This is a genomic window from Desulfosporosinus sp. I2, assembly GCF_000960765.1.
GTDB lineage: Bacteria > Bacillota > Desulfitobacteriia > Desulfitobacteriales > Desulfitobacteriaceae > Desulfosporosinus.
This window is the reverse complement of record NZ_JYNH01000011.1, coordinates 1-57671: the sequence shown is the minus strand read 5'-3', so window position 1 is coordinate 57671 and position 57671 is coordinate 1. Positions and strand designations below refer to the sequence as shown.

Annotated in this window: 57 protein-coding genes and 1 pseudogene (1 of these 58 running past the window's edge); 8 read left to right on the top strand and 50 right to left on the bottom strand. The window is 43.9% G+C overall.

Annotated elements, in window-relative coordinates; genetic code table 11:
* On the top strand, positions 1-1066 hold the 3' portion of the coding sequence (gene trpB, locus UF75_RS05095) for a tryptophan synthase subunit beta (RefSeq protein WP_156146234.1). Its footprint begins 110 nt before the window's first position; the window shows 1066 of its 1176 coding nt (coding positions 111-1176); its start codon lies off the left edge, out of view; it ends in the stop codon at positions 1064-1066.
* A gap of 240 nt (positions 1067-1306) precedes the next feature.
* On the opposite strand, the gene mltG is transcribed toward trpB, so the two are convergent.
* The 14 genes from mltG to UF75_RS05025 all read right to left on the bottom strand — a co-directional run bounded on the left by mltG (position 1307) and on the right by UF75_RS05025 (position 14585).
* Entirely contained in the window at positions 1307-2326 is a 1020-nt protein-coding gene (mltG, locus tag UF75_RS05090) for an endolytic transglycosylase MltG (protein WP_045573521.1), read from the bottom strand.
* A gap of 20 nt (positions 2327-2346) precedes the next feature.
* Positions 2347-3426: a VanW family protein gene (locus tag UF75_RS05085; RefSeq protein WP_242860116.1), complete on the bottom strand. Its 1080-nt coding sequence runs from the start codon at positions 3424-3426 to the stop codon at positions 2347-2349.
* Positions 3427-3888: 462 nt separating this feature from the next.
* Positions 3889-4209 carry a DUF1292 domain-containing protein gene (locus tag UF75_RS05080; protein WP_045573519.1) on the bottom strand — a complete coding sequence of 107 codons (321 nt, stop codon included), beginning with the start codon at positions 4207-4209 and terminating at the stop codon, positions 3889-3891.
* A 62-nt stretch (positions 4210-4271) separates the two neighbouring features.
* Positions 4272-4694, bottom strand: coding sequence for a Holliday junction resolvase RuvX (gene ruvX, locus UF75_RS05075; protein ID WP_045573518.1), 423 nt, complete (start codon positions 4692-4694; stop codon positions 4272-4274).
* A 39-nt stretch (positions 4695-4733) separates the two neighbouring features.
* On the bottom strand, positions 4734-5675 hold the full coding sequence (locus tag UF75_RS05070; RefSeq protein ID WP_045573517.1) for an aldo/keto reductase: 942 nt from the start codon (positions 5673-5675) through the stop codon (positions 4734-4736).
* A gap of 222 nt (positions 5676-5897) precedes the next feature.
* Positions 5898-6152, bottom strand: coding sequence for an IreB family regulatory phosphoprotein (locus tag UF75_RS05065; RefSeq protein WP_045573516.1), 255 nt, complete (start codon positions 6150-6152; stop codon positions 5898-5900).
* Between the two features lie 39 nt (positions 6153-6191).
* The gene (gene alaS, locus UF75_RS05060) at positions 6192-8819 is read right to left on the bottom strand and encodes an alanine--tRNA ligase (protein WP_045573515.1); all 2628 of its coding nucleotides are present in this window, start codon (positions 8817-8819) and stop codon (positions 6192-6194) included.
* Between the two features lie 403 nt (positions 8820-9222).
* Entirely contained in the window at positions 9223-10254 is a 1032-nt protein-coding gene (locus tag UF75_RS05055; protein ID WP_045573514.1) for an AI-2E family transporter, read from the bottom strand.
* A 113-nt stretch (positions 10255-10367) separates the two neighbouring features.
* Complete coding sequence (locus UF75_RS05050) at positions 10368-10562, bottom strand: hypothetical protein (RefSeq protein WP_045573513.1); 195 nt, start codon at positions 10560-10562, stop codon at positions 10368-10370.
* The gene (locus UF75_RS05045) at positions 10559-11053 is read right to left on the bottom strand and encodes a PRC-barrel domain-containing protein (protein ID WP_045573512.1); all 495 of its coding nucleotides are present in this window, start codon (positions 11051-11053) and stop codon (positions 10559-10561) included. Before UF75_RS05045 ends, UF75_RS05050 begins: the two co-directional genes overlap by 4 nt.
* A gap of 343 nt (positions 11054-11396) precedes the next feature.
* A complete protein-coding gene (gene mnmA / locus UF75_RS05040) occupies positions 11397-12506 on the bottom strand; it encodes a tRNA 2-thiouridine(34) synthase MnmA (RefSeq protein ID WP_045573511.1) in 1110 nt (369 codons plus the stop codon).
* 8 nt (positions 12507-12514) lie between these two features.
* Entirely contained in the window at positions 12515-12892 is a 378-nt protein-coding gene (nifU, locus tag UF75_RS05035; RefSeq protein ID WP_045573510.1) for a Fe-S cluster assembly scaffold protein NifU, read from the bottom strand.
* A gap of 16 nt (positions 12893-12908) precedes the next feature.
* Positions 12909-14093: a cysteine desulfurase NifS gene (gene nifS / locus UF75_RS05030; protein WP_045573509.1), complete on the bottom strand. Its 1185-nt coding sequence runs from the start codon at positions 14091-14093 to the stop codon at positions 12909-12911.
* Positions 14094-14132: 39 nt separating this feature from the next.
* On the bottom strand, positions 14133-14585 hold the full coding sequence (locus tag UF75_RS05025; protein ID WP_045573508.1) for an Rrf2 family transcriptional regulator: 453 nt from the start codon (positions 14583-14585) through the stop codon (positions 14133-14135).
* Positions 14586-14819: 234 nt separating this feature from the next.
* Between UF75_RS05025 and UF75_RS05020 the strand changes: the two genes are divergently transcribed.
* Complete coding sequence (locus UF75_RS05020) at positions 14820-16109, top strand: replication-associated recombination protein A (protein ID WP_045573507.1); 1290 nt, start codon at positions 14820-14822, stop codon at positions 16107-16109.
* 32 nt (positions 16110-16141) lie between these two features.
* Here the strand turns inward: UF75_RS05020 and trxA are convergent, their stop codons facing one another.
* From trxA to UF75_RS04965, 11 genes and pseudogenes are all read right to left on the bottom strand, one after another.
* Entirely contained in the window at positions 16142-16471 is a 330-nt protein-coding gene (gene trxA / locus UF75_RS05015) for a thioredoxin (protein ID WP_045573506.1), read from the bottom strand.
* A gap of 25 nt (positions 16472-16496) precedes the next feature.
* Positions 16497-16776, bottom strand: a pseudogene (locus UF75_RS05010) (metal-sensitive transcriptional regulator).
* Between the two features lie 188 nt (positions 16777-16964).
* Positions 16965-18749, bottom strand: coding sequence for an aspartate--tRNA ligase (gene aspS / locus UF75_RS05005; protein ID WP_156146232.1), 1785 nt, complete (start codon positions 18747-18749; stop codon positions 16965-16967).
* A 1-nt stretch (position 18750) separates the two neighbouring features.
* Positions 18751-20022, bottom strand: a complete 1272-nt coding sequence (gene hisS / locus UF75_RS05000; RefSeq protein WP_045573505.1) for a histidine--tRNA ligase — start codon at positions 20020-20022, stop codon at positions 18751-18753.
* Positions 20023-20382: 360 nt separating this feature from the next.
* Entirely contained in the window at positions 20383-21003 is a 621-nt protein-coding gene (locus UF75_RS04995; RefSeq protein WP_045573504.1) for an MBL fold metallo-hydrolase, read from the bottom strand.
* 12 nt (positions 21004-21015) lie between these two features.
* Entirely contained in the window at positions 21016-21465 is a 450-nt protein-coding gene (dtd, locus tag UF75_RS04990; RefSeq protein ID WP_045573503.1) for a D-aminoacyl-tRNA deacylase, read from the bottom strand.
* A gap of 2 nt (positions 21466-21467) precedes the next feature.
* A complete protein-coding gene (locus UF75_RS04985; protein WP_045573502.1) occupies positions 21468-23678 on the bottom strand; it encodes a bifunctional (p)ppGpp synthetase/guanosine-3',5'-bis(diphosphate) 3'-pyrophosphohydrolase in 2211 nt (736 codons plus the stop codon).
* Positions 23679-23735: 57 nt separating this feature from the next.
* Complete coding sequence (locus tag UF75_RS04980; protein WP_045573501.1) at positions 23736-24248, bottom strand: adenine phosphoribosyltransferase; 513 nt, start codon at positions 24246-24248, stop codon at positions 23736-23738.
* A 15-nt stretch (positions 24249-24263) separates the two neighbouring features.
* Positions 24264-26684 carry a single-stranded-DNA-specific exonuclease RecJ gene (recJ, locus tag UF75_RS04975; RefSeq protein ID WP_052692994.1) on the bottom strand — a complete coding sequence of 807 codons (2421 nt, stop codon included), beginning with the start codon at positions 26682-26684 and terminating at the stop codon, positions 24264-24266.
* A 149-nt stretch (positions 26685-26833) separates the two neighbouring features.
* Positions 26834-27832 carry a cation diffusion facilitator family transporter gene (locus UF75_RS04970; RefSeq protein WP_045573500.1) on the bottom strand — a complete coding sequence of 333 codons (999 nt, stop codon included), beginning with the start codon at positions 27830-27832 and terminating at the stop codon, positions 26834-26836.
* A 190-nt stretch (positions 27833-28022) separates the two neighbouring features.
* Positions 28023-28469 carry a hypothetical protein gene (locus UF75_RS04965; protein ID WP_045573499.1) on the bottom strand — a complete coding sequence of 149 codons (447 nt, stop codon included), beginning with the start codon at positions 28467-28469 and terminating at the stop codon, positions 28023-28025.
* 182 nt (positions 28470-28651) lie between these two features.
* On the opposite strand from UF75_RS04965, the gene UF75_RS30685 reads away from it, so the two are divergent.
* Entirely contained in the window at positions 28652-28780 is a 129-nt protein-coding gene (locus tag UF75_RS30685) for a hypothetical protein (protein WP_282433771.1), read from the top strand.
* Positions 28781-29231: 451 nt separating this feature from the next.
* Here the strand turns inward: UF75_RS30685 and UF75_RS28945 are convergent, their stop codons facing one another.
* The 23 genes from UF75_RS28945 to hypF all read right to left on the bottom strand — a co-directional run bounded on the left by UF75_RS28945 (position 29232) and on the right by hypF (position 49604).
* Positions 29232-29378: a hypothetical protein gene (locus tag UF75_RS28945; RefSeq protein ID WP_197079324.1), complete on the bottom strand. Its 147-nt coding sequence runs from the start codon at positions 29376-29378 to the stop codon at positions 29232-29234.
* 42 nt (positions 29379-29420) lie between these two features.
* Positions 29421-29552 (bottom strand): hypothetical protein, encoded by a 132-nt coding sequence (locus UF75_RS30680; RefSeq protein WP_045573498.1) that lies wholly within the window; start codon positions 29550-29552, stop codon positions 29421-29423.
* Positions 29553-29709: 157 nt separating this feature from the next.
* The gene (locus UF75_RS04955; protein WP_045573497.1) at positions 29710-30642 is read right to left on the bottom strand and encodes a polysaccharide deacetylase family protein; all 933 of its coding nucleotides are present in this window, start codon (positions 30640-30642) and stop codon (positions 29710-29712) included.
* Between the two features lie 407 nt (positions 30643-31049).
* Positions 31050-31997: a protein translocase subunit SecF gene (gene secF, locus UF75_RS04950; protein WP_045573496.1), complete on the bottom strand. Its 948-nt coding sequence runs from the start codon at positions 31995-31997 to the stop codon at positions 31050-31052.
* The gene (gene secD, locus UF75_RS04945; protein WP_045573495.1) at positions 31997-33232 is read right to left on the bottom strand and encodes a protein translocase subunit SecD; all 1236 of its coding nucleotides are present in this window, start codon (positions 33230-33232) and stop codon (positions 31997-31999) included. Before secD ends, secF begins: the two co-directional genes overlap by 1 nt.
* Positions 33233-33331: 99 nt before the next feature.
* Positions 33332-33994: an HD domain-containing protein gene (locus tag UF75_RS04940; protein ID WP_045573494.1), complete on the bottom strand. Its 663-nt coding sequence runs from the start codon at positions 33992-33994 to the stop codon at positions 33332-33334.
* Positions 33966-34763, bottom strand: coding sequence for an EcsC family protein (locus tag UF75_RS04935; protein WP_082075015.1), 798 nt, complete (start codon positions 34761-34763; stop codon positions 33966-33968). The genes UF75_RS04940 and UF75_RS04935 overlap by 29 nt, the downstream gene beginning before the upstream one ends.
* A 138-nt stretch (positions 34764-34901) precedes the next feature.
* Entirely contained in the window at positions 34902-35192 is a 291-nt protein-coding gene (gene yajC / locus UF75_RS04930; protein ID WP_045573493.1) for a preprotein translocase subunit YajC, read from the bottom strand.
* 88 nt (positions 35193-35280) lie between these two features.
* A complete protein-coding gene (tgt, locus tag UF75_RS04925) occupies positions 35281-36405 on the bottom strand; it encodes a tRNA guanosine(34) transglycosylase Tgt (protein WP_045573492.1) in 1125 nt (374 codons plus the stop codon).
* A 102-nt stretch (positions 36406-36507) separates the two neighbouring features.
* Entirely contained in the window at positions 36508-37530 is a 1023-nt protein-coding gene (gene queA, locus UF75_RS04920) for a tRNA preQ1(34) S-adenosylmethionine ribosyltransferase-isomerase QueA (protein ID WP_045573491.1), read from the bottom strand.
* A gap of 41 nt (positions 37531-37571) precedes the next feature.
* Positions 37572-38918 (bottom strand): SpoIID/LytB domain-containing protein, encoded by a 1347-nt coding sequence (locus tag UF75_RS04915; protein WP_045573490.1) that lies wholly within the window; start codon positions 38916-38918, stop codon positions 37572-37574.
* Positions 38919-39034: 116 nt separating this feature from the next.
* On the bottom strand, positions 39035-40045 hold the full coding sequence (gene ruvB / locus UF75_RS04910; RefSeq protein WP_045573489.1) for a Holliday junction branch migration DNA helicase RuvB: 1011 nt from the start codon (positions 40043-40045) through the stop codon (positions 39035-39037).
* Positions 40046-40145: 100 nt separating this feature from the next.
* Positions 40146-40733, bottom strand: a complete 588-nt coding sequence (locus UF75_RS04905; RefSeq protein ID WP_045573488.1) for a Uma2 family endonuclease — start codon at positions 40731-40733, stop codon at positions 40146-40148.
* A gap of 187 nt (positions 40734-40920) precedes the next feature.
* On the bottom strand, positions 40921-41529 hold the full coding sequence (ruvA, locus tag UF75_RS04900; RefSeq protein ID WP_045573487.1) for a Holliday junction branch migration protein RuvA: 609 nt from the start codon (positions 41527-41529) through the stop codon (positions 40921-40923).
* Positions 41526-42023, bottom strand: a complete 498-nt coding sequence (gene ruvC, locus UF75_RS04895; RefSeq protein WP_045573536.1) for a crossover junction endodeoxyribonuclease RuvC — start codon at positions 42021-42023, stop codon at positions 41526-41528. The genes ruvA and ruvC overlap by 4 nt, the downstream gene beginning before the upstream one ends.
* Before the next feature lie 77 nt (positions 42024-42100).
* On the bottom strand, positions 42101-42472 hold the full coding sequence (locus UF75_RS04890; RefSeq protein WP_045573486.1) for a hypothetical protein: 372 nt from the start codon (positions 42470-42472) through the stop codon (positions 42101-42103).
* A 131-nt stretch (positions 42473-42603) separates the two neighbouring features.
* Positions 42604-43356 (bottom strand): YebC/PmpR family DNA-binding transcriptional regulator, encoded by a 753-nt coding sequence (locus UF75_RS04885; protein ID WP_045573485.1) that lies wholly within the window; start codon positions 43354-43356, stop codon positions 42604-42606.
* Between the two features lie 118 nt (positions 43357-43474).
* Positions 43475-44398, bottom strand: coding sequence for a cysteine synthase A (cysK, locus tag UF75_RS04880; protein WP_045573484.1), 924 nt, complete (start codon positions 44396-44398; stop codon positions 43475-43477).
* 173 nt (positions 44399-44571) lie between these two features.
* The gene (locus tag UF75_RS04875; protein ID WP_045573483.1) at positions 44572-44982 is read right to left on the bottom strand and encodes a DUF3842 family protein; all 411 of its coding nucleotides are present in this window, start codon (positions 44980-44982) and stop codon (positions 44572-44574) included.
* Between the two features lie 20 nt (positions 44983-45002).
* Positions 45003-45995: a hydrogenase expression/formation protein HypE gene (gene hypE, locus UF75_RS04870; protein WP_045573482.1), complete on the bottom strand. Its 993-nt coding sequence runs from the start codon at positions 45993-45995 to the stop codon at positions 45003-45005.
* A gap of 2 nt (positions 45996-45997) precedes the next feature.
* Positions 45998-47092, bottom strand: a complete 1095-nt coding sequence (gene hypD / locus UF75_RS04865) for a hydrogenase formation protein HypD (RefSeq protein WP_045573481.1) — start codon at positions 47090-47092, stop codon at positions 45998-46000.
* Positions 47073-47306: a HypC/HybG/HupF family hydrogenase formation chaperone gene (locus tag UF75_RS04860; RefSeq protein ID WP_045573480.1), complete on the bottom strand. Its 234-nt coding sequence runs from the start codon at positions 47304-47306 to the stop codon at positions 47073-47075. The genes hypD and UF75_RS04860 overlap by 20 nt, the downstream gene beginning before the upstream one ends.
* Positions 47307-49604, bottom strand: a complete 2298-nt coding sequence (hypF, locus tag UF75_RS04855) for a carbamoyltransferase HypF (RefSeq protein ID WP_045573535.1) — start codon at positions 49602-49604, stop codon at positions 47307-47309.
* A gap of 218 nt (positions 49605-49822) precedes the next feature.
* Here hypF and UF75_RS04850 point away from each other — a divergent pair, with 218 nt between their 5' ends.
* The 5 genes from UF75_RS04850 (at position 49823) to UF75_RS04830 (ending at position 56195) form a co-directional block, all read left to right on the top strand.
* Complete coding sequence (locus tag UF75_RS04850; RefSeq protein ID WP_045573479.1) at positions 49823-52042, top strand: sigma-54-dependent Fis family transcriptional regulator; 2220 nt, start codon at positions 49823-49825, stop codon at positions 52040-52042.
* A 409-nt stretch (positions 52043-52451) separates the two neighbouring features.
* Positions 52452-53534, top strand: coding sequence for a hydrogenase small subunit (locus UF75_RS04845; RefSeq protein WP_045573478.1), 1083 nt, complete (start codon positions 52452-52454; stop codon positions 53532-53534).
* Entirely contained in the window at positions 53535-55097 is a 1563-nt protein-coding gene (locus UF75_RS04840) for a nickel-dependent hydrogenase large subunit (protein ID WP_045573477.1), read from the top strand.
* Positions 55098-55113: 16 nt separating this feature from the next.
* The gene (cybH, locus tag UF75_RS04835) at positions 55114-55698 is read left to right on the top strand and encodes a Ni/Fe-hydrogenase, b-type cytochrome subunit (RefSeq protein ID WP_045573476.1); all 585 of its coding nucleotides are present in this window, start codon (positions 55114-55116) and stop codon (positions 55696-55698) included.
* A gap of 2 nt (positions 55699-55700) precedes the next feature.
* On the top strand, positions 55701-56195 hold the full coding sequence (locus tag UF75_RS04830) for a HyaD/HybD family hydrogenase maturation endopeptidase (RefSeq protein WP_045573475.1): 495 nt from the start codon (positions 55701-55703) through the stop codon (positions 56193-56195).
* A 212-nt stretch (positions 56196-56407) separates the two neighbouring features.
* On the opposite strand, the gene hypB is transcribed toward UF75_RS04830, so the two are convergent.
* A complete protein-coding gene (gene hypB, locus UF75_RS04825) occupies positions 56408-57085 on the bottom strand; it encodes a hydrogenase nickel incorporation protein HypB (RefSeq protein WP_045573474.1) in 678 nt (225 codons plus the stop codon).
* A gap of 1 nt (position 57086) precedes the next feature.
* Positions 57087-57425, bottom strand: coding sequence for a hydrogenase maturation nickel metallochaperone HypA (gene hypA / locus UF75_RS04820; protein ID WP_045573473.1), 339 nt, complete (start codon positions 57423-57425; stop codon positions 57087-57089).
* Between the last annotated feature and the right edge of the window lie 246 nt (positions 57426-57671).

Genomic DNA, 57671 nt, shown 5'->3' with positions numbered 1-57671 from the left:
TTTCAATGAGGAACTCGACTACTATCTACGCCAATACGTTGGTCGTCCCAATCCACTTTACTTTGCAGAGAAACTATCCAAACAATTAGGCGGAGCAAAAATCTATCTTAAGCGTGAGGACTTAAATCATACCGGTGCTCATAAAATCAACAATGTCCTCGGTCAAGCATTACTTGCTAAACGCATGGGTTCCAAACGAGTCATCGCCGAAACGGGTGCTGGACAGCACGGGGTTGCCACTGCCACGGCCTGTGCCCTATTTGACATGGAGTGCGTGATTTATATGGGAGAAGAGGATACTAAGCGCCAATCCCCCAATGTCTTCCGCATGGAACTTTTAGGAGCCAAAGTGATCTCCGTTACGTCAGGCACACGCACCCTTAAGGATGCTGTAGATGCAGCTCTAGGTGACTTTGCAGTTAACTACGAAACCACCTTTTATATGCTCGGTTCGGCCGTGGGGCCTCATCCCTACCCCACCCTCGTCAAACACTTCCAATCGATTATTTCACGGGAAGCACGTCAACAAATTTTGGAAGCTGAAGGGAAACTTCCAACGGCGGTCATGGCTTGTGTCGGAGGGGGAAGTAATGCGATTGGCATGTTTGCGAATTTCATTCCCGACGCAAATGTTAGACTGATCGGAGTTGAGCCAGCCGGTTTAGGGTTAGAAACCGGAAAACACGCCGCTCCCCTCACAGCTGGAGCACCTGGAATCGTGCATGGCTTCAAGTGTTACGTCATGGCAGACGAAAAGGGAGAGCCCCTCGCCACTCATTCCATTTCGGCGGGTCTCGACTATCCCGGTGTAGGACCAGAACACAGCTACCTGAAAGACATCGGCCGTGCCGAGTATGTAAGTATTACAGACCAAGAATCCCTCGATGCTTTCCACAGACTTTCTAAAACAGAAGGGATCATTCCTGCTCTAGAGAGTGCTCACGCGGTCGCCTATGCACTTAAGCTCGCCCCTACCATGAATCCGGACCAAATCCTAATCGTCAATCTATCCGGCCGCGGTGACAAAGACGTCGAACAAATCTTCAACCTGGCAAAGAAAATCTAATTAATAAGTAAAATCATCTCACCCCAACGCCTATGCTCTAGCCCTCCCCCAAAGCAGAGATGGATTTTGCAAAGAGAATCCCGTTAAACGGAGTTGCGACAAGCGAACGCCGACGTTAAAGCTTGAAAACGCTATGGGTTAACTTGCAGAAAGCAGAAGGGTTTAGCGTTTTCGCTTTAATGTCCAGTGAGCAGCAACGGGAGTTTCGGGTGAACGTGCAAAATCCATCTCGCTTAACCATCACTGATATAACTTTACGTTTTTTAAATGCTCCAAATAGGTTTTAGCAAAAGCATGATAACCGTCTTTTTTCGCCACATAGTATAGGAATTCCGTTTGGTCCGGATACAAGGCTGCTTGCAGGGAGGCATGTCCGGGATTGGCAATAGGTCCCGGCGTTAATCCTGTATGGAGATACGTATTATATGGAGAGGGAATCTGAAGATCCTTGTTATAAAGTTTTGGTTTTGGAGTTTCGAGCAAAAACTGAATTGTAGCATCAATTTGAAGGGGCTGGTTAATCTTTAATCGATTTATTATAACTGAAGCAATTAAGGGGCGGTCTGATTCTTTCACCGCCTCTTTTTCGACCAAAGATGCCAAGGTAACCCACTGGGAAACGGATAATTTCATTTTATCAAGCTGAGTCTTTTCATCTGATGTGAGTTCTTTCTCAAATTGTTTAAGGAAGATATCAATCACAGCGTGGGGAGTAGAATTCTTACTAATTTCATAAGTATCGGGAAATAGATACCCCTCTAATCGATGGATCCCCTTGGGTGCATCGTTTAAAAACGAATAAGGGAAAGTATCTTCCATAATCACCTTTGTCAAATCCTGTTTGCTCGAAATACCCTTCTGTACTAATAAGTCAATAATTTGATCCGTGGTATAGCCTTCTGGAATGGTTACACGCTGGGTATCCATCATCGCTGCCCCTTTTATTAGGCGATTGATCATTTCATCGGGAGACATCATCGGGGCTAATTGGTAGTCTCCAACATATAGCCTGAATTCTTCGTTCCGTAAACGTGCTAATAACTTAAACATCCACGCACTACGTATAAGCTGATGCTGTTCCAATTCTTCCGCCAGTTGGGCAGCCGTTGTCCCGGGAGCAATCGTAATTTTCATACTATTGCTGGCGTTTGAGTACGGTTGAATCGCCCAAGACCACCAAGACACTAAACCAAATCCCCCAACCAAGGAAAGAAGAATAATCCACTTTAGTATGCCCACGGTATTTTTCTTCCTGGACATTTCTCACTCCCTCTTTCCACCTATGTTTTAGAAAGACCACGAGTCCCTATTCGTAAAATCCGATTTGTGGGAGCATACCAGTCACGCCCTAGAAACTGCTTGTTCTCATTGCCATTCTCGTCTCGAATGATCTGCCAAGTGTTAACAACGATTCCCTTGGTACCCTTTTGTTCTTGGACAATTCGACCTCCAGGCAGCTTGGGGTCAAGTCGATTTTCCACCTTAAAGTTGATCTCTTTCTCCACTTGTCGTTCAATACGGACGGATTTCCCTGTCTTTTTACCCCATATCCGAATAGTAAGAACTCCTTGTTTAACTTCTGTTCGCAAATAAACTAAACTCGTAGAATTATTTTTAAATTTGAAATCAAGATTAGGATAATTGACGGTAGCATCTTGACCGGGTGGCACATAACCAACGACCATCGCGTGGGGTTTTCGTTCCACGATTTCTAAATTGCTTAATAACACAGCATTATATAAAGTTGAGGAGACTTGGCATATGCCGCCTCCAGTTCCTTGGACATATTCTCCATTGACAATCACGTAGGCCTCTTTATACCCTGTCCCTGGTTCTCGGGGACCTACTGTCTCGTTAAATGAAAAAATTTCCCCTGGAAGAAGGACTTTAGCATCCAAAGCCATAGCTGCCGAGGTCAAATTGGCAGAACGGTTTCCTTCTTCAACTGAAAACTTAGTCGTAAATTCCCCGATGACTGAATCAAAGGCCATTGATTGTAGAGTTTCAGTCGCTAAGGTGGCAGGAACCTCCTCCATTGGAAGTTCTATCCGTGTCGGAACTTCACTGAGAGTAAATTTTTGAATATAGTTTATTAACTTGTCAGTGGCTACTGTCCGACCATTTTCAGCAGGTTGAATAACGATTTTATCATTTTCAATCTTGTAAGAAGCATCTTTTGCGGGTCGAATAAATTTCTGTAATTTTTCTTCAAGAACCTGACTTGCAGTTAAAGGATCCACTTTGAGCACACTGGAAACTTTCAATCCAGGAAAACGTTGGGTCTCTTCAATAATCTTCTGCTTATCTACTTCGATACCGATGTCTTTTAGCGAAATCGGAATCTCTTTTTCATTGTACAACAGGACACGCGTTTCTTCCAGCTCGTCCTTAACCCAACCATCGACCTTTGCAGGTACTTCGGATGCTAGGGTGCCACTTAGATCTAAATCATCAACTTTTGTCCCATCTAAGATAACCTTATTTTTTTTATCATCATTACTCTCTACTTTTTTAAAGGAATTATTTTCGGCCTCTATGGTGTGACCTGAAGGGATACATCCTCCTAATAAAGCTATGCTTAAAAAAAACGGTTAAGGCTGAGTAGGAAGTCCATATCCATAGTCGTCTACCTTTTTTCATAATTCACACCTACTTTCATCAACCTTAGTATTTCCGTTGAGTCAGAGGTTTATCTCAGAGTTTATTGCTATTTAGTAATATAACTCACGATAATTGCAATGAAACACAAAAGAACTCGCTGAGAGCATTCTCTGCGAGTTCTTTGTATTAACTATGAGCTAAGGCTATAAGAGTAATTCTTTTTATTCTTTTTCGTCTTCTTCGGATTCAACTAAATTCTCCCAAGCGTCAGCCACTTTTTCCCACTCTTCATCATCTTCGATGTCTTGGAGCATTTCGTTCCCCTCAGCATCTTTGCCCAATTTAAGAATAATGGCCTCATCGGCATCCTCGTCTTCGGATTCCTCTTCAGAAACAGGCATTAAGACAAAGTATGTCGAGCCTTCAAGTTCCAAGGTATCCAGATGCAGAAACTCATGGTCTTTTCCCTCGTCATCTGTGAGAACGACTGTGTCAAACTCTTCAGCGTCATGCTCATCATGGTCATGTGGTTGATCGGACATGTAATTCACCTCTTATCAAAGAATATGGTCATTGTACTATTGTAGGTAATGATTGTCAAATATCATACTTGAATATTTCTCGAACTCCGTCGATCCAGATAACCCTGAAGAATAAAAACAGCTGCCATCTTATCAATGACGAGCTTTCGTTTCGCACGAGACACATCCGCTTCCAGAAGAGTCCGCTGTGCAGCCATCGTGCTTAAACGCTCATCCCATAATTCCACTGGCAATCCAAATTCAGAACGTATGCGCTCCGCAAACTCGTCGGTCGCTTCACAACGGGGCCCCAAGGTTCCGTTCATATTCTTTGGGTAACCGATCACAATTTCCATTACCTCATACTCGCGGATGAGTTCTCGCAATTCATCGATCTCCTTCTTGGAGCGCCTAATCGTCTTAATTCCTTGGGCAGTCCAAAAAAAAGCATCACTCATCGCCACACCAATCGTTTTCGTTCCAAAATCCAAGCCCATAATGCGCACACGATTCCCTCCAAACCGACCTTTTGTTTACCCCCAACCCTAAACAATTTTAAGGCAAAAATGTGGACAAGCCCTTCCGCAGTACCCGCAAAGCACACACGCTTTATCATTTACAACTGCTATCTTTTCAAGTTGCAATGCACCCTGAGGGCAGGCATCAATGCATAACCCACACCCTTGGCACCAATCCGCCACATAAAGTTTTCGCTTTCTGTGCTTAACCTTTTCCCGCAACTCTGACGGTATTTTCTGCCCTGAAACTAAGCGCAAATTATAATCGACTTCTTCCCGACTGGACATTCCCAAAGCCATAGCTTGGATACCAGGAACCCTATGGACAAACTCTACAGCTTTTTCCGGATCATTGGTCAAATGTCCGCCTCCAAAAACCTTCATGGCGTAAATCCCAATACCCAATTCAGAAGCAAATGAAATAGCTTCAAGCATATCGGGTAAATTCCCATCGATTATCCCTAAACCCTGATAATTTAAGATAGGATGGATCACATCTAATCCGGGCTGGAGCGCCCCAGCCCGGACTCCTGCCACGGCATGGGTAGAAATACCAATCCAGCGCACAATCCCCTTCTGCTTGGCTATTAGAAGTTCTTCCCAAGCTTCTGAGTGTCCCTTAAGAGTTAATGCACTTTCCTGTTCATGGAGCAGAAAGAAGTCGAGAGTATCTCGATTAAGGGCAGTCCGTGCCTTTTCAAGGCTCACATACATTTCCTTTGCTGAGACTGCATACGTTTTACTGACAATTCGAACGTCTGGATATGCTTTGATGACCGAAGCAATTTGCCCATAGTTGTCATAAATCTCAGCAGTATCAATCCAGTTTACCCCTTGTTCAAGGGCGTATTTTAGAACTAACATTCCCTCTTCTTCTGTTACGCGCCCTTGTAATGGGGATATCGCTAAACTTCCGAAGCAAACTTCCGAAATTTCCGGCCCCCATAACCCAAGCTTGACCTGACGCATCTTTTATTCTCCTTTCGAATGCGATGCTCGAAGCACGAGGCACGAGGCGCGAAGTTCGAGTTCCAGTTCCAGGCTGAGGCCGAAAGCCGAAATTCGAGCATCAAAGTCCGTCTCTTGTCTCCTATTTCGTGTGTTTTGTGTTCCGTGCTTCGTGCTTCGTGCTTCGTGCCTCGTGCCTCGCTAACGTTGAAACCCTCACCACGATGAGTGAGGGTTCTAGCATTACTTGTCTTGTAAATAATTTCTGACCAGCTCTTCGATTAGCTCAAAGCGTTCCAGTTTACGAATCATAGCTCGTGCCTGGTTGTGGCTCGTAATATATACGGGGTCGCCGGACAAGAGATAGCCAACCATTTGATTTATGGGGTCATAACCTTTCTCTTGCAAAGCGGCGTATACCTGCTGCAAAATAGTTCGGGCAGAAACGTCCTCTTCTCCCACTGCTTTAAACATCATGGTTTCTTCCATTCGATCCATTTTCCTGTCCCCCTTTCGCCTTTCATTGAGCACTGGGATTTATTTCTTCAGAAATCCTCGTACTATTGTTGGAACACGATCAATCGCTTCTCCCAGCTTACTAGGATCTTTACCACCGGCTTGTGCCATGTCTGGTCGACCGCCACCACTTCCGCCCGTAATCTTTGCTACTTCTTTTATAATCTGTCCGGCATGTAACCCACTTAAACCTGTAGGGCTTACAACCGTCACAAAATTCACTTTACCTTCGCTAGTTGCACCTAAGACGATTACCCCAGCCTTGAGTTTAGCTCGCAAAAGATCTGCCATTTGACGAAGTCCTTCCATGTCAGACACATGAACAGCAGCTGCTATTACTTGGATTCCATCGATCTCTGCAACACGCTTTAGCAATCCTTCTACTTCGTTCTTAGCAAGTTTGGCTTGCAGTTGACTAATTTCTCGTTCGAGGTCTTTCACTTGGGTCATCAGCCCATGAACACGTTTTCCTACTTCTAGAGGTTGCGCTTTGAGGTTCTGGGCCACTTCCATCACTTGGTCATCAAGGGCACGGAAATAAGTTAAAGCCTCTATTCCAGCGATTGCTTCAATCCGGCGTAACCCTGCTCCAATACCACCCTCGCTAAGAATTTTGACCAGTCCGATCTCTCCAGTATTCTTTACATGTGTCCCGCCACACAGTTCTTTACTGAACAACCCCATATTAACGACTCGAACAGTCTCTCCGTATTTCTCTCCAAAAAGTGCCGTAGCTCCACTAAGTTTAGCCTCTTTCAACGGCATTTCTGTCGCAGCAACCGGCATATTTTTCAGGACCGCTTCATTGATAATCCCCTCTACCGCTCTAAGTCCTTCCGTGGACAGCGCAGAAAAATGAGTAAAGTCAAAACGCAGGCGTTCTGGACTAACTAACGATCCTGCTTGCTGAACGTGCTCCCCTAGAACAGAGCGCAGGGCAACCTGAAGAAGATGAGTCGCACTATGATGGCGAGTCGTAGCTTGGCGTTCAACAAGATCAATTTCTGCTTCCACCGTTTCTCCGACGTGTAGAACCCCTGTTGTCACCTGAGCACGGTGATACAGTGTCCCAGTAACACCTTTTTTCACCTCAAGTACTCGAGCCTCGGCACGTGAAGTTCGCATCACCCCTCTATCAGACACCTGACCGCCGCTTTCTGCATAAAACGGAGTCTCAGTAAGGAAGACCATGACCTCTTCCCCTTCTCCAACATCTTGTTTCTCCTCGCCTCCCACAAACAACCCTTCGATTCGAGTTGTTGCCGAAAGCCTCTCATATCCCACAAAAGGAGTACGACCTAAGAGTTTTGCCTTTTCCATAAGTTCTGGGCTTTCAACCACAGCACGCATTTGCTGAGACTGTTCTTTTGCCCTAAGGCGATGCTCCTCAGCAGCGGTTTGGAAAGACACCATATCAACAGTTAATCCTTGCTCTTCAAGCATCTCCTCCGTTAACTCGACAGGAAAACCATAGGTTTCATAAAGATAAAAAGCGTCAGGTCCGGCTAGGACCGTCTCCCCTTGTTTCAAGAGTTCCTTGACCTTGTCTTGTAACAACTGCGTACCTTGCTCTAGAGTTGCTTGGAAATTCTTTTCTTCTAAGTTTAAGTGATTTAGAATGAAATTCTCATTCTCCTTCAGCTCTGGATAGGCATGAGAATAGTCTTTTTGGATAACTTGAAAGGCGGATTCCAAAAACGGTTTGTCAATTCCTAATAATTTGGCATACCGAACTGCGCGCCTCAAAATTCGACGAAGAACATACCCTCTGCCTTCATTGTTCGGACGTATCCCATCAGCTAACATGAACGATACCGCCCGAACGTGGTCAGACACCACTTTTAAGGCAAGATCATTTTTAGGGTTATTCTTATATTTGACTCCAGCTAAATTAGCCACATGGTCAATAATGGGTCGAAATAGGTCCGTATCGAAGTTAGTCTCAACCCCTTGCATCACCGACGCGATCCGCTCTAACCCCATACCAGTATCAATGTTTTGTTTCGGAAGGGGAGTCAAGACACCCGCTTCATCGCGGTTATACTGCATGAAGACTAAATTCCAGATCTCTAAAAAGCGATCGCAATCACAGCCCATGGCACAACCAGGTTTGTTACACCCTCTAGCTTCTCCAAGATCGACATATATTTCCGAACAAGGTCCACAAGGGCCTGTAGGTCCAGCAGCCCAAAAATTCTCAGGGTCTCCAATGATTCGCTCGGATTTGACGCCCGCTTTCTCCCATATTTTTTTTGCGTCATCATCTTCAGGATAGATAGTTACCCAAAGCTTTTCAACGGGGATTTTTAATACTTCTGTAATATATTCCCAAGCCCAGGGTATTGCCTCATTTTTAAAGTAATCTCCAAACGAAAAATTGCCCAACATTTCAAAATATGTATGGTGACGAGCCGTTTTCCCTACCTCTTCTAGATCCGGGGTGCGAACACATTTTTGAGCCGTTGTGGCTCGTGGAAAAGGAGGTTCTACCCTACGTTGAAAATAAGGTTTAAATGGAACCATGCCTGCGACCGTTAATAACAAGGTTGGATCATCTTTGGGAATAAGGGAGGCACTGGGCAAAATTTTGTGCCCTTTAGCCTCAAAATACTTTAAAAACATGTCCCTTAATTGATTACCAGAATACATGCGAACACCCCTTTAGAAATTAAACTTAATAATATAGCATGTCCAATAAAGAAAACTTGGCTGGCGCCCACGAAGACACTGTCTTCGCGCGAATTAACCTTCTCGCAGACACTGTCTTCGCACGTGTAAACCAGCTTGCAGCCTTGGCGTAGGCGGCCGCCTTAGTTGCCCTTATGCTTCCAGACGAAGACACTGTCTTCGCACGTATTAGCCTTCCTGCAGTATACAACGAAGTTATACTTTCTGACTAGTATAAAAAAATAACCTCACCCTATTATATCAGGGACGAGATTTTTTGGGGATCACACTGCATATCTACAGCACAAAAAATCTTTCATCTTAAACCTACAATTTCCCATTGTTTATAAAGTATATACAGGGAATGTCTTATTTGTCAACCAAATTAGACCTTTGTTGAAACTAACCTGAAATAAACATGATTTAATACAACTCGGATAACAGCGGCCATAGGGACTGCAAGAAACATACCCCAAAAGCCAGCTATTTCTCCACAAGCTAAAAGGGCAAAAACAACCCACAGGGGATGTAGCCCTACACTTTCTCCCATGAGTTTAGGCGAGATGATGTTCCCCTCGAGCTGCTGTACGATAAAAATGACGAGAACAACTTTCAAGGCCATCCCCGGTGACTGCGTTAAAGCTAATAAAACGACCGGTACTGCCCCAATCACGGGTCCAAAGTAGGGAATAAGATCAAAAACTCCGCATATCAAACCTATTAATAAAGCATACTCCATCCCTACTAATTTTACACCAACTCCGATTAATATCCCTACAATTACCGCGACAACTAAATCTCCTCGTATGAATTGACGGATTACATGGTTAACATCTTGCCACAACCGTCTCCATTCCATCCTCCAGCGTTGAGGAATAATTCGAAAAAAACCATTCCCAAGGCCTTTCCAGTCTGCCAAAAGGTATATGGCTATAACTGGAGATAATATGTAGAGAGTAAAGGTGGAAAGCACATTGGGCAGACTGGTTAAAAAAAGATTAAGCCGATCGGCAATGATAAGTTCGCCCTGAGCTAAATGTTGATCCAACACGAACGCCACGCGGCTGGGCAAACCAGTTGCCTTAAATTGTTCTCGAAATCCATCCATCATTTCTGTCATCGACTGAATCGTTTTAGGTAGCACCACGACCAACTTACTAAGTTCATTATAAATAGTGGGAAGGATAAGTAAAATTGCAGTAGCTAAAATTCCTATAATTACTGTGAAAACGATCGCAATTGATTTGTTCCGGCTAATCCTTTGTCGTTCTAAGCCTTCAACAAAGGGGTTAAGAAGAAAGGCTAGAACAAACGCAAGAAAAAAAGGACCTAAAATTGCCCTCACCCTGAAAAGAATCAAGATTGCAATGAGTAAGCAAGTTCCCGTGAAAATCCATTTCCAATACTTATGTTTCATCTAATTTCCTTCCTCTTAAAATTAAAGAGATTTTGTGTTGAGTTCAGCCATGGCAAAAGCGCGCAATGCGCGCTTTTATTGCCTAATTTTATTACCCAAGTTTGGTAGTTGAATTACTCCATTGTAGCGCAGGAAACACCGGATTCAAGGGCAGGGTCATCCCAAGCAACGAGAGAACCATCTTCCGCTAAATCATAAATAACTACTTTGTCAGTTTGAGTCGCAAATTCGACGCAGCAATCCCAGCAATAAAACTGTTCTACTCCCACTTTACCAATGGCCCGTCCATCGCAAACTGGACAATTCATGATAGTATACCCCCTTCATTTGCTTGATCCAAGGGGGATACTTGGTTATCAACGATCAAAATGTCTTTTCCATCGATCATTACACGGGGCCTAAGAATAGTTCCCCTGCCATGAAGTAGATCCGCGAAGAGCCCGTCAGAAACTTCAAATCCAACCATTTTTTCTACGGAATCATCGAGAAAAACATCTTCGATCGTACCTCTAGCTTCTCCACCTTGGGTATAGACTTCATTACCCACTTTGTCAGACCATCGTGTCCCCTTAAGTTCTTCCACCGATTTTCGCTTAACTGTGAGTGCATCCTTCCCAAACGTTATGATGTCCTTTCGCGGAATGCCTTTTGCAGATTGAAAGAAGTGCCCGCCCTCTAAAAGAATTCCTACAACCTCATCTTTATCATTGTCAAGGACCAAATCTTGTACCCACCCAATCGAGTCCCCGCTTCTCAGATCTAAAACAGGTAGTCCGACTATCTCTCGAGTGCGCCGCATATTCTTCACCTCACAATTAAGTATTATCTATACTCTGCCCGACTATCTTAAACTTTATGCATGCGATGGCCAAGGACGGCCGAGTGTCCCTGTAACCATGGATGGTGAGAAGGGACCGCTGGCCATGGACGGCCGAGTGTCCCTGTAACCATGGATGGTGCGAAGGGACCGCTGGCCATGGACGGCCGAACGTCCCTGAAGCCATAACTCAAACAAGGATGCTTGAGGTTAGAACACCGCCATGGATGGTCTGAATATAGCTAAACTTACCCAGAGTCTTGATGTACGTCATTAAACTTCATCTTCGACTTCGAAGTTCGAACCTCGAACCTCGAACTTCGATTTAGCGGCGTCCTCTTGGATCGGAGATAATCTTTCCCCCTCCAACCACTAAGTCTCCTTGATAAAAGACAACTGCCTGTCCCGGAGTTACTGCACGCTGTGGTTCATCAAAACAAACCTTTACATCATAGTCTGCCCCTATTTCAGCAGGATAAATAGTTGCCTCTGCGCCTATAGAATTATAACGAATTTTTGCTTTGACTTTTAAAGGTTCCTGAAGTTCCGAAATCGATATCCAGTTTGGCTCGATTGCCCATAGCGTATCAGTATAAACATCCGGATCTTCCCCCAAAACAACCTCATTGCTTTCAGGATTCAACCCTACTACAAACATTGGTTTACCAAACGTAACCCCTAGCCCTTTCCGCTGCCCTACCGTAAAGTGAATAATCCCCTCGTGCCGACCAAGCTTACCTCCAGCGAGGTCCACAAAATTGCCTGGCTTGATGGGAACTTTGATACGCTCCCGAACAAACGAAGCATAATCGTCATTGGCAACAAAACAGATTTCTTGGCTTTCGGGTTTATTGGCCACGCTTAAACCCCGTTCTCTTGCCATTTCCCGAACCTGTTCTTTGTTGTGAGTTGCTAAAGGAAAAAGCGTGTGCTCAAGTTGTTCTTGGGTCAACATATAAAGCGCATAAGTTTGATCTTTACGCTGATCCGCACTCTTACTTAAGAGAAAGCGTTCACTTCCCGGATCTCTTAATACTTGCGCATAATGTCCGGTCGCTATGAATTCAGCCCCCAACCCACGCGCCTTGCGGAGCAACTCCCCAAATTTAACATACTTATTACAGGCTAGACATGGGTTTGGAGTTTCTCCATACAAATAAGACTGTGTGAAATAATCCACCACAGTCTCCTCAAAATACGAACGGAAGTTCATGACATAATGGGGAATCCCTAGTACAAAAGCAACCCGCCTGGCGTCATCAATGGCTGAGTTGGAGCAACAACCCCACTCTGTCTCTGGTCCTGCAGATTCCCATATTTGCAAAGTTACCCCAATTACATCGTATCCTTCTTCTTTGAGTAAAGCGGCGGCCATGGAACTATCCACGCCACCGCTCATACCCACAACTACTTTTGGTTTGGTTGATAGAGCCATAAAATCATCTATTCCTTCTTTTGTTGTTTATTACGGTAATCCTCGATCGCTTTATGGAGTGCATCAGCTGCCAAGTTAGAACAGTGCATTTTCGTTTCAGGCAGCCCCCCTAAAGCTTCTGCGACAGCGGCATTAGAAATCACCAATGCTTCGTCAATCGTCTTTCCCTTAACCATTTCCGTCACCATACTACTTGTAGCAACAGCAGCACCACAGCCAAAGGTTTTAAACTTGACATCCTTAATAATGTCTCCCTCAATATCTAAATAAATACGCATAATATCTCCACATTTAGCGTTTCCAACTTCACCGACACCATTGGCATTTTCCAATTCTCCAACATTACGAGGATTAGTAAAATGATCCATTACTTTTTCTGTATACATTTATCGTCACTCCTTTTTATGCTTGTTTCATATGAATAACCTGATCATAGAGCGGGGACATCATGCGCAAACGTTCTACAATCTTCGGTAATTGTTCAAGAAGATAATCGATTTCCTCTTCCGTGTTCTGACGTCCTAAGGAAAAGCGCAGCGAACCGTGGGCAATTTCATGGATAAGGCCCATGGCCAGTAGCACGTGAGAAGGATCTAAGGAACCTGAAGTACAAGCTGAGCCGCTTGAGGCTGCGATTCCCAACATATCCAGTGATAATAATAAAGATTCGCCCTCGACATAACGAATACTGACATTCACATTATTAGGTAAGCGTTTTTCCCCAAGGGGTCCATTAACCTTAACGTATTCAATACGTTCTTGAATTCCGTTCATGAGTTTGTCGCGCAGTTTCGTTTGATGCTTAGCATCATCCGCCATCCGTTGTCCAGCCAGCTCGCAAGCTTTACCAAACCCGATGATTCCTGGTGTATTCTCAGTTCCTGAGCGACGTCTCTTTTCTTGCCCTCCCCCATGAACTAATGGTACAATCCGTACCCCTTTTCGAATATATAGGGCCCCAACTCCTTTAGGACCATAGATCTTGTGACTGGATATAGTCAATAAGTCTACATTCATCTCAACCACATTAATAGGTATCTTTCCGAGCGATTGAACCGCATCAACGTGAAACGTTATCCCATGTTCTTTGGCCAATTTACCAATCTCAGCAATTGGTTGAATTGAGCCCACCTCATTATTGGCATGCATCACACTAATTAAAATCGTATCTGGCCGAATTGCCTTTTTAACGTCCTCAACTAAAAGAATTCCCTCTTCATTTACAGGGATAACCGTCAAATCAAACCCATTCTTACCCAAGTACTCACAAGTTTCTAATACAGCGTGGTGTTCGATACAAGAAGTAATAATATGTTTACCTTTTTTGCGGAGCGCTTCAGCAGTACCTATAATTGCAAGATTGTCCGCTTCCGTCCCGCCACTGGTAAAGGTAACCTCTTGAGGGGTAGCCCCTATGAGCTCAGCTACTTGACTTCTCGCTTGTTCTAAAGCCTGTTTAGCCTCCCTACCAAAACTATGAACACTTGACGGATTGCCATATTTTTCAGTGTAATATGTCATCATCAAGGCAGCTACTTCCGGATCCACCGGAGTTGTTGCACTATGGTCTAAATAAACTCGCATAATGGTCTCACTCCTTATAGTAATTTGTGTTTTGAAATATGGCTAAATATAGTACATATACAAGCTCCGCTCCGATTCGATCTTTTTGGCATCTTCGAGCATCGTTTCAAGAGTAATCGAATCAAGCACATCCGCGATAGAGTCTCTAACCTTCTCCCAGATCGTTCGTGTGACACAAAATTCGGCTTTGGAACAGATTTCCGGAGCCTCTTCTGATACACAATCTGTTGGAGCAATGGGCCCTTCTAAGACGCGTATAATGTCCCCAATTCTTATTTTATCTGGTTCTCTTCCTAGCAAGTAACCGCCTTGTGCACCGCGTATACTCTTAACGAGTCCTGCTTTACGCAAACCCGAAATCAATTGCTCCAAATAATGCTCTGAAATACCTTGCCTCTCAGCAATACTTTTCAAAGAAGTCGGCCCCTCACCCACATGTTGGGCTAAATCAAACATAGCTTTTACACCATAACGTCCCTTGGTCGAGAGCTTCAACCACCCTCACCTCATTTCCACTAGTTGAGACCTTTAAACTTCATTTTTCTACATTTCTTATTTATATCTTATAAAAATACTCGGGATTTGTCAAGTATACCTACATAAACTTAACTACCAGACAGAGCTTCATCTGGCATGGTATAATTATGCCACTTAACCTAAAAAGCCCGACAAGCGCCAGCTAAGAGGGGAATAGGCTAAGATACTTTTTCCTAGAAAGGAACATCAAAAATGGATCTATTCTCTGCCTCATTTAATCAACATGAAGTGGCCCCCCTTGCAGAGCGTATGCGACCACGATCGCTCGAAGAGTACATCGGGCAAAGTCATATCCTCGGCCACGGGAAACTTCTAAGGCGAGCAATTGAAGCTGACCGTGTATCCTCACTCATCCTCTATGGCCCGCCCGGAACAGGCAAAACCTCCTTGGCACAAGTTATTGCAGCCAAAACAGCAGCACACTTTATCCGGATCAATGCTGTCACCTCAGGCGTTAAAGAGATCCGTGAAATTATTTTACAGGCTACTAATAATCTTCACCTTTATGGTAAACGTACTTTAGTTTTCTGTGATGAAGTTCACCGATTTAATAAAGGACAACAAGATGCTTTACTCCCCGCTGTAGAGAACGGAACCATTACTTTTATTGGGGCTACAACAGAAAACCCCTTTTTCGAACTGAATTCTGCCCTCCTAAGCCGTTCCACTCTTTTTCACCTAGAACTACTTCTTCCCGTAGAAATCCAAAGAGGCTTAGAACATGCCTTGCAAGATGCAGAACGTGGATTGGGTAGATATCAGGTAGAAATAACACCTGACGCCTGGGAGCATTGGCATAATTACGCTAATGGAGATTTGCGCCGCGCCCTTAATGCCTTGGAACTGGCAGTTCTCACCACAGCACCTGAGAATGGGATTCGACGAATTACGCTGGCCATAGCAGAAGAATCAATACAGCAAAGGTCCATCCGCTTTGATAAAGCTGGAGATAATCATTATGACATCATTTCCGCCTTAATTAAAAGTATGCGTGGCTCCGACCCCGATGCGGCACTTTACTGGTTAGCGGTCTTACTTGAAGCAGGAGAAGACCCACGATTCATCATGCGCAGGATTATTGTCCATGCCTCTGAAGACGTTGGACTCGCAGATCCAATGGTCATGCTCCAAGCTCATGCAGCCGCCAATGCTCTCGAATGGCTCGGTCTCCCCGAAGCACGGATCCCCATGGCTCAAGCAGTACTAGCCATCTGCACAGCTCCCAAAAGCAATAGCGCTGTCGCAAGCATCGACCGTGCCCTCGATTATGTAAGAAAACACCCTACTGGGGAAGTTCCCGCCCACCTTAAAGATGCGCACTACCCGGGTGCAGACAAATTGGGACATGGGCAAGGATACTTATACCCTCATAACTATCCGAACCACTGGATCGAACAGCCCTACCTCCCCCCAAGCATCCAAGAACAAACTTTTTACGTCCCATCTGAAATGGGGAAAGAATTAACAAAAGCGATGCCCTAGTCTATCAGGGCATCGCTTTTGTCTATGTGTGATTAGACCTGAGCGTCAAGCATTTTGACAAGATCCGGTTTTCCACGGAACCCTACTATTTTGTCAACCAACTTGCCCCCTTTGAAAATCCCGAGCGTTGGTATACTCATGACTCCATACTGACTTGCTATCGGACCGTTTTCATCAACATTGAGCTTTCCAATTGCTATTCGTCCAACATATTCGTCAGCAAGTTCCTCCACAATAGGAGCTACCATGCGACATGGACTACACCACGGAGCCCAAAAATCCACTAAAACAACTTGCTCAGACTTCAAAACGTCCGACTCAAAGTTTTCAGTAGTAAAGGTTTTAACATTTGCACCAGCCATTTAAAATTCCTCCCGTTAATTAAATTTACTTTATGAACTTAGTGAGCACCCCAATAAGCTCTTCAATCGAAGCTTCCTGATCATTGTTTTCAACGGCATTACGCATACACTCGCGTGAATGGTGTTCAAAGACAATGGTGCCAACCCGATTGATCGCGGCACGCACAGCCGCCACTTGAATTAAAACATCCACACAATATTTATCACTTTCAACCATGCGTTGGATCCCTTTGACTTGGCCTTCGATTTTTCAGCCTGCGGACAAGGTCATCTTTAGATTCCGAATAAGTCGTTGAATTATTCATCTTATGCTTCCTCCGATACCCTAAGGGGGTAGCTTCAATAATATTATAGCTAAAAACCCCCTCCCCTGTCAACTCTTAAACGCATACTTAGTTTATCGGAAAAAAATGGATATGTTATGCCTCCAAAAGTCCATAGAAAATTGGGTAGAACTCCCGAAGTTTCGATGTTTAGTTTTCGCTATACGAGTTTACTTTATACCAGCGACCTCAATATTAGTCACAATATGCAAATCCTTTAACTGTTTATCCGCCACTGGCGAAGGTGCATGGGCCATTAAATCAGAGGCACTTTGGGTTTTGGGAAAAGCAATCACGTCTCGAATGTTATCTTTACCCGTTAGAAGCATAATCAAGCGATCCAGCCCAAAAGCTACTCCACCATGAGGAGGGGTACCATACTCAAAGGCCTCTAAAAGATACCCGAATTTATCCACCGATTCTTCTGGGGATAAACCTAGAGCACTAAATATCTGCTCTTGAATCCCACGGCGATGAATACGAATACTTCCGCCCCCCAGTTCTATCCCATTGAGGACCATGTCATACGCTTTGGCCCGTACTTTAATTGGTTCCGTCTCTAATAGGAGTATATCTTCATCCATAGGTGCAGTAAACGGATGATGTATCGCAATATAGCGTTGTTGATCCTCATCATATTCCAGAAGAGGAAATTCTGTAACCCATAAGAAGTTGAGCGTGTCCTCTGGAATCAGACTCAATCGTTTGGCTAATTCTAGACGAAGATGACCCAGTGCTTCCGAGACGACCGAGTAAGTGTCTGCAACAAAGAAGACAATATCTCCAGTCTCAGCACCTACACGTTCGATTAAGGCGTTCATTTCTTCTTCCGTAAAGAATTTGGCAATCGGAGATTTAATTCCTTCCTCAGCCATGACAATCCAAGCTAAGCCTTTGGCACGATAAGTACTGACGTATTTCGCTAAATCATCAATCTCTCGGCGGGGCATTCCTGAACAACCCTTGGCACAGATGCATTTCACACTTCCGCCATTAGCCACAACATTGGCAAAAACCTTAAAGCCAGTCTTAGCTACAAGATCCCCCACATCAATAAGTTCCATACCGAATCGCATATCTGGTTTATCCGAACCAAAACGGTCCATAGCTTCCTTATATGTTAAACGAGGAAAAGGCGTCACCACCGATTTTCCCATCGTCTCCGAGAAAATTCGTACCATTAATTGTTCCATCATAGGTAGAATATCCTCGACCTCGACGAAGGACATTTCAATATCAAGCTGAGTGAACTCAGGCTGTCGATCCGCTCTAAGGTCTTCATCCCGGAAACAACGGGCAATCTGAAAATACTTCTCCATGCCGCCCACCATCAGAAGTTGCTTATATATCTGCGGAGACTGAGGTAAGGCATAAAATTCGCCAGGATGGACACGACTGGGAACCAGATAATCCCGAGCTCCTTCCGGGGACGACTTAATAAGCATCGGAGTTTCGATTTCGTAGAATCCTTGCTTATCAAAAAAATTACGCATAATTTGGGTAACTTGATGCCGAGTTTTGAACACGGCCTGCATTTCAGGACGACGTAAGTCCAAATAACGGTGTTTGAGGCGCACCGTTTCATCGACCTCGACTTGATCGACTAGATAATAGGGAGGGGTCTTGGCTCCATTCAGTATTTCTAAGACTCCAGCAACGATCTCAATGGTTCCAGTTGCTAAGTTCGGATTAATCATTCCTTCAGGTCGTGCCATTACTTGTCCTTGAATAGAAACCACGAATTCCGAGCGGAGGCTTTCGGCATTTGAAAAACCCTCTCCCATCTTTTCCGGACCAAAGACCACCTGTACAATACCCGATCGATCCCGTAGGTCGACAAAGATTAATCCACCATGGTCACGGCGCCGTTGAACCCATCCCAATAAACGGACGACCTGACCAACCTTATCTAGCCCTAACTCATTATTCATGATACGTTCCGAAAACATTGTCACGTCAAACACCCCTCTGATACTTTTTGTTTATTTCTTGGAGTGATTTATCCAAGGAAACTTCGGTTTGTTCCCCAATCGTTAAATCCCGAATAAGGAGCACATTTTTTTCCAATTCAGCTTCACCAAGGATCAGGGCAAAGCGAGCATTTTGGCGATCTGCGGCTTTCAGTTGGGCTTTCAAACTTCGGCCGAGTAAATCCATGCCCACGGGGATCCCTTGATCTCTCAACTCACATAAGAGGGAAAAAGCCTTATTCTGGGCTTTTTCGCCCAGGGCGATGAACATAGCAAAGAGCTTGGGCTTTTGCTCAGGCAATTTATTTTGAACTTGTAGAGCTGCCAGCACACGCTCGATTCCCATGGCAAATCCAATACCTGGGGTAGGAGATCCACCGATTTCTTCAACTAGCCCATCATAACGTCCACCGCCACAGATGGCACTTTGTGCTCCAATTTCCTCAACCATTACTTCAAACGCTGTTTTTGTATAATAATCAAGCCCCCGAACTAAGCGTGGATTGACTCGGTAAACCACTCCCGCTGCTCCCAATAAGGCAAGAACTCCTTCAAAGTGAGTACTGCATTCCTCGCATAAGGTATCCTTTGTAGTCGGAGCCCCTGCAGTAAGCGTTTGACAAGACGGATTCTTGCAATCAAGGATTCGCAAAGGATTACGTTCAAATCTCTCTTGACAATCGCTACAGAGTTCGCTTTGACGTTCATCTAAAAACTCCTGAAGTCGTTTACGGTGTTCAGCCCGACAAGTCGGACAACCTACTGAATTAACGTGGACTTCAAGGCCCACTAAGCCCAGACGCTTATATAAATTCCAGACTAAGCTAATGACTTCTGCGTCAACCAGCGGTTGATCCGCCCCCAACACCTCAACCCCAAATTGATGGAATTGGCGATAACGCCCACTTTGTGGTCGCTCATAGCGAAACATCGGACCGACGTAGTATAACTTAACCGGTTGGGGCTGCCCATATAGCTTGTCCTCTACATAAGCACGACAAACCGAAGCCGTCATCTCTGGGCGAAGGGTCATCGAACGGTCCCCTTTGTCTAAGAAAGTATACATTTCTTTCTTTACAATATCCGTGGTTTGACCTACCCCGCGTTGGAAAAGTTCAGTTGCTTCAAACATAGGGGTACGTATCTCTTCATACCCAAATTCTCGGCAAACGTTTCGGATGGTATCTTCAAGATATTGCCATTGTTCCACTGTGCCTGGCAAAAGATCTTGAGTCCCTTTCGGACGCTGTATCGCCATAGTAATTCCTCCTTGGATAAGAATTTGTCTTCCAGCTCAAATACTGATGGCCGATTAAAAAAAGTTCTCGTTCCTTGCTTTGCGCAAGGGACGAGAACTTCTCGTGGTGCCACCCTAATTGACGGAGTCTTCCGCCCACTTTATAGTCGTTAACGAGACTACCCGATGTAAACTATTCCCTTACGGAGCGTCTAACCGTGCGTCTTTCAGGCTAGTTCCAGTCTTGCTAGCCCTCCCTGAAGAAAGAATAACGCGGATTTTTCCAAAGGTTTTAATGAATATTTTACAAGTATTTAATGATTAAACATCATTTTATCAAATATGACGTCTGCTTGTCAAATCCTCTGGACCCAATTTACTTTATCCCAAAAAAGGATTGTCCCGCTTTTCTTCTCCAATACTGGTTTCTTCACCATGTCCCGGAAAAACACGAGTTTCTTCCGGAAGTACTAACAGCTTTTGTTTAACTCCAGCAAGTAGTTGGTCTAACGAGCCGCCCGGAAAATCGGTTCTTCCAATCGACCCCGCAAACAGTGTATCCCCGCTAAACAATCCCTCAGTACATAAAAAACATACTCCTCCAGGCGAATGCCCTGGGGTCGAGATAACCTTGAGTCGTTGGTTACCAATAATAAGTTCTTGCCCATCCTGAAGTAGAATATCCGCTTTCTTTTGGATGAGACCTGGCCCAAAATAACTAGAAAGGTTCTTCTTGCCATCGGTCAGCATGCCTGCATCTCCCGTATGAATCCCCACTAATACATTTCCTAAAAGCTCCCTTAGTTCATCCACAGCACCAATGTGATCGACATGTCCATGAGTGATAAGAATATAGTCGACCTTTACACCCTTCTCTAATACCCAGCGATAAATCTGATTGCCATCCGCTCCCGGGTCAATGATTACCGCTTTCTTGGTTTCCGGACATGCATAGAGGTAGCAATTTGCCCCCATAGCACCCATGGCCCGCCCTTCAATCATCAACGTTCCCTCCTAAAATTTCTTTTCACTATCCAACAAAATCGTTACGGGTCCATCGTTGATCAGTTCGACATCCATCTCTGCTTGAAAGATCCCAGTTTCGACTTTAAGACCGTAGCTACGAATCGCTTCCACACTTTTCTCAAACATCTCCTTGGCCTGCTCTGGAGGTGCGGCTGAAGAAAAGCTGGGACGTTTTCCCTTGCGGCAATCCCCATAGAGAGTAAATTGAGAAACCACCAGAAGCTCTCCACCCATATCCAGTATGGAACGATTCATTTTTCCCTCTTCATCTTCAAAAATCCGAAGACCTACAAGCTTATCCACCATCCAGGTCAAATCGTTTACACTGTCACCCTGCCCGACTGCCAGCAGCACTAAGAGCCCGTCAGTTATCTGCCCTACGGTTTGACCATTCACGGTCACGGATGCCCGTTTAACACGCTGAACAACACTGCGCAATATTATCTGCCTCCCGAATGAATCCGCTTAACCTCCGTAATGTCTTTAACCTTACGGATTTTATGCATGACTGTTTTTAGTTGTTCAAGATTACGAATTTCAATACGCAACTGAATATAAGCTATATTATCCTTCCCAACTCGGGCGTTAATCCCAAGAATATGCGTGCGAGTATCTAGGACTGTATTCATGACCTCGGTAACCAAACGCGGCTTGTCCATTCCGTAGATTTGAATATCGACAGGATAGGTGGAATCGACCTGTTCTGCCCATACGACTTCCACAACCCGCTCACTTTCTTCTTGAGAATGGCTTAAGACATTACTACAATCTCCACGATGAATAGACACCCCTCGGCCACGGGTAATGTACCCGATTATCGTATCCCCGGGAAGCGGGTTACAGCACTGTGCAAAACGAATCAACACATTATCAATACCCTTAACCATTACACCGTGAGAGGCTTTGCCGTAGGAAGTCTGGATAGATGTTTTTCCCTCACTCTGCTGAAGTGACGCAAGCTGCAACTTTTCACGTTCTTCTTTGGAAAGATCCTCACGTAAGCGCATTAATACCTTATTAGTGGTTAGGACACCATCCCCAATAGCAGCATATATATCATCCAAACCCATAAGATTTTGACTCTTACCGATTGCAAGTAGGCTTTCCGGCCTAAGAATAATCGGATCCAGTCCAAGTTTACGGACCTCCCGTTCCAAACTTTCACGTCCGCGGACAATGTTATCCTCTCTTTGTTCTTTCTTAAACCATTGCCGAATTCTATTCTTAGCCTGAGACGTTTTAACAAAAGCTAACCAATCTCGGCTTGGAGCGCCTCCTTGCTTCGAGGTAAGAATCTCAAGAATATCGCCATTACTGAGTTTAGTTTCCAGAGGAACAATCCGTCCATTAATCTTGGCACCGATACACCGATGCCCTACATCCGTATGAACCCGGTAAGCAAAATCGACCGGGCACGAATCCGCGGGCAGTTCAACCACATCCCCTTTAGGAGTAAAAACGAAAACCGTGTCTGTAAATAAGTCAATTTTCAAAGATTCCATAAATTCGCCGGCATCCCGGGAATCATGTTGCCACTCGAGCAGTTGACGCAACCAAGAAAGCTTTTGCTCAAAGTTCACACTTGCCGTCTTATTACTTCCATCTTTGTTATTTTCTTTATTGCCTTCCTTGTACTTCCAGTGTGCGGCAATCCCATATTCTGACGTACGATGCATTTCGCAAGTCCGAATCTGAATTTCAAAAGGCTCTCCATGAACTCCGATTAACGTAGTATGCAGTGACTGATACATGTTCGGTTTGGGCATGGCTATATAGTCTTTAAATCGTCCCGGTATAGGCTTCCATAAGGTATGGATGATACCCAGTGCCCCATAACAATCATTGACCGATTCTACAACCACGCGAATCGCCATTAAATCGTAAATCTCACTCAGTTCTTTATGTTGGGTCGTCATTTTACGATAGATACTGTAAAAATGCTTTGGCCGTCCAGCGATATCCGCATAAATGTCGACTTCTCTTAACCGTTCACGCATTTGTATTATAACTTCGTTAATATAGGCTTCCCGTTCCCGTCGTTTAAGAGCAATCCCTTCCACTAAATCATAGTATTCTTGAGGTTTCAAATATCGAAAGGAAAGATCTTCTAACTCCCATTTAATCCGAAAAATCCCCAGGCGGTTAGCCAAAGGTGCAAAGATCTCAAGGGTTTCTTGAGCAATCTCTTTTTGTTTCTCAATAGAATGATATTTTAAAGTACGCATGTTATGGAGCCGATCAGCTAGCTTAATAAGAATTACACGAATATCCTTGGCCATTGCCAAAAACATTTTGCGTAGGTTCTCGACTTGTTGCTCCACTTTACTCTTGTACTCAATCCGTCCAAGCTTTGTTACCCCATCGACAAGCAACGCAATTTCTGAACCGAATTCCTTTTCAATATCTCCAGGAGTTAATGAAGTATCCTCTACAACGTCATGAAGTAAGGCGGCAGCAATGGTCGCCTCATCCATTTCCAGTTCAACCAAAATCTGCGCGACTTCCAAAGGGTGCTGAATATAATCTTCCCCAGAATTGCGAAGTTGCCCACGATGTGCTTTCTCAGCAAACTGATAGGCTTTCTCCACAATAGCTAAACGGGCCTGTGGGGATTTCTTGTGCAATATTGCCATTAGCTCCGCGAAGGACATTGGCGAACTCCTCTCATCCGATATTGATTAGGCATGATTATCCTATTCCCATCTTAATTAATATTCAACCAACGAGAAAACAGGATACTCTATAAGCTTATCCCGGCCCTTTAAGAACCCTAATTCAATCAAAAATCCCATACCAAGAACGTCTGCCCCAATTTTCTTCATTAAATTTGCTGTGGCCAGCATCGTTCCACCCGTTGCTAACAGGTCATCAACGATCACAACCCGTTCTCCAGGATGAATGGCATCGGCGTGGACTTCTAAGGAATCAAATCCATATTCTAGAGCATAGGTTTCCGAAATTGTTTTTGCTGGTAACTTGCCTGGTTTGCGCACAGGAACAAAACCGATTCCCAAAGCATAGGCAACTGGAGCTCCGAATAAAAAGCCACGTGCCTCTGGTCCAACGATTATGTCAGGCTGCCAGGGTTTAATTTGTTCGACAAGGGCGTCTATTGCTAAACGGTAGATCTCACCGTTTTTAAGCAAGGTAGTAACATCCTTATAGGATATCCCTTCCTTAGGGAAATCAGCAATTACGCGAATATGATCTCTAAAGTCCATGAGCTACTCCGCCTTTCAATTATAACTATTCCAATCAACACTTTCTAATAAATTGTGCTGGAACTTTAAAGCCCTTGCAACGTGCTCCTTTGCAAACCGATAACGCAAAGAAGTGTCTAGATCCAACTTACTCTGTGCGGGAATCCACTCTAAGGCAATCTTGTCAGTCCCCCCTAGACAACGGAGTAAACCCAGCTCTTCAAAAATCTTAAGGGCAAGTTTCCCATTTTGTAAGACTTGGGCATCAAATTCCCAATGGAAGGGGTTCCCTAGCTTCGATTTGGCAAGGAGAGCCCGATAGAGCATGATCAATTCTTCACGCTCAAGGCAATTACATCGCTGACGAACCCTTTCCTCATCAGGACTTTGAAATCCTGCAAGGGCAATCCGAAAAATGCCTAATATTCTAAGTTTTTCGACCCCTTCTTTAAAATCCTCTTCAGTAAGGGGGAGGCCAAGAATCACGCCCAGCGTCTCTCCCTGAATTTTTCTCTCTTCTTGATCCACTTCCGAGACTGACACTTCTATCAGTGGGCGTTTGCTCTTCCCTTTTCTAAGAGTCGGCGCGCTCCCGTTCGTATCCCAAATCCATAAGGAGTTAATATCTGACATAGGCCACTCTTCGGGAAGTAAGTTACGCCAGTCCAACCATTCCACTATAGGTCGATCATAAGCAACAGCAATTTCCTGAAAGGTGTTTTCTGTATCATAGTCTAGCTTTGAGGAATTGTCACTCCACTCCGCTTCGGTTTGGATATCCTTGATCATTAATTGAACATCTTCCCGTCCCCGAAAGGTATTCCAATCTAAGCTAAACGCGGCATCTAAACTTAGTTTACCATTCAGTTCTCCAATACGATCACCCAGTCGGAAGGCAATCCCTTCTTGCTTTCCCTGAGATCCAAAACGAAATTTAATATGACTCCCTTCTTTGCCAACAGCGCTGACGGAATGCACAGGAATTCCCTTACAGGCTAGGGTCGGCCCAGGATTTCCAAAGCCAAAGGGAGCCATTTGTTCAAGTTGACGGAGTAAATCTGCTGAAACTTCCTCAAGAGAAACTTGCCGGTCAATTTTCAGGACTTCTTGAAAAAGAGAATCCTCAAAAGCCAAAGCCTGTTCATTTAAACCCGCTCTGAAACATCCGATATCTCCTGTATGGAGAGAAAAGCCTGCAGCCTGTCTATGTCCCCCGAATTTTATTAACAGTTGGGCTTGAGTACTCAGTTGTTCCAAAACAGGGTACCCCGCTATCCCACGGGCAGAACCCTTGGCTTCATCACCTTCTTCCGCTATCATAAATACCGGACGATAATAGCGTTCCACCAAGCGAGATGCCACAATCCCAATCACGCCATGGTGCCAATGGCTTGCTGATAGAACAATGACCCTGGGAAGGGGTTCACACTCTAATAAAGCAATTGCCTCAGCCAAAATCGCTTTCTCAACCTCCTGACGGGTTTGGTTTTCCAGAGTTAATTGATGAGCAAGCTCACGTGCTCGTTCCTGATCCCCGGTTAAGAGCAGTTCCAGTCCTGCTCGTGCACTGTCCATTCGTCCGGCGGCATTAATCCGTGGGGCAACCATAAAACCGATTTGACCGGCTTTAAGAGGTTTATTCCTCAGTCCACACTCGTCGAGCAGAGCTAATAATCCCAAGTGACAGGATTCTTCCATCTGACGAAGGCCAAGCTGGACGAAAATTCGGTTTTCCTCAACGAGTGGTACTAAATCCGCAACCGTCCCTAAAGCCACTAAATCTAAGAGTTGGATTTCAGTATGTATGCCAACTTCCTGATTTCCGAACGAAGACAGCAATGCTTGGGCTAACTTGAACGCCACTCCTACTCCGGCTAAATCTCGAAATCCGTACCCTGAATTCTCCACTTTAGGATTTAAGATCGCATAGGCTTCCGGTAAACGTTCGAGTGGTTCATGGTGATCTGTAAGGATAACATCGATATTCAAGGATTCTGCAAGTTTTACTTCCGAAATTGCAGTGATTCCGCAATCTACCGTTATTAAAACACTTACCCCAGCCTCTGCAGCCCGTTGAATAGCTTCAGAATGTAATCCATATCCCTCGTCTTGCCGATGGGGAATATAGGCTACTGCTTGAAAACCTAAATCAGTTAGGACTTTATATAATAACGTAGTACTTGTTACCCCATCAACATCGTAATCTCCATAAATAAGGATTTTCTCTTTTTTTTCAAGGGCTAAGGACAAGCGTTGAACAGTTCGCTTCATATCCTTAAAACAAAATGGGGAAGAAAGATTCAAGAGTGTCGGTCGCAAAAATTCTATGGCTTCTTTTGGTTCTTGAAAACCCCTTATGGCTAAAATATCCGTGACTACTGGAGAAAGGCCTAATGAATCGCCAAGAATTTCTGACATTCGTCCGGAAGATTGTTGCATGGACCATATTCGTTTCATTTATATTCCCCCAGACCCTCATTATAAGACACTGCGCAAACAGCAGCAAGCTTTCTCGAAGCACGAGGCACGAGGCACGAAGTTCGAACCTCGGACTTCGCTAGTTCCTCAGTCTCCAAAGCCAAGACAGACTTACCCATCCTCAGAAGTTAATGGTTTCTGATCTCTGGCCTCTGACCTCTATCTTCTGGACCGGCCTCTGATTTCTGTACTTTGCAGCGTTGGCAGGATGAAACTGCGCCATGCTCAACAGGACATTCGGCCTCTCTGCTACTACATGGTTCTGCATGAATTAGGACAAATGTTTGATGTAACCTCTCATTAATTTCCTGCTCTATCCTGTCACAAAGTTCGTGAGCATCAACGACTGAGGTGTATTTAGGAACGACCAAATGTAAATCAACATGTCTTTCCGCTCCGGCCTTCCTTGTACGAAGTTTGTGAAATTCCACAAATTCGTCCGCATGAAATAAAAGGACTTCGGCAATAATCTCACGTTCTTCATCTGGTAAACTGACGTCAACCAGTGGTGAAAATGCTTTCTTCGTCAAGTCAAAGGATGCCTTGATAATCATCATAGCAACCCCCAGCGCTATGATCGGATCTAGGATCATCCACCCCGTAAACTTAATCAAGAGTATCCCTATAAAAACTCCAACTGAGGTAAAAACATCAGTCCTTAAATGCATAGCATCCGCTTCGAGTGCTACTGAATCAGTCTGCCTGGCTACCTTCATAAGTCGTGTTGAGACGATCAAATTAATAATTGCTGAAACACCCATAACCACTAAACCTAAACTAAGACCCAAATCTGAAACATGTCCGCCTTCTCCATAAATAATATCCATAACTTTCTGAAACGCTTCCACGATAATCATTAGAGCAGCCACAAATATTAAAGCAGCTTCAATTGTACCAGAAACATTCTCAATTTTCCCATGTCCATAGGCATGACCTGAGTCTGCAGGCTTTCCCGATTCCCTGACTGCAAAAAGGGCAATAAAAGCCGCCACTAGGTCAATGCCAGAATGGATTCCCTCTGACAGTATACTTACCGAGCCGCTACTTAACCCGATCACAATTTTACTAAACGTTAAGAAACTATTTGATGCGACAGATAATGAAGCCACCTGTGTCTTCTCATCCACGTCATTACTCTCCTTCGCCTAAAACACTACTGATTAGATTATGGCAACACATAAAAATAGGACTCCTTATATCAAGGAAGTCCCGCGGATCCTCCGCTGCCTCAAACCATGAAGCCCAGCTATTGCCTGACATAGATAGTCTATGTATAAGATATCAAAAATGTAACTCTAAAGCAAGACTAATTCTGGATTAGACTGTTAAGAAGTTCCCATAGAAGATAAATACTGCTCCGAGAAACAAGCGCATAATCGTAATAGAAAAACTTTTTATAACCTGACTCTTCTTATTTTTAGGGATAAACCCTGTCCCAACCACCATGACCCAAGCAATTATAGCGGCAAGTGGGGTAAGAAAAGCACCAAAGAGCACTAAACTGACCACACCTCCGACCAGTCCGTTCACCTTCTGACCTTCATTGGCTATTCTACCAAGGATGAGTAGAGATATTATTCCAACCGTTCCTCCAATAAGCAGGGGTATTTGCCATTGCCAAAACTGTGCCCCCTCATTAAAACGATAATTGAATCCACTTAAAACCATTGTGGCTAAAACTGTTCCCCATATCCCGCCGAAGAAAATGATTCCTGCGGAAAGAATAAGTACCCCTTCAAATAATATTAGTTCAATGAATCCCACGAACCTCCCTCCCCCTCTTCGCTTGTGGTAGTATAACCTAATCATCAGCAACCTAATCACACTCTTACATCAACCGTTTTATCAACGGTAAATATTGGAACTATTTCCCAGCACTTTTCATATTCTGTATTAGCAATAGCTACTAATAAACCAAATTGTGAACAAAAGGAGGTTTTCTCTATGTGGTGGGGTCGCTGGGGTGGTTTCCCTTGGTGGGGCTTTGGATTTGGTCCATGGTGGGGCTTTCGTCGTTGGTGGTGGTAAGTGTCACTAAGCCGGAAAAACTAGATTCGTTGGATGTCATTGTTTAATCTCTATTCTTATAACTTGTAATAATTTAAGAATTGGTAATTAGAGGATCGCTATGTTCAAAATGTTAGCGATCCTTAGTCTTTATAAAGACTAAGGAAAATAGAATAATTATCCGCTAAGGGTTTCAAACACATGAAATTTCACTGCCAATAGAGGACCCCTAAATAAGGGTCCTCTACAAATTCGATCAGAGATGGTTTAAAAGATAACCCCTAAGGCGATCAGAATTAAGATTGCAATTGCAATGATCCCAGCTCCTGCAAATCCACCAACGCCAGCTCCATACCCGTACATAAACTCACCTCCGCGTGTATTCACTCTACCTTATTAGTTTTTAGAATACGATTCCCATGGCAATAAGCAAAAGAATAATCACGACAACGATAGCGATTCCAGCGCCAATTCCAGCTCCACCTGCAAACATAGTTTTAACCTCCTTAAATTTATTGTTTAGAAAATTACTCCTAAAGCAATTAAGATCAAAATAGCAATAGCAATAATCCCAACACCCACGCCAACTCCGACGGGTGCAACGACAGGTGCGGGTGCGCAACAACCCACGCCATATCCTGGACGAGCAGCTCCATATCCGTACATGATTTACCCTCCTTTATTTTTCTATTGTTTAGATTAATAGATTTAGAATACAATGCCCATTGCAATTAATAAGAGAATTATCACTACAACAACTGCAATTCCTGGTAAAAAGTTCGGTCCACATCCACATGCAGCACCATCTACACCATCAACGACGCCTGCCCCGAAAGCCATATCGAACAACCTCCTCTTTCCATAATCTGGGTTTTTATTGAGCTCACAGTAAGATATGTCAATCAAAGTTCAAGTGTTAACATTTTCCAGTTGCTCTTCATGTCCTATCAGAAAAAAATAAATACCGCGCTCTTGTTTGAGAAGCGGTATTTTAAAATTAGTAGTTCCAGTTTTGTAAGCGCCGAGAAAATTCATTTTGACCCATATTAGCATAGCAATAAATACGTTGAATTTGCCTTGCATCTGAATTTGGGTTTGCCCAACCCCGTTCGGTAGTAAAAGCCATTAAATATCCAGTATCCCTGACTGCTTGTAAAACAGCCGAGTCAAAGTCTCCATAAGGATATGCTAAGAAATCCACTGTCTTTCCGAGTCCAAGTTCTAAAAGTTCCTTGGAACTTTTTAGTTCGTGCAACAAGGTTATTTCATCTATTTTAGATAAATATGGATGGGTATCGGTATGTCCCTCAATCTCCCATCCACTGGCAACGAGTTCTTTAAGCTGTGGCCAAGATAAAAAATCTTCTCCCCCTATATAACTAGAGACCATGAAGACCGTTGCGGTGAACCCATATCTTCTCAAGATCGGGAACGCAGTCGTATAATTATCGAGATAACCATCGTCAAAGGTAATCACAAAGGGTTTGGGTGGTAAGCTAGCACCTTGATAAAAGGCTCTGTATAACTGATTTAAGGTAATACTTTGGTAACCATTATCACACAAAAAGTCCATCTGAGCCTCAAACTGGTCTGGGGGCATTCTCACTTCATTTTCCGCCTCCAGCATAACCGAATGGTAATACAAGATAGGGATTGGTTGTCGTATAAGTAAACCTGGAAGATCCGGTAAATCCCTCAAGTCTTGCGAGTTTGATGATTTATTCCACGGTTCCCTAGATTCCTTTAATACCGATTCAAAGGCAGGCTTAGATTCTTGATCAGAATCTGTCTGATATATTGACCCCAGTCTTGATGTATTAGATGTCAAGGCTTCAACTGTTGATTGCGAGGAAGTTTCCAAGCCTTTGCAGCCATTAATTCCCAATACGAGAGAAAAAACAATCAGTATTCTTACTATTTTGTTTACCATCGTCTAGTTGCTTACCCCTTTGCACCATTAATCTGAAACACTACTAGACTATTTTAACATATAAATCCATTTCCTCAATCTATTTCTGCAGAGGTTTTCCTTAATCGTTATAAAGAAAACTTGGCTAGCGCCAAGCCTTGGCGAAGGCGGTCGCCTTAGTTGCACTTATGCTTCCAGAAAGTATGTAACGAAGTTATACTTTCTGACTAGTATAAAGAAAACTTGGCTAGCGCCAAGCCTTGGCGAAGGCGGTCGCCTTAGTTGCACTTATGCTTCCAGACGAAGACACTGTCTTCGCACGTATTAGCCTTCTCGCAGTATGTAACGAAGTTATACTTTCTGACTAGTACTAAAAAGAGACCTCGAGAATATTCTCGAGATCTCTTTAATCACCAGGTTGTTCGTGATTAACTTGCGCGAACCGCTTTACCACCTTTACGTGACTTCTTTGTTCGTATCTTAATTTCCAAGAGGATTTGGCTGGCGATAAAAATCGAGGAGTAAGCACCACTAAATACCCCGATTAACATAGCTAAGGAGAACAATCTTGTCGATTCTCCGCCCAAAATAAAGATCGAAAATAGGGCAATCAGTACTGTGATAACCGTGTTGATAGAACGGCGCATAGTCTGCCAAACAGATTTATCCACCATATCTTCATAACTGTCTGCCCGTTTCAGCTTACTCTCGTTCTCGCGAATCCGGTCAAAGATAATCACGGTATCGTTGATTGAGTAACCAAAAACGGTTAAGATGGCCGCAACAAATGTAGAGTCGACCTCCCATTGAAACAATGAGAAAAGCCCGACAACCACTAAGACATCGTGTAATAAAGCAATAATCCCAGAGATTGCAAAACTAAACTGAAACCTAATCGTAATATAGCCAATCATCAAACCCATGGCAATGAGTAAGGCCCAAAAGGCATTTCTAGTCAGCTCTTGTCCCATCGCCGGGCCAACTTTATCCTCTTTCAGAGAGGCTTTATTGTACTCCCCAACCTTAGATTGTAAGGCACCCAGTAGTTCATTGCGTTTCGCTTCTTCAAGCGCCTCTGTTCGAATGAGCGCTGAGGTCCCCCCATTAGACAATTGCACGGGCCCCTCAAGTCCTACTGATTTCATCGTATCTGTAATTGCAGCCTGTGAAACCTGCTTATTGAACGTTATATCGAGCATTGTCCCGCCCTTGAAGTCAATCCCTAAATTAAGTCCCTGCATGAAAAGGGAGATGATCCCGGGAATTACTACGATTAACGAGATGACAAACCACCAATACCTTTTCTTGACAATATTAAAGTAAAGTGGATGTATTTTCTTCACTTCATCGTAAGTCGCCGGATGTCCAGTTTTCATTATACATCATCCCTCCTAACGCCAAACCATGTTGTGTTCATTTTTGGGCTAATTCCCACGGTCCAACGCAACACAAGTCGAGTAAAGGTAATTGCCGTAAACAAGCTGGCTAAAATCCCAACCCCTAACGTTAAGGCAAATCCTTTGATGGAACCAGTCCCAAAGTAGTAAAGAGTAACTGCTGCAATGAGTGTGGTTACATGAGCATCAATAACTGTGATAAATGCGCGGCTAAAGCCAGATTCTACACCGGCTCGCAAAGATTTCCCAGCTCTTATTTCCTCTTTTACACGTTCATATATAATAATATTAAAGTCCACTGCCATCCCAATCGAGAGAATAAAACCAGCGATGCCCGGAAGCGTCAATACTACTCGAAACATCCAGAAAACCCAAAGAACAATCAGGGAGTATACGATCAATGAGAAATCCGCGACAACCCCTGGTAACCGATAGAAAACTAACATAAAACCGAAGATAAAGATCAGACCGTAGGCCCCTGCATAAATACTTTTGTTCAGAGAGTCAACCCCTAACGAAGCTCCCACCTGACGCTTTTCAGCAATCGTCATACTCACGGGCAATGAACCAGAACGCATGAGAACAGCGTGGTTCGCTGCTTCCTCTAAGGTTCCATACCCTGTAATCTCCGCTTGACCATTAAGAATTGGAGTATTGACTGTCGGATTGGTTAAGAGTTTATCATCGAGATAAACTCCAAGTCTTTGACCGATGAGCTTAGTCGTTAAATCCGCAAACTTTTTGGCACCTTCCGTTGAGAAGGATAAATTAACGACGTACCCACCATTTTGACCTTGTCCGCCCTTAGCATCCTTAAGATCATCCCCTTGTATCACAACATTCCCTTGAGGATCTCTAAAAGTTAACTTAGCCGTCGTTTTCAAGATATCGACTGCTTTGTCTGGGTCGGTAACTCCGGCCAAATCGATGATGACTCGCTTCTTATCATAATCCGTTTGGACTATAGGCTCAGATACCCCCAAATCATTGACCCTTTTTTCAATGATCGCCTTCGCTTTGTCGATATCATCTCTTGTAATTGCAGCGCCATTTTTATTAGGCTCGGCTTGTAATACTAAGTGCACTCCACCGCGAAGGTCAAGTCCCAACGGGATGCCCTTTCCGGGATCCACTAGGGGTTTAATTGATAGTGCTACAGCTGCTGCCACTAATAGCACCAATGCAACTAATTTAATGATGTTTCCCCGTCTCATCTACGTTCCTCCCTTTTAATATGATGGACTTGCCCATACCACCATTCCCCATTATAAAACTTACTGGAATGCCATGTCAATCATAGGAAACTAATGGCATTAGAGTAATTTTACTTCGTTAATCTTTAGTTCAAATTTAGTAAGCAGAAATTCTGCTGCTTTGCGTGACAAAAGCATCCGAGCAAGAAAAATCTCAAAGTACTCCATAACTGGGCAAATCTCGGTATCAATCGTGAGTTCTAAGGCAATACGTTCTTTGGGATAGACGCGCAGAAATGAACGTTCAACCGCATAATTGACCCGATCATGTATATCGAACTTGGCTAGGTCAGGGTTACGAACTCGCGAACGATGAACGTCCGATTTATCGGCTAGAATCAAGGCAGCTGAAATAACATTGACTGGGTTCCCATCCTGCTCATCATGATTCCCAATCGCACCAATGATGATGGCAATTTCCTCCGGCGGCATTTCATGTCGTTCAAGGATCCCTGCTGCAAGAATTGCCCCTGAATGAGCATGGGCCACACGATTCACAGCATTCCCGATATCATGTAAGTATCCTGCAATGGCTGCCAGTTCGCACTCCCTTTCAGAATGCTCCATTTTTATCAGAAGATTTGCAGCAATATGAGAAACAAGCCCTGAATGCCTTAATCCGTGTTCAGTATAACCGATGGCTGCCAGATGACGGTTTCCAGCCTCAATTAAGGCGTGAACATAAGGATCTGCTTTAATTTCTTGTAGAATAACCTTTGCCAACCGATATCCCTCCAATAATTCGCAATCGATAGCAATTCATTCCGATTATACCCAGATCATCGACTAGCCCATAGTTTGCCCAGGCACCCACCACAGCACCTAAACCTGGTATAAGCTGAAGCGTTTTTCGGAAATCTATCGCATCCCGGTACTCCCGCTGAAACTGTTCCCAATCGATCTGATGTAAATCTCCTGCTTCAGCTGGCCAACTTCCTAAGTTCTCCTCCCAATTGAGAATAACCTGGAATAGTTCAGGGCGTTTGGCCTGACTGGAAAAGGCCAATTGAAAAACATATAGCAAAAATAAGCGTTCCCGATAATCCTTGGTTGAAAACCCATAAATATGAGCTAACTCAAAGAGGAACTTCATTTTAATAACTATTAAGGCGGGAAAATCAGCAACTGCCAGAGTAAAACCACCTGCGCCCGCTCCAGCCCCTTCAGCAGCTGCAATCTTTCGATATTTTGCAAGAAGTTTCTGAGCCTTTTGGTCACGTTCTTGTAACCTCACCCCATAAAAGGTTGGGCTTTTAGGAATATACTCAAGTCCAAGTACGACCGATTTCACCAGTCCTTTAACCGTAGCAGTAATAACAGTATGAACCTTTTCCGGAATAATTTTATCATTCACCTTCGTTTGAAGCACCTTCGAGGCGCGTTCTAACAAGCCTGGCCTTTGTAATAATTTTGTTCTCCATAAATTCAGTTCTCGTCTAATATACTCTTCGTAGATTTGATCCTCATTATTCTGATCTCCGTTCAAAGTCACCAGGACATCCTCCTATTTTAAGCAAAATATGCTTAAAAGCAAGTGGTTTAGTGCCACTTGCTTTTAATTAAAAAGCAGTCCCTATCTGATCCCCGACGTTCTGCTCAGCTGATCGAGTTCGCTCCGTGACCTTTGTTTTTATTGATCCTTTTCCAAGCTGATATCACGATTTTCGACGCTCACTATGCCACTTTTAGCCATTTCAACTTCTACCTTATCAGCAATTTGCAAAATAACGGAGTCATCCTTCACTTTGGATATTTTTCCATAGATTCCTCCAGTTGTGATTACCTGATCTCTTACACGCAAACTGCTCATCATTGCTTGACGTTTTTTGGCCTGCTTTTGTTGGGGCCGAATCATAAGAAAATACATAATCCCAAAAAAGACCGCGAAATATAGGACTAAGGTTAATGTCTGTTGATTCATTAAAAATTCCTCCTTTTATTTATCACTAAACTATTCACCATATCAGGGTAAAAATCCTTCTGTTATTATAGAAAACTTGGCTTAGCCTTCAGTCTTGCTCATATCCGTAGTCTGCAAAACATGTTTGACGGTATTCCGGTAGACGATCTTCTTTGATCGCCTCACGGATCTCGCGCATTAAGATTTGCAGATAACGCAAGTTATGAATTGTCATTAAACGCAAACCTAGGATTTCTTCGGCCTTGAGCAAATGCCGAATATAGGCTCTAGAATAATTACGACATGTATAGCAATCGCAGGATGGATCGATCGGACCAAAATCTCGTGCAGATCCAGCATTGCGAACAATTACTTTGCCATAACGAGTCATCGCAGTCCCATTGCGCGCAATTCGAGTCGGGAGTACACAGTCAAACATATCAATCCCCCGCATAACCCCTTCAATAAGAGCATCAGGAGAACCTACTCCCATGAGATACCGCGGTTTTTCTCGAGGAAGTAAAGGGACCGTATAATCTAAAACTTCATACATCATTTCTTTCGGTTCTCCAACACTTAAACCTCCAATAGCATACCCCGGCAAATCTAATTCAATAATCTCAGCAGCACTTTGACGTCGAAGATCTTCATACATGCCTCCCTGAACAATTCCAAATAACGATTGGGTTTCCGTCGTGGTCAACGTCTCCTTACACCGTTTAAGCCAACGCGTAGTCCTCTCCAAAGAATCCTTGGCATATTCGTGAGTACAAGGATATGGTGCACACTCATCAAAAGCCATTACCACATCTGATCCCAGGGCCATTTGGACCTGCATCGAGATTTCCGGGCTTAGGAATTGGCGTGAACCGTCGATATGGGATCTGAATTCAACGCCTTCTTCCTTGATGGTACGCATATCACCCAAGCTAAAAACTTGAAAACCACCGCTGTCCGTTAGAATGGCTCCGTCCCAATTCATAAAACGATGGAGTCCACCCGCTTCCCGAATTAGTTCATGACCGGGACGTAAAAAAAGGTGGTAGGTATTACTTAAGATCATCCCTGCTCCGATCTCTCTAATCTCCTCAGGAGTAATAGTTTTAACTGTTCCCTGAGTACCTACCGGCATGAAAACAGGGGTCTCCATTACACCATGTGGAGTATGTAATTTTCCCAAACGTGCTTTCGTTCGGGAATCTTCTTTAAGTATTTCCAAATGAACCGCAGTCAAACCCTTCACTTCCTTCAATTTAATCGAGGCGCGAGGTTCGAGGTTCGATGCGCGAAGTCCGAGCTCTATTTTTCGCGCTTCTCGCCTCGCGCATCGCACATCTCACAAGATAAGCATCGCATCTCCAAAACTATAGAACCGATATTTTTCCTGAACAGCTAACTCATATGCTTTCAATATAAATTCACGCCCCGCCAAGGCACTGACTAACATCACTAGAGTTGACTTGGGAAAGTGGAAATTTGTTAAGAGTGCATCAACTATTTGAAATTTATAGCCCGGATAGATAAAAATATCCGTCCACCCTTCTCCTGCTTCAACTTGTCCATTCTTTCCCACAGATTCTAACGTACGTGCTGCCGTCGTACCCACCGCAATCACTCGCCGTCTCTCTTGTTTTGCAAGATTAATTCTCTCCGCCGACTTTAAATCGACTCGGTAATATTCCGTATGCATCTCATGTTCACGAATATCATCCACTTTAACTGGACGAAACGTACCTAACCCGACATGGAGAAGAATCTCTACGATTTCCACACCTTTTTCTCGGAGTTGATCCAAAAGTTCAGGCGTAAAATGCAACCCTGCTGTTGGAGCAGCAACCGACCCCCGTTCCTTAGCGTAAACAGTTTGATAGCGTTCTTGGTTTTCCAACTGGGCAGTAATATAAGGGGGCAGAGGCATCTCCCCAAGCAAGTCCAGGATCATTTCGAAAACCCCTGAGTATGTAAACTGGATTTGCCGGTTTCCGTTTGCCAAGACTTCTTGAAGTTCTCCAACTAAGATACCATTGCCGAAATGAACCTTCTGACCCACTTTAAGACGTTTTCCAGGCTTAACCAACGCCTCCCAAACATCCAATTCCAGTCTTTTTAAAAGGAGGACTTCGATCTTCGCTTCAGTTCCCTCTTTCTCTCCGACTAAACGTGCGGGAATTACGCGAGTATTATTGAGCACAAGTACGTCACCCGATTTTAATAAGGTCATTAGATCTCTATACGTATGATGTTCAATCGATCCCTGGTCTCGATTAAGCACCATTAATCGAGACCTATCTCTCGGTTCCACCGGATGTTGAGCGATTAACGCTTCTGGTAAATTAAAATCAAACTCCGCAACATTCAACGACGAATTCTCCTTTTTTAGTCAACACACTTTAAACAGATTTATGACCCCTCAGAAATAAGCGTGTTGTTATAATAGAAATTTATGATGTCTTGATAACTGTACCCCAATTGGGCCATATGGTAAGCACCCCATTGGGACATCCCCACTCCATGCCCCCACCCACGACCATTAAATATGAATACCCCAAACGGTTGGGGTTCCGCCGTCGTTCCTAGCGAGGTACTGAGAATTTTTGATAGCAAGGGGCCTTGCTCCTCTTGATTCCCCTTGGTTGATCCCTGATCTCCTAATGTTTCGAGAAAGACCGTTAATCCAGTTCGCCCAAGCAAATCTCGTCTTGGGGCAACAACTTGAGCCTCAAAAAAATTCCCCAGAAAAGCTTCCGTTCGAATAGGCTGCCCAAAAGGATAAAATGCTTTGACAAACGCTCTGCCTTTAACTTCCTTAGTAGATCCAAATCCATCTTTCATCCTTACACTTTTTACCCTACCAGAGGGGAACTTGTCAAGCTCAACGCTTTGCACAGGGCCTAATCCAAAGGTTGAACCGAGGAATGGAGCAGAGACAATAAACCTCCAATGATCGACCGGACCCCCGACTCCTTTGGAAAAGGGATCAGGTTGGGATATATTGTGGGTATCAGGATTCCCCCATACATTGTCGGCGTCCTCAGTATATCCCCCGCTATGTGAAGAATAAAGGGCATCGATAGGTTGTCTAGTTTGCGCGTCGACTAAGATTTCGCCCCGAGTAGCTTCAACAGCTGCAGTAGCTTCCCCTTCCACGTTCTTACCCGCGTAGGCCTGATCAATATCAGGAGAATCTGTAATCATTTTCTGGCCATTCTCTGAATGTTTGATAAGATAAGTCCGAGCAGCGACTGCTTGTGCCTTAAGAGCTTCTGTCCCACTCTTTGCCCATTCGTTGCTCATTTCGATAGGTACAACCCCTTTTAGGTAGTCTTCGCTATCGAGCTGATTAATTAATCGCCAATGACCCTCTTGCCAATTGAGTTGAACCCCCCCACGATATACTACCTCTTTATCCTCCGGGGTTTTTACACACAGGTTACCTGATCTAAGCGCGATAATTTTCAATTCAGACCCACTAAAAACTTGAAAATTCTCATGGTTAACCCGTACCACAGGAGTCCAGCCCCCCCAGCCCACCTGAAGAGTGGAGCTCGCCGAAAATTTAACCGTTGTATTATTCATAACAAGTAGATAATCCCCGTTTAGAACATCTATCTGTATCCATCCGGCCTGACCTAATTTCCATACTAGCTCGACCGAAACCATTTTAGCCTGACACGGTGTTGCTTGGATCAGCCCAAGTACTAACAAAGCCAACCACAAAAAGGGTAACCGACACACAATCCGAAGCATGCTCTTCACACCCTTTCTTATACTGTCAGAAAGTTTACGTATTGGTGGAAGCGAAGTTTTCTTATGCTCAGATTACCCCTTTTTTTCTGCAACCATACTCATGAATTTTTTATTCCTTAGTCCCCCAGGCCCTTTTGAGGTAGGGAATACCCTAAATGTTGATAGGCTCTTGTTGTAGCCACCCGTCCTCTGGGAGTACGTTGTAGGAATCCCATCTGCAACAAAAACGGCTCAACAACATCCTCTAAGGTTTCTGATTCCTCGCCAATCGTTGCCGCCAGCGTTTCTAAGCCCACAGGACCGCCTGCAAAGATCTCGATGATAGTCTTCAACGTCTTTTGGTCGATATTGTCCAATCCAACTGGATCGACTTCCAACCTATTTAGGGCCTCTCGGGCAATCGTTTGGTTGACAACGCCGTCTTCCCAAACCAAAGCGAAGTCCCTGACTCGCTTCAACAAGCGGTTCCCCACTCTGGGTGTCCCGCGGGAACGACGTGCAATCTCGTCTGCTCCATCGTCGGTAATTTCTACTTTCAAAATACTGGCTGTGCGCAGGACGATTTCTTTTAAATCCTCAACTTCATAAAATTCCAGACGACTTATCACTCCAAAGCGATCCCGCAAAGGTGAGGTTAATTGTCCCGCCCGAGTAGTAGCCCCTACAAGCGTAAACGGTGGCAGGGACAAACGGATCGAACGCGCACTTGGCCCTTTTCCGATCACAATATCCAGACACCCATCTTCCATCGCCGAATAAAGGATCTCCTCGGTCGTACTACTCAAGCGATGGATTTCATCAATAAAAAGTACATCCCGCGGCTCTAAGGCCGTAAGAATCGCAGCTAAATCCCCAGGACGTTCAATTGCTGGACCGGACGTGGTACGAATACTAACGCCCATTTCTGCAGCAATAATGTTGGAGAGGGTGGTTTTTCCCAAACCTGGCGGCCCATATAATAAGACGTGATCCAGCGCCTCACCGCGGGTAGCAGCGGCTTGAATAAAAATACTTAGATTATCTTTAACTTTTCTTTGCCCAATATAATCAATCAAGCGCTGAGGGCGAATTCCTTCCCCTTCATGATCTGTCAGTTGCTTTTGTGGAGCAACCAGACGCTCTTCCATTCTCTGTCCCCCTCACGTCTCCATCAAAATTCAATATTAATACAAAGCGGGTTTATTCGCAATGATTTCACCCATCTTTAACTGGCCACTCCCCTTTAACCTAATCACCTGAAACGCCACAAAAAACAGTGCTTAAGTCCACTGTGAATTCTGGGAGTATATCGACAGGGACGGGGTCGGGAAATGCATATATTTTAGGTTTACCATATTCCCCGTTGCGTAATGTAAAAACCATAAGAGTTCGATCTGTTGGATGAGCAACCCAATATTCTTTAACCCCAGCCCGCTCATAGAGTCGAAGTTTTACGATCAAATCATGTTTAGCCGTGGTGGGTGACAGAATTTCGATGATTAAATCGGGTGCTCCCTCACATCCCCTTTGATCCAGCTTTTTAAGATCACATACAACTACTAAATCGGGTTGTACTACAGTCTTAGTTTCTTCTGCACTCTCGTCCTGCCATGGAAGACGAACATCAAAGGGGGCAACGTACACTTTACAAGTCTTACCTAGGAGATAATTAGAAAACTGTCTTCCCAGCTCCATGAGAATTTCTTGGTGTTGCCGGGATGGGGCAGGTGTCATGTCAACAATCTTACCTTCAATCAGTTCCCAACGGCCATTATCCCATTGCAAGTAATCTGCGTATGTATACCCATCTAACTTTTCACTAGCCGATTTGCCCACAGTCTGATCCCCCTTTACAACAAACTCTAATACCATATTATACCATAAAGAATAGAAAAGCTCCCACAGGATCACCCAATGTCATAAAGCCTTTATATCGCCATGAATGGTTAGCTGCTAGGGTGTGTCTAGGTGGTAGATATCAGATGGCAATTGCTCCATGATGGTAAGAAGAATCTCAGCAAGCCTATACTTTCTGACTTGGTGCAAGTAGACGCAGAGCCTTTTTGACCTGCTCCTCGGTTGTTAATTCTAAATTATCCTTCAGCACCTGACCAAGGGCTTGCCTCGCTTCCTCCAAACCAAACCCAAGCGCCAACAAAGTCTGCACTGCCTCCGAATGCGTTAGCGAAGATGGTTCGGAGAGTGAGCCCCCTCCGGTTGGGAATGAACTATGCCCTTTAAATTTTTCCTTGAGCTCTAAGATTAAACGTTGAGCGGTTTTTTTGCCGATCCCTGGAACTTTGGTCAATAAATTAAGATTTTCACTTACAATGGCACTCTGAATCTGAACCGCCCCAAAGGTTGAAAGAAGCGAAATGGCTGCTTTTGGACCAATTCCTGAAACGCTCAGCATCTCAAGAAAGAGTTGCTTTTCTTCATAGGAAGAGAACCCATAAAGGGACAAATCGTCTTCTCTCACAACCACATGGGTGTACACGACTAGTTCCTGTTCAGGATATGCTTTCGACAAGAGACCATAAGGCACGGTTAGCAGGTACCCAGTCCCGTTAACATCAATCACTAAACGCTCGGACTGAATTTCCCATACTTTACCTCGCAACATTCCTATCATCGGAACTCCTCCATTCTCCTGTTAAGAAGATAACTGTGGGCATGACAAATTGCAATCGCTAAGGCATCCGCCGTGTCGTCAGGCTTAGGAATTTCATCCAGTCTTAACAAACCTTTGACCATCTGCTGAACCTGCTTTTTATCAGCCCTTCCATATCCTACAACAGCTTGTTTAACCTGTAATGGGGTATATTCAAAAATTGGAATGCCCTGCTGGGCACCGGCCAATAAAATGACGCCCCGAGCGTGACCCACAGTGAGAGCGGTTGTGGTATTACGATTAAAGAACAGCTCTTCAACCGCGATATGATCGGGTGTGTATTCTCTAAGAAAAGGATTAATCTGTTCATATAGCATTAACAATCGCTCTGCCAAGGGTGTGTGCGCAGGTGTCCGCCAACAAGCATAATCCAGAGCGCTTAAATGATTTCCCTTTTGTTCAATTAAACCATAGCCCATAATCGCCGTTCCTGGGTCAATCCCTAAAATAATCATCATACGACTTCCCTTCTAAGGAAGACTAATTCGACAGGTAACTGACGATTCCCTTTCTTATAATCCACTTTAAACTTCTACTCTTGCCACAGTTCAGGTTCGTTAACCGTATCAATAAACGATTGCACCTCATCTAAGGAATAAAATTCAACGTTGGGAGCCATTTGCAAAATCTCATTTGGCCAAGCTTCAACATTTAATCCTGTGACAATAACCTTGCCACTTGTCCCCAATTTTCCTTCGATCACGGAAAGAATCCCTTGCTCCAGACCAAAATGATAGATATCCTTTGGCGGAGCTTCCCTTGTTAACACAGATTCACCGTCCAAATCTTTTAAGGTGGATTCTGTGTAGTTTTTATCATACCACCAAGCAGTCACTGTAGGTACGATGCAGCCAATTCCTAAGCCGAGCGTAAGTACAATACTCATAATTTTCCAGCGTGACATACGAAATAAGCCCCCCTGACATTACTTGTTAGTACTAGTCTTGCCAGAAGGGCTTACTTTAATCGTTTTTACGTTATTACTCTAAACTAATCTATAAAGAAAACTTGGCTGGCGCCAAGCCTTAGCCATGTCTACAAGTCTTCCTCTGCCAAAGCTTCGGTTAATTCAAAATTAGAATACACTCCTTGGGAATCGTCATGCTCCTCCAGTTTATCCATCAAACGCACAATCTTGCGCGCCTGCTCTACATCCGTGATTTCAATTGTATTTTGGGCAATTGGGCTCAGCTCAGATTCTACAACAGCAATCTTTTGATCCACAAGAGCCTGTCGTACTTCCTCCATAGTCTCTGGAGTCGTGAAAACAACAAAACCATCTTCATCGATTTCGATATCGTCAGCTCCAGCTTCTAAAGCCAACATCATAAAATCATCGTCACTTAGTTTTATCCCTTCACGTAGGACCCTTAATTGACCTTTCTCCTCAAACATCCAACCGACGCATCCGGTCTCACCCATATTGCCACCATTTTTAGAGAAAATATAGCGGACTTCCCCCGCCGTTCGATTTCGGTTATCGGTTAGTATATCAACCATCACGGCAACCCCGCCCGGTCCATATCCTTCATAACGCAATTCTTCATAAACAGTTCCATCAGTACCGCCAGAACCTTTGAGAATTGCCCTTTGAATATTTTCATTAGGTACGTTGGCAGCTTTAGCATTTTCTATGGCAATTTTTAACCGAAAGTCATTAACGTCTCCTCCACTGGCTCGGGAGGCAACTACCAATTCCCGACCAAGTTTAGTAAACATTTTTCCTTTTTGGGCATCTGCCTTACCTTTTTTATGCTTAATGTTTGCCCACTTTGAATGTCCTGACATGACAAACTCCTCCTTATGCTAGTCACTATCGAATAGTTTAGCATACGGCAATTTCCCTTGTAAAGCAAATATCGAATTTAACCGCTGTATCTAATCCTCTAAAAACCTAGTAAGCTGGTTAACTTCGTTGGGTGAACAGCTCTGTACTTAAATAACGTTCCCCTGTATCCGGGGCTAAGACGACAACATTTTTGCCCTCGCCTAAAGTTTCCGCTACCTGCAATGCTGCACAAACCGCTGCTCCGGAAGAAATACCTACTAAGATTCCTTCTTCTCTTGCCAAACGCCTTGCGGTCTCTAAAGCATCTTCATTGCTCAATTGAATAAGTTGATCCAAAATAGTTTTGTTAAAAATTGCAGGAATAAACCCTGCACCAATTCCTTGAATTTTATGAGGACCGGGTTTTCCACCGGAAATAACCGGAGATGATGCCGGTTCCACTCCGATAATCTTCACCTCTGGAAGGCGAGCCTTTAGAATTTCGCCTACCCCTGTAATTGTTCCCCCAGTACCGATCCCTGCCACAAAAGCATCCAAACCTGGCATCTGATCAAGCAGTTCTAAGGCAGTACTCAGTCGATGAGCCTCAGGATTAGCAGGATTTTCAAATTGCTGAGGCATAAAGTAACTTGGATTCTCGCTAAGTAACCGTTTAGCCTCTTCAATCGCCCCATTCATTCCCTCTGCCCCAGGCGTCAGTACGAATTCGGCACCATAGGCGGCCATAAGCATCCGCCGTTCAATACTTAAGGAATCTGGCATAACCACAATTAACCGATAACCGCGAGCAGCAGCAATCATGGCCAGACCGATTCCCGTATTTCCACTTGTCGGTTCAATAATCGTCCCTCCAGGACGAAGTACTCCACGTTTTTCTGCATCCTGAACCATCCCCCAGGCAATTCGGTCTTTAACGCTCCCGCCCGGGTTAAAATATTCGACTTTCACATAAACATTTGCCATTCCCGGCTTAACTATCCGTTGTAAACGGATCAAAGGAGTCTGCCCTATTAAATCCGTAATTGAATTGACAACTCGCATTATTAAATACCCCATTTCATATCAATTTAGTATGTTTTAATAATAGCAATTCATCGTCCCTTTGTCAAACAAGTGTTTTTCTGGAAATCAGATATAAGCACAGCGCAAAAGTCAGATTTTTTAACCACTAACAATTACTAGTCCTTTCGTGCTTCGTGCTTCGTTCTTCGTATCTACCCTTTGACTCGTTCCTCGACTTCCGTTACTAAGGCCTCAATTTGATGGGGTAATGGGGTCCGTTGAATCCCAACTAGGAGAATATTTCCCCGTTGTATAGGCAGCACAATTTTATCCGCTTTACTTGCCGAAATCGCCGTAGCTATTGTCGCGGTAACCTCTCCTAATAATCCATGCACCATCATAATTGCAAGCGAGCCCACAATCATATCCACTCGCTCGACATTGTAACAAATTGCCGCTTCTCCGGAAGCTCCCTCGGTGGCCCCAGCGCGAACCATGGCACCTGTTGCAAGGGCATTAGTTCCTAAAGCAAGAATATCCAACTCAGGCATTTTTTTGCGTAACTGCTCAACAATATGTTTACCAATGCCTCCACCCTGTCCATCAATGACTGCTATCCGCATAATACCCTCCTGATTTCTACTTAACAAATACGGGGAAGGTGTTCACCTTCAAGCATGCCAACAATTCGTTTTCCCCCGAGAGGAGTTTTTAAAAGAACAAGCCCAGACTTTCCTTCTTGAACTTCCCCGATCCGTCTGGCATTGCGCCCTAGTGGGTGGGTTCGCATGGTTTGGAGAACTTCCTCCATTGCTTCAGGAGCCACGATCACCAATACTTTCCCTTCATTTGCTAAGTACAGGGGCTCAAGACCTAACATTTCACAAGCTCCTTTTACGCTCGGGGAAAGTGGAAGTTGTTCCTCTACCAAGAGCATACTTAAGCCAGCCTGGCCAGCTATTTCATTGAGTGTTGTCGCTACGCCCCCACGGGTAGGGTCCCGCATACATTTAACGCCCGGCCCATAAAAGGCGTCGATAAGTCCATTTAAAGGCGCACAATCACTGACAACCGGGGTTTCAAATTCAAGCCCTTCTCGCTCAGATAAAATAGCAATCCCATGATCCCCTATCGTTCCGGTAATCAGGATCTGATCCCCTGGCCGAATTTGCTCGGGGCCTACTAAACGATCAGTAATATACCCAATCCCCGTTGTGTTTATGAAAATTTTGTCTGCACTCCCTCGTTCCACAACTTTTGTGTCCCCACAAACAATCGAGACACCCGCCTCAGAAGCTGTCTTAGCAACACTTTCAATAATCCGTTCCAGCTCATCCATGGGTAAGCCTTCCTCAAGGATTAAGGCCAGCGTTAAAAACTTTGGGAATGCTCCACTAACGGCAAGGTCATTGACCGTTCCACAGACTGCAAGCTTGCCAATATTTCCTCCCCGAAAGAACAAGGGAGAAACCACGAAGGAATCTGTTGTGATTGCTAATTGCTCTCTACCCGGCAATAAAGTAGCATCATTCATTTGATCGAGGTAAGGATTTCCTAAGTATTTCTGAAAAAGAGTACGAATTAATTCATGACTAAGCCGCCCACCACTGCCATGGGCCATCATAATGCGTTCCATTCTTAATCCACACTCCTTTGCGAGTATCTGTGATAAGCAGCACAAGACCCTTCAGTCGACACCATACAAGGTCCAACAGGCTTCATTGGTGTACAATGCCGGGCAAATAATGGACATTCAGTTGGGTAAATTAACCCTTTTAAGACCTCCCCGCAACGACAACCGGGAGTTTCCTGGGAATGAAAAACTGGCAGTGCAAACTTTCGAGCTGCATCCCATGCACCGTAATCCTCTCTTATACCCAAGCCACTTTGAGGGATTAAACCCATGCCACGCCAAAACGTATCGATCGGCTCAAAGACCTTTTCAATGAACTGCTTCGCATGAGGATTTCCTTCTGCTCTAGCAACACGTTGATACTGAATTTCAATTTCCGAACGACCCTCTGAACGCTGTCTAAGCAGCATAACAATTCCCTCGAGAATATCCAGTGCTTCAAAGCCTGTCACAACACCTGGTTTGCCATAATCTTTAGCCATAAACTCAATCGGCCCTGTTCCAATAATTGAGCAAACATGTCCTGGGTCAAGAAAAGCATCAACAACGAGTTGATCATCCTCAGCCAACATTTTTAAAACAGGAGGAACCACTTTGTGCATAGATAGTACACTGTAATTGCTTAACCCCTCGCGTTTGGCAATTTCTATACTCACTGCAACAGTTGGGACCGTAGTTTCAAATCCAATCCCTAAAAACACAACTTCTTTAGACGGGTTTTGACGAGCTAACGCTAAAGCATCTTGGGTAGAATAGACGACTCGAACATCTGCCCCTTCTGCCCTTAACTCTTGCAAGTTTTTTTTCGTACCCGGCACTCGAATCATATCCCCAAAGGTTACGGTCATTACATTCGGTTGGGCAGCCAAATATAGATAGCGGTCAATATCACTGTTATCTGTCACACAGACTGGACAACCTGGTCCAGAGATTAAACGAATCGTCTTAGGTAACAACTCTCGGAGAGCATTTTTCGCGATAGCCACGGTATGTGTTCCACAAACTTCCATGATGGAGAATGGACTCTGAGCTAAGGTCCGAATCTCCGCGAGGAGGATATCCGCCTTATCCATTAACTCCTTACTGCCCTTCTTCTTCATAGGCCTTCGCCACCTCCAATAAAAGTTCTTCTGTTTCTTTAGCACTTTCGTCATCAATGATGCTGATGGCAAATCCAGCATGAATTAACACGTATTCGCCCATCACAACCTCTGGAACCAAGTCGATGCTCACTATCCGTTCATTTCCCATCATATCCACTTTGGCCATTGATCCATCTATAGTAACAATTTTAGCAGGAATGGCTAAACACATTTACAACACCTCATTCGCAATTAATAGTTGTCCGAAGGCTAAACCTCCATCCCCAGGCGGGAGACTCCGAGAACGCAAGACTTTAATTCCTTGTCTTTGACAATTTCGAAGAACTGCTTCGGTTAAGAGTTTATTTTGGAACACTCCTCCACTCAAAACCAAGTGGCCATCACTTACCCCTAATCGCAGGGCTAGATCCACGATAGCCTCAGCAATCGTTAAATGAAAACGATAGGCTATCTCTCCCCGACTCACGCCCTGAAGAACGTCTCGAACTAGTTCTTCAAAGAGAGGCCTAACGCCAAGAATAAGCACCTCGTTCTCTACTCTTACTTCATAAGAATAAAGAAAATGTGGGCTTTCCCTCTTACGTACTATGTCTTCAAGAAGCTGTTGCTGCAAGAACCTTGTCCCAACGCTTTCCAGTTCAATCGCAGCTTGTCCTTCGTAGGTTACCTTTGTGCACACACCCAGTAAGGCGCTCACTGCGTCAAAGAGCCTTCCTGCGCTTGAGGTTTGGAAGACTTGAACTCCTGTCTCAAGTTGACGATCTAAGATCTGACGTTCAAGGCTAGAAAGGGTTGACCAAAGGGGCTCAGTTTTCCCCCACGCTTCACCGTCAAAAAGAGTTTTAAGATAAGCATAAGCAATACGCAAAGGCTGTTTGGCACCAGCATCTCCCCCAGGAAGCCCTAAGTACTCAAGATGGGCCTTGCGTTCATACCCTATAGAGTTACCATACAAAAATTCAAATCCCCAGATGCACCGATCCTCTCCGAAGCCAGTTCCATCACAGATAACCCCTAGGGTTGCTTCTGTTCTATCCCACTCCCCCAACACGCTGACTAAATGAGCATGATGATGCTGAACAGCATGTTTAGGCCAAGGTTGTTCTAGGGCAAATCTTGTCAGTTGGTAGTTTGGATGTTTATCAAAAGCGATTGCACTCGGCGTAATATTGACGACTCTTTGAAAGGATTTAAGTTCTTGATAATAGCGCTGAAGATTCTCATACCCTTGCATATCTCCAATATATTGACTCATAAAAGCCCTCTGCCCGAAGGCAAGGCAAAATGTATTTTTAAGTTCTCCCCCTACCCCAAGAAGTGGGGTCTTGACATGAATAGTGGGCATCAAAATTGGTAGTGGGACGTATCCGCGGGCTCTTCGAAAGAAGACTGTTTCATTTCCGATCACTTGAATGACCGAGTCATCACAGGGATGATAAATATCTCGATTGTGCATAAGAAAATAGTCAGCAATTCCCTGTAACGCTTCAAGAGCCTCCTCATTTGAATAAATAAGGGGCTGTCCACTTAGGTTAGCACTCGTCATCACCAAAAAATCGTACGGTCCTTCAAATAAACGATAATGTACAGGAGTATATGGGAGTATGATTCCTAAAGTATGGATACCCGGCGCAATATCCTCTGGTAAGGCATCTTTTAAGGCAAGTTTCCGTTCCAGAACAACAATTGGGGCAGCTGAACTTTGCAACAAATTCTCTGCCTTAGTACAAATATCGACCTCTCTACAGGCCTTGGCAACAGATCGAGCCATAACCGCAAAAGGCTTGGACCCCCGTTCTTTTCGTTCTCGCAAACGACGAACGGCACCCACGTTGCGAGCATCACAAACTAGATGGAAACCCCCTAACCCTTTTACTGCAATAATTCCACCTTCAGCAAGCTGATCTACACCTATACCTGGAAGTGGTCTTCCAAGGGCATCACTGAGTTGAAGCTTCGGTCCACATGTTTGACAGGCTACTGGTTGAGCATGAAAACGCCGATCCCTTGGGTTTTTATAGTCTTCTGCGCACAAGTTGCACATTGGAAATTTAGACATGGTTGTCTGTGCTCGATCATAAGGTACGTCACGAATAATTGTATAGCGAGGGCCACAATTTGTGCAATTGGTGAAAGGGAATTGGTAATACCGGTTCTCTGAATTCTCTATGTCTTTAAGACAATCTCCGCACGTTGCCACATCCGGCGAGATTAAGACATCCCCCTCTTCCTCCACTTCACTCTCAACAATATCAAACCCCTCATAATTAGCAAGCCCTATCTCAATGGATCGAGCAGACACAATTTGCGCTAAAGGGGGAGCTTCCTTAAGCAAACGCTGATAAAACAAGTCAAGATTATTTCCTTCTGCATGAATTGTTACACCATGGCTCGAGTTATTGACCCACCCCTTAATCCGCAGTTCTTCGGCAAGTTTAAAAACAAACGGTCGAAAGCCTACCCCTTGAACGATTCCATTAAAGTAAATAGCTTTTGCTTGTATTTTCATGATTAAACGCCCAGCTTTCAAGCTTTCCAGATTAGTTCTACAGTTTCACCCCTCTATTGTACACGCCTAGATCTATGTTCTTCAAGGGCATGATGCGACATTCTCCACTAAAAATAGGATCTTCTTGACAAATAAGGAATATTGCCTTTATGCTAAAGAAAAGTGTACAAAAATTAGACATGACTTTATTGGTTTGCGGGCCCTAGGAGGAATGATAAATGTCAATTGTTAGTACTATTGAAGATAAATGCAAGGCTTGCTATTCCTGTGTCCGAAATTGTCCAGTCAAAGCTATAAAAGTACAAGCAGGTCAATCAAGAGTCGTTGAAGAACGGTGTATCAGTTGTGGCAATTGTGTCCGGGTCTGTCCCCAAAATGCTAAACAAATCGTCAGTTATGTCGAAGAGACAGAAAAATTTTTGGGTAAAGAGAAAGTTGTGGCTTTACTGGCACCTTCTTTTCCCGCTAGCTTTTACTATTTGGAACCTCAAGAATTTTTCAAATCACTGAATGAGTTAGGTTTTACAGATGTATTAGAGGTTACTCACGGCATTGAATTAACGATCCCAGCTTATCAGAATTTTTTGGCTACGAATCCGGAAATGGCCATCAGTTCATTTTGCCCGGCAATTGTTGGTATGATTGAGCGACAATTTCCCGAGCTCTTGCCTTATCTAGTCCCGGTTGATTCTGCTGTTTTAGCAGCGGCCAAATACGCATCCTGGAAATATCCCCAATCTAAGATAGTTTTTATAGGGCCCTGTATTGCCAAAAAACAAGAAATGATCGATTTTGGCACTGGTTTTCTTGATTCAGTACTCACCTTTAAGGAATTAAAAAAAATGTTTGATTCCCGAGGCTTCCATGAAAAACAGGATCGAACCTATAAGATTGTGCAGGACGGCTCAAGTTCATTGCCACCGCTTTTCCCTATTAGTGGTGGTCTGGCACGCAACCTTGATCCAAAGGGGATTTTTTTTCGTGAAGAAGAGATTGCCATCGTAGACGGAAAAGATGACTCTTTACTATTTTTACAGAACCTTACTAGTGGCCTTAAGAGCGGAAACGTAAAATTCCGTTTTGTCGATATACTTTTGTGTAAAGGATGCATCGATGGACCGGAAATGGACAGTCCTCTAGACTTATACAGCCGGAAACACTGTATTTTAAAGTATGCCCAAAGCAAGAAGAAGGACAGTTTAGGAACATATCCTCCTTTTAACTTAGATCGCCACTTTACAAACCGCTATAATCCTTTGCCTGAACCGACTTCAACTGAGATTAAGGAGATTCTGCGCTTTACCAATAAATTCACACCTGAAGATGAGCTTAACTGCGGCTCTTGTGGTTATAATACTTGCCAGGAAAAAGCAATCGCAGTCTACCAAGGCTTAGCGGAAATAGATATGTGTTTGCCCCATTTGTTGGAACAATCCCGCGGCGAATTTGAAATCTATAAAGAACGTTTAGAATTCAAAAAGGTCTACAATGAGAACGAGCAATTTTTGATCGGAGAGAGCAAAAGTACTCAAGAATTGCGTCGTTTGGCAGTTCAAGCCAGTCGCAATGATGCCAACGTTTTAATTCTTGGTGAAAGTGGTGTAGGTAAAGAGGTTTTTGCCCATTTTACTCATTTTCTTAGCAAACGGCGGAACAACCCTTTTATTGGAATTAACTGCACAGCTCTGCCGGAAACCCTTCTGGAATCAGAACTGTTTGGATATGAGGAAGGAGCCTTTACAGGAGCCAAAAAAGGTGGCAAACGCGGTAAGTTCGAGATTGCTGAAGGGGGTACAATTCTCTTAGATGAAACGGGAGATATGTCCTTGGCTCTCCAGTCAAAACTTCTGCGAGTTCTACAAGAAAGAGAGTTTGAACGGGTAGGAGGCACGCGAACTATAAAATTGGAAGCCCGAATTATGGCTGCTACTAACCGTGATCTCAAGCAGCTTGTTAAAGAGGGAAAGTTCCGAGCTGACTTATATTATCGCTTAAATGTAATTAGTGTCAATATTGACTCGCTTAGTAAACGTAAGGAGGATATTGCACCGCTAGCTATCAATTTTTTACATAAAATCACTCAAAATAAAAAGCTATTACCCAAGATCTTCTCGGAAGAAGCCTTAAATTGCCTGATTCAATATAATTGGCCTGGAAATGTCCGTGAACTACAAAATATGGTTGAACGACTATTGTACACAGTTGAAGATAATGTGATCCAAGTCTATCACTTACCACAATTTTTAAGTCGTGCAGTTGAGAATTACCCGGTTTCGGAGATTCGATCACTTAAAGTTGCAGTACAGGATCTGGAAAGGAAAATGATAGCCCAAGCTTTGCTCACTTCGGGTAATAACCGTGCCGCCGCAGCCAACTCTCTAGGGATACCTAGAGCAACCTTTTACCTGAAACTTAAAGAGTATGGCTTAATCGATTAAACTACCTGTACATATAAGTACAAGTGTCTTAATTTTGTACATGTATAATATAAAGACACTTTAGCCTAGGATGAGCTTATAAAGCGTGTTAGGGCATTTATATTGTAAAGCAGATTAGACTGAATCGTCTAATTATTAGACACAAAGGGCGCTTTCGCCCCCTTTTTTGTTGGCATGAAATTTGCATCTTAATTTGAAATTGAGATATTTGTTTAAATATTCTGAAAATACTTACAAATAAGATTGGGGGTGGAGCTTAGAATAAGTATTATTTTAATTATATATTTTATTCAGCCATTTCTCAAAAAATAGTCTATAATATAATCAAGCCTAAATAGTCTTTGGTATTATATTTAACTATTCCTTAAAATCTAAGAGACAACAAAATTCAGGAGGTGTTTTGAAAAGTATGGGTAATTTCGATTTACTCAACGTCAAAGGGGTTTCTCGGCGTGACTTTATGAAATTAATTGCAGCAACAACAGCAGCACTTGGCCTACCCGAGCTTATTATCCCTCAAGCGGCCAATGCAGTAGAGCAAGCATTAAAAAAACCACCGGTTATCTGGTTAGAAGGTATGGACTGTACGGGGTGCACAGAATCAGCCATAGCCACCTTAAATCCTTCCCCCGCCGAACTTATTCTGGATATGCTCTCGATTCGCTATCACGAAACCATTATGGCCGCATCCGGCCTTCAATCTGAGGAAGCTTATAAAGATACACTTAAAGAAAAATTCGTTCTCGTTGTAGAGGGTTCCTGTCCATCCAAAGCAGAGTTTGACAATTTCTGTGTGATAGGAGGAAGACCATTCCGCAAAATCCTGATTGAAGCAGCCCAAAAAGCTCAGGCAATCATTGCCATCGGAAGTTGCGCCTCTGAGGGTGCTGGAATTCCAGGGGCCTGTGCATCTGGTGCCATAGGAGTTGCCGAACTCCTCAGAAATGAAGGGATTAAAACACCCGTTATTAATCTTCCCTGTTGTCCAGTCAAACCCACTACTTTAATTGGCACAATTCTCTATTACTTAACCTATCAGAAGGTTCCACCGCTTGATTCGCAAGGTCGCCCAGTGGCTTTCTACGGAAGCTTATTACATGATAACTGTCCAAGACGCGGTCACTTCGAAAATGGAGAATTCCTTACAGATTGGAATGATCCTATTCAAAAAGAGTACTGCTTGATTTTAAAGGGCTGCAAAGGCCCCAAGACTTACACTGACTGTGCACAAGTATGGTGGAATGACAACGCCAACTTCTGTATTAATGCAGGATCTCCCTGTTCCGGATGTTCTGAAAAAACCTTTTACAATGGATTTAGTCCATTATATTCCAAACAAGAAATGTTTAAGCTGCCAGGTATTGGTCAGGTTAATGCAGATACAGTCGGAACCGTACTGGGAGGCGCCGCAGCAGTGGGTCTAGGTGTACACTTAGTTGCTACAGCAGCAAGTGGACGACTCAGCAAAAAGGATCATAAGGAGGACATGTAGATGGCGAAAGTTGTTATCGATCCTTTAACACGCATTGAAGGACACTTAAGGATTGAAGTAGAAGTCGAAAATGGTAAAGTTGTTGATGCCCATGTTATGGGGACTATGTACAGGGGGATTGAAGCAATGCTCCGAGGACGCGATCCTCGTGATGCAACGTATGTTACTGAACGTGTATGCGGAGTTTGCGCTGGTTCCCATGGTTGGGCGTCCTCATTAGCCTTAGACGAAGCCTTTGGGGCAAACGTTCCAGCAGGTGGTCGGATTATCCGGAACCTGATCGTTGGGGCAATGTATCTCCATGACCATCCACTACATTTTTATCATCTCAGTGCTCTAGATTATATAGATGTCATGGCAGTCGCCCAATATCAAGGTAAAGACCCTGGCCTTCTGGCTGTTAAAGACAAAATTGTTAAACTTGTGACTGCCGGAGATACTGCTCCTCTAACCCCTCGTTACAAGCCGGATGCCTTCAGCGTCAACGATCCGGAATTAGTGACTATGGCCGTCGCCCACTACTTAAAAGCTTTGGAGATGCAAGCGAAAGCCAAGAAGATGTCCGCACTGTTTGCCGGGAAACAACCTCACCAATCTTCGATAGTCGTTGGTGGCGTTACTATGCTCCCCAACATCGAAGTAATTGAGCAATTCCGTTCGATGCTTTATGAGCAGCTTGATTTTATTGAGAAAACTTATTTACAAGATGTGCTAACCTTCGGTACTGGCCCACTTCTACCTTTAGCACAGGCAGGTGTCGGTGGAGGTAGTCCCAACTATCTTTCTTATGGCGGATTCGCCCGTGACAATGCTAGTAAAGATTTATTCTTTAAAGCAGGGGTCATCATGGATGGCAATTTAAGCAATGTCTTACAGGTCGATGAAAAGAAAATTACAGAGGATGTTCAATATTCTTGGTATAAAGCTAGTGCTAATGGTAAAACGCCTTATACTGAGGATACCGTTCCTGATCCAGAAAAGAAGGGTGCTTATACCTTTGTGAAAGCCCCTCGCTATGATGGTAAACCGATCGAGGTCGGGCCACTTGCGCGAATGCTTGTCATGCAACCAAAAGGTCTTATGGATATCATCGCTAAGTATAATATCAAACCAGGTGCTGTGGCACGTCATGCTGCCCGAGCTTATGAAACCCTTCTCCTCGCAAAAGATATGTTCACTTGGTTAGATGCTTTAGAAAAAGAAATGGGATCCAAGGATTTCCGTATCCATGACACTGAGCATTGGGAAGCTCCGGTTACTGGGCAAGGCTCAGGAATGACTGAAGTTCCTCGTGGCTCACTCGGTCACTTTATCAAAGTCGCCGATCATAAAATTGAAAACTATCAAATGGTTGTCCCAACGACCTGGAATTTCTCGCCAAGAGATGACAAGGGTGTCCCTGGTCCATTAGAACAAGCCTTAATCGGCGTACCCGTTCCCGATCTGGAAAATCCAGTTAACGTTGTACGGGTGGTGCGTTCCTATGATCCGTGCCTTGCATGTGCAATTCACCTCATCGATCCAGTAACCAATGACGTAAAAAAATTCCGGATTGGCTGGTAGAAAAGGAGGAAAGGACATGGTACACCCATTAGATCACCCATTATTTCAACGTATAAGCCATTGGATTAACTTAATTAATTTTCTAGTGTTAGGCCTGACTGGTTGGGCTATTCATTCCCCTCAACCCGGAATGCCAATCAATCTTATCCGCAATCTACACTTTATCTTTATGTATCTTCTAATTATCAATGGGGTTATACGTTTCTATTTCTCCTTTTTTGGGAAAAATAAGGATTATGACCAAATTCTACTCAATAAACAGGACGTCAAAAATATTTGGCCTCAAACAAAATACTATCTGTTTATCGGAAAACATCCAGAAACGGGCAAATATAATCCTCTTCAGAAAATTGCTTATATTGCCTTACCTATTATGTCCGTTTTTCAAGCTATTACCGGAGCCATACTTTATTGGCCCGTTAAATTCGCAGGCCTAGCTGGCTATTTTGGCGGATTAGCTTCTGTTCGTGGACTTCACTACATTGTAATGTGGTTATTTATTGTTGTAGTGGCCATTCATGTTTATCTGGTCTTTACAGCTGCCTATGAACAATTCTTATTTATGTTCTTTGGCAAAATGAAAAATCAGAAGGGACTGTAAAAATGGATTCACCTAAAATTATGGTGATGGGGGTAGGAAACATCCTTTTGTCCGACGAAGGTCTTGGAGTTCGCTTTTTGGACGAACTACAGAAAACAGCTCTGCCTGAAAACGTTGAGCTCCTTGAAGGGGGCACAGCTGGACTTGAGCTCGTTCATCTAATACAAGAAGTCGACTACCTGATCATTGTCGATGCCATTAATGCTAAAGCAGAACCTGGAGCTTTATTCCGCTTTCAACCAGGAGATCTTCAAGTCATACCAGAACAATATGAAGTTTCATTTCACCAAATAGGCATTATAGAGGTTCTTGCTATGGCTAAGGTATTAGGCCAAGCCCCACAAACCCTAATTTTTGGTGTCCAACCCAAAAGTTTAGAATGGGGGATGGACATCAGTCCTGAAATTGAAGCGCTCTTTCCTCGTCTAGTGGAAATCATTCTTAAAGAAGTCGATTCCATTCAACGTGACGGAAAATTTTCTTCAACCATGAATTGAACAAATTTATAACATAAAAACACACTGATTAGTACACGCATCAACGTACTAGAATCAGTGTGTTTTTTATGCCTTATATCCACGTGCGGCGAGAAGGGGCTGTGTGAAAACACAGCCAAAAACGCAAGTTTTAGGAGGACACTGAAATAGAGCAGCCCCCATCCTTCGGCCAAAAGAGTATTTGTTCTTAAAGAAGTGTAGGTGGGGGAGGTTCACTTAGTAGCTTGATAATTAGCCACCTCTTGATTCAACCAATTAGTCCACTCTCCAAGCCCGTCACCCTTGCGGCAAGAGACCTCGAAAATCTTAATATCCGGATTAATTGACCGGATATCCCTTTTCATATTGTCCATATTGACATCTGTCAGCGCCTCAAGATCCATCTTATTTAGAACAACTGCTTTAGCATTGCGAAAAATCACAGGATATTTTGCCGGCTTATCATCTCCTTCCACGATACTCAAAACAATAACTTTAAAAGACTCTCCTAAATCAAAATCGGCTGGACAAACAAGGTTTCCAACATTCTCAATAATTAAGAGGTCTATTCCCTTCTCACTAAATTCAGGCAATACTTTATGTACCATTTTACTGTCCAGATGGCATCCGCCGCCAGTATTAATCTGAATTACCGGAACCCTGTAGGCGGCAATGCGATCTGCATCTTTACTTGTAAAAATATCCCCCTCAATAACCCCCACCTGCCTATTCAGCATTAACATAGGTAACGTCTTTTCTAAGAGCGTCGTTTTCCCAGCTCCTGGCGAGCCAATCACGTTGATAGCTAAACAATTATTCTTTCTGAAATAAGCGCGATTCACATCCGCTTGCATATCATTTGAACTAAGTAAATTAGCCATAACTTCTATTTCACGACGGTTTGACTCCATTTTACTCGACCTCCAAACTTTCAAGTAATAGTTCCTCACCTTGTATTACATCTATCCCAGAATGACACTTAGGACAAACAAACAACCAAGTTACAACAGCAAATTCTTCATGACAAGTCTGGCATCGTCCCCGCACTGGGACGCGCTCCACAATCAACTCTGCTCCTTCACATACAGTATCCTTGCTGTAAGCTTCAAACGCCATATTCAAGGCTTCAGGTTCTGCATTAGTCAACTCCCCAACTTTAAGTTTTACTTGCAAAACACGTTTTATTTGATGCTGGGTAAGGGTCTGTTCAATAACATCAAATACCCCTCCCATCAAAGACATTTCATGCAAAATATCACTCCTCAAATTAGCATTGAAATCTCTACCATTTTACTATAATAATTCGACAAAAGGCGTAGATATCCTTTACATGCCGCACTCTATTCAGAATTATCATTATTACTCAAATCTCAAAAAGACTAAACCGATTCTTTGAATAAGCTTTTCATAACGGAATATTTGGTGTTTCGATAAATGAGTATAGGTTTTTTTTGATGGATACTATAATAATGTGTCTTAAAAAACAACTGAAATAAA

Excerpts from the sequence above, each read along its gene's own strand:
- cybH (WP_045573476.1), top strand. The coding sequence starts at position 55,114 with ATGGTACACCCATTAGATCACCCATTATTTCAACGTATAAGCCATTGG.
- UF75_RS05020 (WP_045573507.1), top strand. The coding sequence starts at position 14,820 with ATGGATCTATTCTCTGCCTCATTTAATCAACATGAAGTGGCCCCCCTT.
- UF75_RS05045 (WP_045573512.1), bottom strand. The coding sequence starts at position 11,053 with ATGCGGCGCACTCGAGAGATAGTCGGACTACCTGTTTTAGATCTGAGA.
- hisS (WP_045573505.1), bottom strand. The coding sequence starts at position 20,022 with ATGGCGATACAGCGTCCGAAAGGGACTCAAGATCTTTTGCCAGGCACA.
- UF75_RS04845 (WP_045573478.1), top strand. The coding sequence starts at position 52,452 with ATGGGTAATTTCGATTTACTCAACGTCAAAGGGGTTTCTCGGCGTGAC.
- UF75_RS04850 (WP_045573479.1), top strand. The coding sequence starts at position 49,823 with ATGTCAATTGTTAGTACTATTGAAGATAAATGCAAGGCTTGCTATTCC.
- UF75_RS05065 (WP_045573516.1), bottom strand. The coding sequence starts at position 6,152 with ATGGATCGAATGGAAGAAACCATGATGTTTAAAGCAGTGGGAGAAGAG.
- hypE (WP_045573482.1), bottom strand. The coding sequence starts at position 45,995 with ATGGAACGCATTATGATGGCCCATGGCAGTGGTGGGCGGCTTAGTCAT.
- trxA (WP_045573506.1), bottom strand. The coding sequence starts at position 16,471 with ATGGCTGGTGCAAATGTTAAAACCTTTACTACTGAAAACTTTGAGTCG.
- UF75_RS04840 (WP_045573477.1), top strand. The coding sequence starts at position 53,535 with ATGGCGAAAGTTGTTATCGATCCTTTAACACGCATTGAAGGACACTTA.
- mnmA (WP_045573511.1), bottom strand. The coding sequence starts at position 12,506 with ATGGCTCTATCAACCAAACCAAAAGTAGTTGTGGGTATGAGCGGTGGC.
- secD (WP_045573495.1), bottom strand. The coding sequence starts at position 33,232 with ATGAGACGGGGAAACATCATTAAATTAGTTGCATTGGTGCTATTAGTG.
- UF75_RS04985 (WP_045573502.1), bottom strand. The coding sequence starts at position 23,678 with ATGTCCTTCGCGGAGCTAATGGCAATATTGCACAAGAAATCCCCACAG.
- UF75_RS05070 (WP_045573517.1), bottom strand. The coding sequence starts at position 5,675 with ATGCGTCAGGTCAAGCTTGGGTTATGGGGGCCGGAAATTTCGGAAGTT.
- cysK (WP_045573484.1), bottom strand. The coding sequence starts at position 44,398 with ATGCGAGTTGTCAATTCAATTACGGATTTAATAGGGCAGACTCCTTTG.
- UF75_RS05050 (WP_045573513.1), bottom strand. The coding sequence starts at position 10,562 with ATGAATTGTCCAGTTTGCGATGGACGGGCCATTGGTAAAGTGGGAGTA.
- UF75_RS04830 (WP_045573475.1), top strand. The coding sequence starts at position 55,701 with ATGGATTCACCTAAAATTATGGTGATGGGGGTAGGAAACATCCTTTTG.
- UF75_RS30680 (WP_045573498.1), bottom strand. The coding sequence starts at position 29,552 with ATGGCTTTCGGGGCAGGCGTCGTTGATGGTGTAGATGGTGCTGCATGT.
- UF75_RS04890 (WP_045573486.1), bottom strand. The coding sequence starts at position 42,472 with ATGTCACGCTGGAAAATTATGAGTATTGTACTTACGCTCGGCTTAGGA.
- nifU (WP_045573510.1), bottom strand. The coding sequence starts at position 12,892 with ATGTATACAGAAAAAGTAATGGATCATTTTACTAATCCTCGTAATGTT.
- recJ (WP_052692994.1), bottom strand. The coding sequence starts at position 26,684 with ATGAAACGAATATGGTCCATGCAACAATCTTCCGGACGAATGTCAGAA.
- ruvB (WP_045573489.1), bottom strand. The coding sequence starts at position 40,045 with ATGGAAGAGCGTCTGGTTGCTCCACAAAAGCAACTGACAGATCATGAA.
- mltG (WP_045573521.1), bottom strand. The coding sequence starts at position 2,326 with ATGTCCAGGAAGAAAAATACCGTGGGCATACTAAAGTGGATTATTCTT.
- UF75_RS04860 (WP_045573480.1), bottom strand. The coding sequence starts at position 47,306 with ATGTGTTTAGCCATTCCTGCTAAAATTGTTACTATAGATGGATCAATG.
- alaS (WP_045573515.1), bottom strand. The coding sequence starts at position 8,819 with ATGTATTCTGGTAATCAATTAAGGGACATGTTTTTAAAGTATTTTGAG.
- UF75_RS05055 (WP_045573514.1), bottom strand. The coding sequence starts at position 10,254 with ATGAAACATAAGTATTGGAAATGGATTTTCACGGGAACTTGCTTACTC.
- ruvA (WP_045573487.1), bottom strand. The coding sequence starts at position 41,529 with ATGATAGGAATGTTGCGAGGTAAAGTATGGGAAATTCAGTCCGAGCGT.
- yajC (WP_045573493.1), bottom strand. The coding sequence starts at position 35,192 with ATGAATCAACAGACATTAACCTTAGTCCTATATTTCGCGGTCTTTTTT.
- UF75_RS04885 (WP_045573485.1), bottom strand. The coding sequence starts at position 43,356 with ATGTCAGGACATTCAAAGTGGGCAAACATTAAGCATAAAAAAGGTAAG.
- hypB (WP_045573474.1), bottom strand. The coding sequence starts at position 57,085 with ATGGAGTCAAACCGTCGTGAAATAGAAGTTATGGCTAATTTACTTAGT.
- hypF (WP_045573535.1), bottom strand. The coding sequence starts at position 49,604 with ATGAAAATACAAGCAAAAGCTATTTACTTTAATGGAATCGTTCAAGGG.
- UF75_RS04915 (WP_045573490.1), bottom strand. The coding sequence starts at position 38,918 with ATGCTTCGGATTGTGTGTCGGTTACCCTTTTTGTGGTTGGCTTTGTTA.
- hypD (WP_045573481.1), bottom strand. The coding sequence starts at position 47,092 with ATGAAGAAGAAGGGCAGTAAGGAGTTAATGGATAAGGCGGATATCCTC.
- UF75_RS04980 (WP_045573501.1), bottom strand. The coding sequence starts at position 24,248 with ATGGACTTTAGAGATCATATTCGCGTAATTGCTGATTTCCCTAAGGAA.
- ruvC (WP_045573536.1), bottom strand. The coding sequence starts at position 42,023 with ATGATTATTTTAGGGATTGACCCAGGAACGGCGATTATGGGCTATGGT.
- UF75_RS28945 (WP_197079324.1), bottom strand. The coding sequence starts at position 29,378 with ATGTACGGATATGGAGCTGCTCGTCCAGGATATGGCGTGGGTTGTTGC.
- UF75_RS04955 (WP_045573497.1), bottom strand. The coding sequence starts at position 30,642 with ATGGTAAACAAAATAGTAAGAATACTGATTGTTTTTTCTCTCGTATTG.
- UF75_RS04875 (WP_045573483.1), bottom strand. The coding sequence starts at position 44,982 with ATGCGGATAGCAGTCATTGATGGACAGGGTGGAGGCATTGGTAAACAT.
- UF75_RS04995 (WP_045573504.1), bottom strand. The coding sequence starts at position 21,003 with ATGATTGAAGGGCGGGCCATGGGTGCTATGGGGGCAAATTGCTACCTC.
- secF (WP_045573496.1), bottom strand. The coding sequence starts at position 31,997 with ATGAAAACTGGACATCCGGCGACTTACGATGAAGTGAAGAAAATACAT.
- UF75_RS05080 (WP_045573519.1), bottom strand. The coding sequence starts at position 4,209 with ATGTCCGATCAACCACATGACCATGATGAGCATGACGCTGAAGAGTTT.